The sequence below is a fragment of the Azorhizobium sp. AG788 genome, from assembly GCF_943371865.1.
GTDB lineage: Bacteria > Pseudomonadota > Alphaproteobacteria > Rhizobiales > Xanthobacteraceae > Azorhizobium.
In genome coordinates this window covers 1-46,029 of record NZ_CALRWL010000052.1, presented here as the reverse complement: position 1 = coordinate 46,029, position 46,029 = coordinate 1, and the positions used below count along the sequence as shown (strand labels likewise).

The 46,029-nt window shown below is 66.3% G+C and carries 44 protein-coding genes, 2 tRNA genes and 2 pseudogenes; 22 read left to right on the top strand and 26 right to left on the bottom strand.

Annotated features, from left to right (window positions below; all coding sequences use genetic code 11):
• The 6 genes and pseudogenes from AAG816_RS22865 to AAG816_RS22840 form a co-directional block, all read left to right on the top strand.
• A partial coding sequence (locus AAG816_RS22865; protein ID WP_341991993.1) for a hypothetical protein occupies nt 1–243 on the top strand: 243 nt, incomplete at its 5' end.
• On the top strand, nt 240–767 hold the full coding sequence (locus AAG816_RS22860; RefSeq protein ID WP_341989209.1) for a hypothetical protein: 528 nt from the start codon (nt 240–242) through the stop codon (nt 765–767). The genes AAG816_RS22865 and AAG816_RS22860, both read left to right, overlap by 4 nt.
• Nucleotides 764–976 carry a tail protein X gene (locus tag AAG816_RS22855; protein ID WP_341991991.1) on the top strand — a complete coding sequence of 71 codons (213 nt, stop codon included), beginning with the start codon at nt 764–766 and terminating at the stop codon, nt 974–976. Before AAG816_RS22860 ends, AAG816_RS22855 begins: the two co-directional genes overlap by 4 nt.
• Nucleotides 977–979: 3 nt before the next feature.
• Nucleotides 980–2,077: a contractile injection system protein, VgrG/Pvc8 family gene (locus AAG816_RS22850; RefSeq protein ID WP_341991990.1), complete on the top strand. Its 1,098-nt coding sequence runs from the start codon at nt 980–982 to the stop codon at nt 2,075–2,077.
• A gap of 288 nt (nt 2,078–2,365) precedes the next feature.
• Nucleotides 2,366–2,902, top strand: a pseudogene (locus AAG816_RS22845) (DNA cytosine methyltransferase); the annotation flags it as partial.
• Between the two features lie 13 nt (nt 2,903–2,915).
• Complete coding sequence (locus tag AAG816_RS22840; protein ID WP_341991996.1) at nt 2,916–3,287, top strand: hypothetical protein; 372 nt, start codon at nt 2,916–2,918, stop codon at nt 3,285–3,287.
• A 144-nt stretch (nt 3,288–3,431) separates the two neighbouring features.
• Here AAG816_RS22840 and AAG816_RS22835 read toward each other — a convergent pair.
• Both AAG816_RS22835 and AAG816_RS22830 read right to left on the bottom strand, forming a co-directional pair.
• Nucleotides 3,432–3,507 (bottom strand) — tRNA-Lys (locus AAG816_RS22835).
• Between the two features lie 224 nt (nt 3,508–3,731).
• Entirely contained in the window at nt 3,732–4,013 is a 282-nt protein-coding gene (locus AAG816_RS22830) for a hypothetical protein (protein ID WP_341991989.1), read from the bottom strand.
• Nucleotides 4,014–4,235: 222 nt separating this feature from the next.
• Between AAG816_RS22830 and AAG816_RS22825 the strand changes: the two genes are divergently transcribed.
• On the top strand, nt 4,236–5,216 hold the full coding sequence (locus AAG816_RS22825) for an aldo/keto reductase (protein ID WP_341991988.1): 981 nt from the start codon (nt 4,236–4,238) through the stop codon (nt 5,214–5,216).
• A gap of 66 nt (nt 5,217–5,282) precedes the next feature.
• On the opposite strand, the gene AAG816_RS22820 is transcribed toward AAG816_RS22825, so the two are convergent.
• Together AAG816_RS22820 and AAG816_RS22815 are read right to left on the bottom strand one after the other, a co-directional pair.
• Nucleotides 5,283–5,921, bottom strand: coding sequence for an NrsF family protein (locus AAG816_RS22820; protein ID WP_341991987.1), 639 nt, complete (start codon nt 5,919–5,921; stop codon nt 5,283–5,285).
• Nucleotides 5,918–6,520, bottom strand: coding sequence for a sigma-70 family RNA polymerase sigma factor (locus tag AAG816_RS22815; RefSeq protein WP_341991986.1), 603 nt, complete (start codon nt 6,518–6,520; stop codon nt 5,918–5,920). The genes AAG816_RS22820 and AAG816_RS22815 overlap by 4 nt, the downstream gene beginning before the upstream one ends.
• A 221-nt stretch (nt 6,521–6,741) precedes the next feature.
• Here AAG816_RS22815 and AAG816_RS22810 point away from each other — a divergent pair, with 221 nt between their 5' ends.
• The gene (locus AAG816_RS22810; RefSeq protein ID WP_341991985.1) at nt 6,742–7,104 is read left to right on the top strand and encodes a hypothetical protein; all 363 of its coding nucleotides are present in this window, start codon (nt 6,742–6,744) and stop codon (nt 7,102–7,104) included.
• Between the two features lie 39 nt (nt 7,105–7,143).
• Here AAG816_RS22810 and AAG816_RS22805 read toward each other — a convergent pair whose 3' ends face one another.
• The 5 genes from AAG816_RS22805 to AAG816_RS22785 all read right to left on the bottom strand — a co-directional run bounded on the left by AAG816_RS22805 (nt 7,144) and on the right by AAG816_RS22785 (nt 10,257).
• Nucleotides 7,144–7,872, bottom strand: coding sequence for a histidine phosphatase family protein (locus tag AAG816_RS22805; RefSeq protein WP_341991983.1), 729 nt, complete (start codon nt 7,870–7,872; stop codon nt 7,144–7,146).
• Between the two features lie 143 nt (nt 7,873–8,015).
• Nucleotides 8,016–8,489: a 30S ribosomal protein S9 gene (gene rpsI, locus AAG816_RS22800; RefSeq protein ID WP_341991982.1), complete on the bottom strand. Its 474-nt coding sequence runs from the start codon at nt 8,487–8,489 to the stop codon at nt 8,016–8,018.
• Nucleotides 8,490–8,491: 2 nt separating this feature from the next.
• Nucleotides 8,492–8,953 carry a 50S ribosomal protein L13 gene (gene rplM, locus AAG816_RS22795; protein ID WP_341991981.1) on the bottom strand — a complete coding sequence of 154 codons (462 nt, stop codon included), beginning with the start codon at nt 8,951–8,953 and terminating at the stop codon, nt 8,492–8,494.
• Nucleotides 8,954–9,157: 204 nt separating this feature from the next.
• Nucleotides 9,158–9,778, bottom strand: coding sequence for an NAD(P)H-dependent oxidoreductase (locus AAG816_RS22790; protein ID WP_341991980.1), 621 nt, complete (start codon nt 9,776–9,778; stop codon nt 9,158–9,160).
• Between the two features lie 41 nt (nt 9,779–9,819).
• Nucleotides 9,820–10,257 carry a PaaI family thioesterase gene (locus tag AAG816_RS22785; protein WP_341991979.1) on the bottom strand — a complete coding sequence of 146 codons (438 nt, stop codon included), beginning with the start codon at nt 10,255–10,257 and terminating at the stop codon, nt 9,820–9,822.
• Between the two features lie 102 nt (nt 10,258–10,359).
• On the opposite strand from AAG816_RS22785, the gene AAG816_RS22780 reads away from it, so the two are divergent.
• Both AAG816_RS22780 and AAG816_RS22775 read left to right on the top strand, forming a co-directional pair.
• Nucleotides 10,360–11,184, top strand: coding sequence for an enoyl-CoA hydratase (locus AAG816_RS22780; RefSeq protein WP_341991978.1), 825 nt, complete (start codon nt 10,360–10,362; stop codon nt 11,182–11,184).
• 112 nt (nt 11,185–11,296) lie between these two features.
• Nucleotides 11,297–12,733 (top strand): hypothetical protein, encoded by a 1,437-nt coding sequence (locus tag AAG816_RS22775; RefSeq protein ID WP_341991977.1) that lies wholly within the window; start codon nt 11,297–11,299, stop codon nt 12,731–12,733.
• Nucleotides 12,734–12,736: 3 nt separating this feature from the next.
• Here AAG816_RS22775 and AAG816_RS22770 read toward each other — a convergent pair whose 3' ends face one another.
• Nucleotides 12,737–12,949: a DUF2842 domain-containing protein gene (locus tag AAG816_RS22770; protein ID WP_341991976.1), complete on the bottom strand. Its 213-nt coding sequence runs from the start codon at nt 12,947–12,949 to the stop codon at nt 12,737–12,739.
• A 285-nt stretch (nt 12,950–13,234) separates the two neighbouring features.
• On the opposite strand from AAG816_RS22770, the gene AAG816_RS22765 reads away from it, so the two are divergent.
• Nucleotides 13,235–14,347 carry a COX15/CtaA family protein gene (locus tag AAG816_RS22765; protein WP_341991975.1) on the top strand — a complete coding sequence of 371 codons (1,113 nt, stop codon included), beginning with the start codon at nt 13,235–13,237 and terminating at the stop codon, nt 14,345–14,347.
• A gap of 10 nt (nt 14,348–14,357) precedes the next feature.
• Here the strand turns inward: AAG816_RS22765 and AAG816_RS22760 are convergent, their stop codons facing one another.
• The gene (locus AAG816_RS22760) at nt 14,358–15,059 is read right to left on the bottom strand and encodes an LrgB family protein (protein WP_341991974.1); all 702 of its coding nucleotides are present in this window, start codon (nt 15,057–15,059) and stop codon (nt 14,358–14,360) included.
• Complete coding sequence (locus tag AAG816_RS22755; protein WP_341991973.1) at nt 15,052–15,447, bottom strand: CidA/LrgA family protein; 396 nt, start codon at nt 15,445–15,447, stop codon at nt 15,052–15,054. The genes AAG816_RS22760 and AAG816_RS22755 overlap by 8 nt, the downstream gene beginning before the upstream one ends.
• A 121-nt stretch (nt 15,448–15,568) precedes the next feature.
• On the opposite strand from AAG816_RS22755, the gene AAG816_RS22750 reads away from it, so the two are divergent.
• A complete protein-coding gene (locus tag AAG816_RS22750) occupies nt 15,569–16,474 on the top strand; it encodes a LysR family transcriptional regulator (RefSeq protein WP_341991972.1) in 906 nt (301 codons plus the stop codon).
• Here AAG816_RS22750 and AAG816_RS22745 read toward each other — a convergent pair.
• The 3 genes from AAG816_RS22745 to AAG816_RS22735 form a co-directional block, all read right to left on the bottom strand.
• On the bottom strand, nt 16,453–17,736 hold the full coding sequence (locus AAG816_RS22745) for an O-acetylhomoserine aminocarboxypropyltransferase (protein WP_341991971.1): 1,284 nt from the start codon (nt 17,734–17,736) through the stop codon (nt 16,453–16,455). The two genes, AAG816_RS22750 and AAG816_RS22745, sit on opposite strands and share 22 nt — an antisense overlap.
• A 254-nt stretch (nt 17,737–17,990) precedes the next feature.
• The gene (locus AAG816_RS22740) at nt 17,991–18,530 is read right to left on the bottom strand and encodes a CoA-binding protein (RefSeq protein ID WP_341991970.1); all 540 of its coding nucleotides are present in this window, start codon (nt 18,528–18,530) and stop codon (nt 17,991–17,993) included.
• A 47-nt stretch (nt 18,531–18,577) separates the two neighbouring features.
• Nucleotides 18,578–19,357: a TatD family hydrolase gene (locus AAG816_RS22735; RefSeq protein WP_341991969.1), complete on the bottom strand. Its 780-nt coding sequence runs from the start codon at nt 19,355–19,357 to the stop codon at nt 18,578–18,580.
• Nucleotides 19,358–19,519: 162 nt separating this feature from the next.
• Between AAG816_RS22735 and AAG816_RS22730 the strand changes: the two genes are divergently transcribed.
• On the top strand, nt 19,520–20,101 hold the full coding sequence (locus tag AAG816_RS22730; RefSeq protein WP_341991968.1) for a biotin transporter BioY: 582 nt from the start codon (nt 19,520–19,522) through the stop codon (nt 20,099–20,101).
• A 383-nt stretch (nt 20,102–20,484) separates the two neighbouring features.
• Here AAG816_RS22730 and metG read toward each other — a convergent pair whose 3' ends face one another.
• The 5 genes from metG to AAG816_RS22705 all read right to left on the bottom strand — a co-directional run bounded on the left by metG (nt 20,485) and on the right by AAG816_RS22705 (nt 26,308).
• Nucleotides 20,485–22,050 carry a methionine--tRNA ligase gene (gene metG / locus AAG816_RS22725; RefSeq protein ID WP_341991966.1) on the bottom strand — a complete coding sequence of 522 codons (1,566 nt, stop codon included), beginning with the start codon at nt 22,048–22,050 and terminating at the stop codon, nt 20,485–20,487.
• 48 nt (nt 22,051–22,098) lie between these two features.
• Nucleotides 22,099–23,133, bottom strand: a complete 1,035-nt coding sequence (locus AAG816_RS22720; RefSeq protein ID WP_341991965.1) for a DNA polymerase III subunit delta' — start codon at nt 23,131–23,133, stop codon at nt 22,099–22,101.
• A gap of 127 nt (nt 23,134–23,260) precedes the next feature.
• Nucleotides 23,261–23,908 (bottom strand): dTMP kinase, encoded by a 648-nt coding sequence (gene tmk, locus AAG816_RS22715; protein ID WP_341991964.1) that lies wholly within the window; start codon nt 23,906–23,908, stop codon nt 23,261–23,263.
• Nucleotides 23,905–25,062 carry a D-alanyl-D-alanine carboxypeptidase family protein gene (locus AAG816_RS22710; protein WP_341991963.1) on the bottom strand — a complete coding sequence of 386 codons (1,158 nt, stop codon included), beginning with the start codon at nt 25,060–25,062 and terminating at the stop codon, nt 23,905–23,907. The genes tmk and AAG816_RS22710 overlap by 4 nt, the downstream gene beginning before the upstream one ends.
• Nucleotides 25,063–25,261: 199 nt before the next feature.
• A complete protein-coding gene (locus tag AAG816_RS22705; RefSeq protein ID WP_341991962.1) occupies nt 25,262–26,308 on the bottom strand; it encodes a septal ring lytic transglycosylase RlpA family protein in 1,047 nt (348 codons plus the stop codon).
• A 478-nt stretch (nt 26,309–26,786) separates the two neighbouring features.
• On the opposite strand from AAG816_RS22705, the gene AAG816_RS22700 reads away from it, so the two are divergent.
• The 3 genes from AAG816_RS22700 (at nt 26,787) to AAG816_RS22690 (ending at nt 28,843) form a co-directional block, all read left to right on the top strand.
• Nucleotides 26,787–26,876 (top strand) — tRNA-Ser (locus AAG816_RS22700).
• Between the two features lie 201 nt (nt 26,877–27,077).
• The gene (locus tag AAG816_RS22695) at nt 27,078–28,022 is read left to right on the top strand and encodes a helix-turn-helix domain-containing GNAT family N-acetyltransferase (protein ID WP_341991961.1); all 945 of its coding nucleotides are present in this window, start codon (nt 27,078–27,080) and stop codon (nt 28,020–28,022) included.
• Between the two features lie 35 nt (nt 28,023–28,057).
• Nucleotides 28,058–28,843: a glucose 1-dehydrogenase gene (locus tag AAG816_RS22690; protein ID WP_341991995.1), complete on the top strand. Its 786-nt coding sequence runs from the start codon at nt 28,058–28,060 to the stop codon at nt 28,841–28,843.
• Nucleotides 28,844–29,561: 718 nt separating this feature from the next.
• On the opposite strand, the gene AAG816_RS22685 is transcribed toward AAG816_RS22690, so the two are convergent.
• Entirely contained in the window at nt 29,562–30,491 is a 930-nt protein-coding gene (locus tag AAG816_RS22685; RefSeq protein WP_341991960.1) for a hypothetical protein, read from the bottom strand.
• Between the two features lie 346 nt (nt 30,492–30,837).
• Here AAG816_RS22685 and AAG816_RS22680 point away from each other — a divergent pair, with 346 nt between their 5' ends.
• From AAG816_RS22680 to AAG816_RS22655, 6 genes are all read left to right on the top strand, one after another.
• A complete protein-coding gene (locus AAG816_RS22680; protein ID WP_341991959.1) occupies nt 30,838–32,784 on the top strand; it encodes an alkyl sulfatase dimerization domain-containing protein in 1,947 nt (648 codons plus the stop codon).
• Nucleotides 32,785–32,807: 23 nt separating this feature from the next.
• Nucleotides 32,808–33,431 carry a hypothetical protein gene (locus AAG816_RS22675; RefSeq protein ID WP_341991958.1) on the top strand — a complete coding sequence of 208 codons (624 nt, stop codon included), beginning with the start codon at nt 32,808–32,810 and terminating at the stop codon, nt 33,429–33,431.
• A 209-nt stretch (nt 33,432–33,640) separates the two neighbouring features.
• On the top strand, nt 33,641–34,549 hold the full coding sequence (locus tag AAG816_RS22670; RefSeq protein ID WP_341991957.1) for a hypothetical protein: 909 nt from the start codon (nt 33,641–33,643) through the stop codon (nt 34,547–34,549).
• Nucleotides 34,550–34,881: 332 nt separating this feature from the next.
• Nucleotides 34,882–35,304 carry a cupin domain-containing protein gene (locus AAG816_RS22665; RefSeq protein ID WP_341991956.1) on the top strand — a complete coding sequence of 141 codons (423 nt, stop codon included), beginning with the start codon at nt 34,882–34,884 and terminating at the stop codon, nt 35,302–35,304.
• A gap of 275 nt (nt 35,305–35,579) precedes the next feature.
• Complete coding sequence (locus tag AAG816_RS22660) at nt 35,580–39,890, top strand: MBG domain-containing protein (RefSeq protein WP_341991955.1); 4,311 nt, start codon at nt 35,580–35,582, stop codon at nt 39,888–39,890.
• A 26-nt stretch (nt 39,891–39,916) separates the two neighbouring features.
• A complete protein-coding gene (locus tag AAG816_RS22655) occupies nt 39,917–41,707 on the top strand; it encodes a ShlB/FhaC/HecB family hemolysin secretion/activation protein (protein WP_341991954.1) in 1,791 nt (596 codons plus the stop codon).
• A 188-nt stretch (nt 41,708–41,895) separates the two neighbouring features.
• On the opposite strand, the pseudogene AAG816_RS22650 reads toward AAG816_RS22655, so the two are convergent.
• The 5 genes and pseudogenes from AAG816_RS22650 to AAG816_RS22630 form a co-directional block, all read right to left on the bottom strand.
• Nucleotides 41,896–42,061: pseudogene (locus tag AAG816_RS22650) on the bottom strand (IS3 family transposase); the annotation flags it as partial.
• 52 nt (nt 42,062–42,113) lie between these two features.
• Entirely contained in the window at nt 42,114–42,962 is an 849-nt protein-coding gene (locus AAG816_RS22645) for an ABC transporter permease (protein ID WP_341991953.1), read from the bottom strand.
• Nucleotides 42,955–43,839 carry an ABC transporter permease gene (locus AAG816_RS22640; protein ID WP_341991952.1) on the bottom strand — a complete coding sequence of 295 codons (885 nt, stop codon included), beginning with the start codon at nt 43,837–43,839 and terminating at the stop codon, nt 42,955–42,957. The genes AAG816_RS22645 and AAG816_RS22640 overlap by 8 nt, the downstream gene beginning before the upstream one ends.
• Before the next feature lie 30 nt (nt 43,840–43,869).
• Nucleotides 43,870–44,928, bottom strand: a complete 1,059-nt coding sequence (locus tag AAG816_RS22635; protein WP_341991951.1) for an extracellular solute-binding protein — start codon at nt 44,926–44,928, stop codon at nt 43,870–43,872.
• Nucleotides 44,929–44,945: 17 nt separating this feature from the next.
• Nucleotides 44,946–46,016 carry an ABC transporter ATP-binding protein gene (locus tag AAG816_RS22630; protein WP_341991994.1) on the bottom strand — a complete coding sequence of 357 codons (1,071 nt, stop codon included), beginning with the start codon at nt 46,014–46,016 and terminating at the stop codon, nt 44,946–44,948.
• Between the last annotated feature and the right edge of the window lie 13 nt (nt 46,017–46,029).

Here is a 46,029-nt window from a genome sequence, read left to right as displayed (position 1 = left end):
ATCCTGTCCATCACCGCCACCCCCACCATCGCGCCCGCCGGTGCGGCGGGTGCCGCGGCGCCCGCAGGCGGCGGGGCGGCGGCGACACCGGGCCGGCAGTCCAGCCTGGGCAGCACCACCATCAACCAGCACATCACCGGCAGCGATCCGCGCGCCATCGCCCGCGCCGCCCAGCGCGAGCAGGACCGGGCCATCCGCCAGGCCCGCGCCGGTGCCTTGCATGACATCGGAGCCTGGGCATGAGCGGATTGATGGCCATCGGCGCCGCGGTGCTCAAAGTGGTGGGGCTCAATCCCCAGCGCCTGGGCACCCGCTCGGAAACCCGCGTGCCGGCGGCGGCGACCTTTTCCGGCATGGATTTCCAGCTCACCGGCGCCGGGCCGAAGACCAGCCGCATCGAGTTCGCCACCTGGCCGGCCATGTTCGGCGGCATGGATGCCTTGGCCATCCTGAAACTGATCCACCAGCAGCAGACCGTGGTGCCGCTGATCCGCCTCGGCGCCAATTATGCCGGCAGCCTGGAGGGGCTGGTGGTGGTGCAATTCCTCGACGTGGGCGAGGAGCGCTTTCATCCGCGCAGCGGCGTCGGCCGGATCGTCCATGGCGAGGCCGAGCTGCTGCATGTGGGCAGTGCCACCTCGCTGGCCGGCGGTGCTCTGGGCACCGGCCTGGGCGCCGCGGTCAACGCTTTGGGCGGCACCTCGGCGCTGGGTTCAGCGGTGGCCGTGGGCTCCACTGTGGCCGGCGCCCTGAGGTCGTTCCGATGACCCGCTATCTGGTCACCCGCGACATCCGCCTCGACCAATTGGTGGACGTGCTCATGGGCACCGCTGGGAATGGTGCGGTGGAGGCGGTGGTCACCGCCAATCCGGGCCTTGCCGCCTTGGGGCCGGTGATCCCGGCCGGCACGGCGCTCGTGGTGCCCGAGCTTCCTGCCGCTCCGCCGTCCAGCGCTTATGTGCGGGCCTGGGAGTAGCGCATGGCCATCCGCATGCCCATCGTCATGGTGCAAGGCCCCAAGACCGCGAACCTGCTGTCGGTCTGGGGCGACACGCTCACCTCCGTGCGCATCCGCGACGCGGTGGGCCATGAGAGCGACACCTGCACGCTCACCTTCCGGGTGGCGCCGCCATTCCCGGCCATGCCGCCCAAGGGCACCCGCTACAGCGTGCAGATCGGCTGGGCGCGGGACGCCATGGCCCTGGCCGGCATCTATACCGTCCAGCGCACCGGCCTCACCGGCGATCCCGAGGGCGGCCACACCATGAGCGTGGAATGCCGGGCGGCCGATTTGATCGACACCGCCAAGTCCGTGGACAGCGGCCATTGGGACCAGGCCACGCTGGGGACCATCGTGTCTGACGTGGCCAAGGGGCTGGGCCTGCAGGTGGTGGTCGATCCGGCGCTGAAGGCGATTGCCATTCCCTATCGCGCCCGCGTCCAGCAGGAGGCGTTGGATTTCCTGTCGGACCTGGCCGACGACTTCGGCGGCGCCATCAAGGTGGCCGGTGGCAAGCTGATGATGACCGAGCGCGGCGCCGGCCGCACCGCCTCGGGCGGGGCGCTGCCCACCCTCACCATCGCCTATGACCCGGCCTATGACTTCGCCTTCGATTTCGAGCCGCGTGGGGCGTACCGCACCAGCCAGGGCCGCTGGTACGACGAGGCCACCGGCCTCTGGCAGGACGAGGACGACGAAAGCGACAGCGGCAAGGGCCGGCTGGCCCGTCCCCATCCTTGGCCCTCCAAGGACGAGGCCCGTCATGGTGCCCGCGCAGCAGCGCGTGAGCGGAGCCGCCAGTCCGCCACCGGGCAGGTGACCGTGGCGGGCGATCCGGCCGCCGTGGCCGGCTGCCCCGTGAAGGTCACCGGCTTCGGCCCCGATGCGGATGGCACCGCCTGGTGTGCGGAGAGCGTCGAGCACCACATCGAACCCGGCTCCGGCTGGATCACCACTTTGACCCTGGAAACCAAGGAGGCCGCCCAGAGCAAGAGCGACAGCGAGGACGAGAGCGGCGACAGCGCTTCCGGCACCGGCACCATGGCCGGCGATCCGGAGGGCGGCACTGTTGCCTGAGGTGGGGCGGGGCGCGAGCGCCCCGAACGCGGGCCAGCCTGGCAGCAACAACCCGCGCGACCGAACGGTGCGGAACGGTCCCCCGATGGGGCCGCTAACCCGCAAGGCCTTAACAAGTGGAGAACATCCGTTGTGGATCGTGCCGCGCGCTGCTGTTCCGCGCCGGCCGGGGTGCCATCTCCGGCACCATCGAAATCAAGTGCCGCCGCTGCGGCACCCTGAACGCATTGAGGCCCCCCGAGCCCCCATCCGAGCGCCGCGAGCGTCCCGATCAAGGAAGCGCAAATTGTGGCTCTACATCCCGTTGAACCTGTTGCCCGCGCGGGCACGATCCGAGGCCTTGCGCTGTGCGCAGGCGTGGGAGGCCTGGAGCTCGGCCTCGGCATCGCAGAACCCGGATACCGCACTGTTTGTTATGTCGAGCGGGACAGCCACGCTGCGTCCGTTCTCGTGGCGCGGATGGAAGACGCGGTCCTATGTGACGCGCCTGTGTGGGACGACCTTGCCACCTTCGATGGTCGCCCCTGGCGTGGCGCGGTGGATCTCCTCACTGCGGGCTATCCCTGCCAGCCGTTCTCGGCCGCCGGCCGCAAACTTGCCGAGCGAGACCCCCGCCACCTCTGGCCCCATGTCGCCCGCATCGCCTCCGAGGCCGCCCCGCGATGGCTGTTCCTCGAAAACGTCTCCGGCCATGTGGATCGAGGCTTCCACGAGGTCGCCCGAGAGCTACAGGCAATGGGCTATGGCCTCGAAGCGGGCCTGTTCTCAGCGGCTGAAGTCGGCGCTCCGCACTGGCGGGTCCGCCTTTTCGTGCTGGCCCACGCCCACGGCCTCGATCATGGCGAATCGGGCCGAGCTGCGGGTGAACGAAGCGGGGATGCTGTGGGTGGCCGCAGCCGACCAGCGCGGCAGCCAGGTCTCCATCGCCGAGGCGGCCAAGGACTGGAGCGTGATGCGCCGGGTGATGACGGCCCTGGGCTGGACGCCGGGGCCGATGCCGGCCTTCCCTTATTCCCGCCGCGTCCTGGCGACCATCCGGCCTGGGAGCGGGTGCTCTCCCGGCGAGTGGATCTTGAACCCAGCCTTCACGGAGTGGCTGATGGGCTGGCCCATCGGATGGAGCGATACCACGCAGCCGGTAACGGCGTTTGCCCCCTGGCTGCAGCGCTCGCGTGGCGCACTCTCAGACATCGCTTTGATCGACGTTTAAGGGCCTGAAAACCCACCGCGCGCGGGTGACATATGATCCTGCGCGCGGTGACATCCGATTTTGCGCGCTACAGCAGGATTCCAGCCCAGTCGAACGGGCGCTTCCACCGTCGCACGGTGCGGGTCGGTCGATGGAAGACGGAAATGGTGAGCCCGTCGGGATTCGAACCCGAGACCCCATGATTAAAAGTCACGTGCTCTACCGGCTGAGCTACGGGCTCACTGCGGTGGGTGGTAGGCCGCACGGCGCGCAGGGTCAAGATGCCCAGTGCCACGCGCCTGTGTGCAGATGCCGCTCCTCCCGCGATCTCGCTCATGAAATCGGTCGGACGGCCGTGTGGACGGATGCGTTTTCAGGGACACGCATGCCGGGTCTGCGGGCGCACCTGCGCAGGCCCCCAGACCCGGACCCAACGCCGCAAAGGCGTCGGCTAAAAGGAAAGCCTCAGCCGCCCATGGCCTTTTCCGCGGCTTCCATCGCCTTTGCCTTGGGGTTGGCGACGCAATAAGCCTTCATCTTGGTGTCCATGTCGGCGGCCATCTTGTCGGTGGCCGCGTCGCCGGTCTTGGGCGTCGGGCCGGCGGATGCTGCGAGCTTCAAATAATCAGCGCAGCTCATGGACGGGTCACTCACCTGAGCCAGTGCGGGCGCCACGGAGAAGGCGAGAGTAAGAGCGATAAAATACGCGGTACGCATAAAATACATCCTTATTGTTTTGACCAACATTCCGGCTTTACAGATTAGCGATATCGTCCACAAGCACCAATAATTGATATATTCGATCTCCAATTACGCCGTTGTATTTTCGTGTCTCGTCGCAACCATAGCGTTGCATGCCGTAACGGCATCTATATTCGTTTCATTCCACTCGGTTTTGGATCGGGCCAATGCTACGCATAGGCCTTGGCCGTTTGCCCCGCCCTTTGCGTCGTTCGGAAGGAGTCCCGCATGGATTATGTGAAGCTTGGCCGGACCGGCCTCGAGGTCTCGCGCCTGTGCCTTGGCTGCATGAGCTATGGCGCGCCCGATCGCGGCACCCATCCCTGGTCGCTGCCGGAGGCGGAGAGCCGGCCCTTTATCAAGAAGGCGCTGGAAAGCGGCATCACGTTTTTTGACACGGCGAATGTGTATTCGGACGGCACCAGCGAGGAGATCCTCGGGCGTGCCATCAAAGAGTTTACGCGACGCGATGACGTGGTGATCGCCACCAAGGTGTTCAACCGCATGCGGCCGGGCCCCAATGGCGCCGGATTGTCCCGCAAAGCCATTCTCGCCGAGATCGACAATAGCCTGCGCCGCCTAGGCACTGATTATGTGGACCTCTACCAGATTCATCGCTGGGACTATGCAACGCCCATCGAGGAAACCCTCGACGCGCTGGATACCGTCGTGCGCTCCGGCAAGGCCCGCTATATCGGGGCGTCCTCCATGTATGCGTGGCAGTTCGCGCAAGCGCTGGCTTTGTCCGATCGCCATGGGTGGGCGCGGTTCGTCAGCATGCAGAACTTCGTCAATCTGCTTTATCGGGAGGAGGAGCGGGAGATGCTGCCGCTCTGCAAAGCGGAGGGCATTGGCGTAATCCCGTGGAGCCCGCTGGCCCGCGGCCGCCTCACCCGTCCTTGGAGCGAGACCAGCGCGCGCTCGGAGACCGACGAATTCGGCAAGACGCTCCATGCGGCCACGGCCTCGGCCGACAAGGTGGTGGTGGAACAGGTTGCTGCGATCGCTGCGGCCCGTGGTGTCCCGCCGGCTCAGGTGGCCCTCGCCTGGGTGTTGCAGAAGGACCCGATCACCGCGCCCATCGTCGGCGCCACCAAGGCGGCGCATCTCGACGATGCCGTCGCCGCCCTCTCGCTGCGTCTCTCGCCCGAAGAGATTGTCGCTTTGGAGGCGCCCTACATCCCGCATGCGGTGGTCGGCTTCAGATGAGCCGCTGACACGCCGGAATGCCGTCGCGCACGCTTCGTGCGCGGCGGCATTACGAGGGTTGCGCGGCTACCAGCGCAACAGACGTCGGCCCAACAGCGCCCCGACGCACGCCATGATGCCAATGCCCAGCATGTACCAGACCGCCACAAACAGCGGCGAGTCGTCGGGGCAATGGGCCGCGTAGAAGAAGGCCCCCAGCGCTCCGCTTGCGATTCCGGCAACCAGTCCGGTGCATGTGGGCGAGGCAGACGCACCACCGCGCAGCGCCGTAAGGACCAGGGCCAGAGGCGCAAGGGAGATCAGCGGCACGTAGATCAGGCACTGCTGCCAGTTCTGTCCAACCAGCCGGGGCATCCACAGCGCCCGCGGCAGGAAGCTCAGTTCCAGAACCACGCCGGTCGCCAGCAGCAGCAGGGGGCCCAGCAGCAGTCCGGGCGCAGCGGATGCCCAGGACTGAGGCTCTGCCGACCGCAGGGCCAAGCGGAATGCAACGGACGCCAGCACACCTGTGATCAGGAATTTGAAGAGGAAGCGTGGATCGGCAAGGGACGCGATGAAGCTGCCGCGCGTTCCAAGCACGCCTTGCATGACCATGGCCGCCAGCACGATGGCCCCCAGCCCCGCCCACAGGACGCTCTTCCGGAGGGGCGGGCCGCGCGGTGTCGTATCGGCTGCCAATGCTGAGATCAGGTCCTGCGTCCTCATTCACCCTTGCTCCGATACAGTGCGGCCAGCCGCTTGAGGCCGCGATGCAGCGCCACGCGCACGGCCCCCTCGCTCATGGCCAGGCGATTGCCCGCCTGTTTCACGCTCTCCCCCGACAGACAGATGGCTTCCACCACATCTCTCTCGCGACCGTGGAGCGCATCGGTCAGTCGCTGCGCCTCACGTTCCGTCAGTTGCTCCTCAGGGGCCTCCTGCGTCAGCACGTCTTCCCAGTCGGCCAATGGCACCTCGGCCTTGCGGCCACGGCGCCGCATCACATCCACCACCTTGTGGCGCGCAATCGCCCGCACCCAGGGCCCGAGCGGTGATGCGGGGTCCCATGTTTGGCGTTTCAGATGCAGAGCCAGAAGGGTTTCCTGCACCACGTCTTCCGCGTCGGACGGATCAAGCCCCACACGCAGCAAGTCCCTCCGGGCCATTCCCCGCAGGGCTGGCGCCAGCGCCGTGAGCAGGGCGCGATAAGACCGTTCGTCGCCGCCGAGGGCGGCGCGCATCAGGTCTGACCACTCATCGCTATCCCGTATTCCCGTCACGTCTGCCTGTTCTTCGCCCCGAGGCGCGCATTTGTTACATGCCATTCCAACGGAATGCGCCGGCCCCAGGCGGCCACGCCCGAGTTGGCCTGTTATCGCCCATGCGCCCGCCCGCCGCCAGCGGTGCGCAGGCGGGACAACCGGGCGGAATGCCATGGGCAGGATGCGCGAGTGGACACAGTGAGGGGCGCGGCGCTCCACCTCGCTTGCTTATCCGCGCGGGGTGACCTAAGCGACTGTGCAAGGGTGGAGTTCCGGGGGTTCGGATGACGAAGGTTTGGTCTTTCACGGGACGTCTAGCCCAAGGCTGCGTGGTTCTTTGCACCCTCAGTGCCGCGCTCGTGCTCGCGCCGTCCGCGACGGTATGGGCCCAGAGCAGCACCAGCGTGCCGCACATCGAAATTCATCCGCGCAAGCCGAACGTGATTGAACTGCCGGTGATTCCCCAGGGCAGCTATCTCGATCCCGGTCCCGGCGCGCCCATCCGCCCCGACGTTCCCATCGGCGACGATCGCAATGAGGATTATGTCTTCCCGTCGGATCTCGACGGCGAAGGTGGCTCGCCTCCGGGCGATCCGACCAGCGGCGGTGGCTGGAGCCCCCTGCCCGGCGATACGCCGAGCTTCTGAGTGGGAAGGCGTCGCAAAGCGGCGCCTTCGCAGCTTGGGCTATTTCGTGCAGTCGGTGCTTTCGGGGTCGAGTCCGTCTGGCTGACCCCAGTCATTCTGCGGCAATGACGCGAATGGGCCTGTGAACACCTGCTTCTGCATCTTGAACGAGACCGGGATCGGTGATCCCGGCGCATAGTCCACGATCCAGAAATAGTCGTACGTCTGGTCCGGCCATGTCTCCGGCACTCCCGGAAGACGATTCAGGTTCAGGGCATAGCGAAGGGTCAGCGCCTGTTCTGCGGGCGGCAGCGAAGCGTCCGCAATATTATTGTGCTCCCAGACGACAATGACGGTCTTTCCATCAAAACGCGGATCCGTCAGGAGCGTATCGGCCGCCTGCTTGGAGCGGCGGGCCAGATCGCGCTCGAACAGCTTCGGCTCCTTTCCCGCGGGAATGACCGAATAGAAGACCAGCGGCAGGTCCCATGAGTTGGCGGTAGGGGATGCGGTCTCGATGGTATGGATCGAGATCGTATAAACCGCTTCGGGGGCTGTGCCCGGCGCGAACAGGCTGTTCTGCGCATCCTTGCCCAGATACTGCTTCACCAGCGCCCTGGCCCGTTGCCGGCCCATCTCGCACAACCGGTACGGATCGGCCTTTTCCCCATGCCGCAAGATGATGAGGCGCGCCGGCGTCGCGCCTGCCGGCTGGACCATGGCCAGCGTCTGCGCGATCAGAGCCGCCGCAGCGATCACAGTGGACCAGAACAATCGCATCCGAGCCATGGGGACGTCCACTTCTCGTCAGGGGCAAGAGGTCGAGCACAGGCGGCAGCGCCGCATCACGGCGGTTGGCCGATACCTGGCATTAGACACAAAAAAACGGCGGGGGAAGCCCCCGCCGTTCGTTGTCGCACAGAGGCGAAAGATCAGCGCTTCGAGAACTGGAAGCTGCGGCGAGCCTTGGCGCGGCCGTACTTCTTGCGCTCGACCACGCGGCTGTCGCGGGTCAGGAAGCCACCCTTCTTGAGAGGGGCGCGCAGTTCCGGCTCATAATAGGTCAGAGCGCGGGAGATGCCGTGGCGCAGCGCGCCGGCCTGGCCCGAAAGGCCGCCGCCGGACACCGTGCACACCACGTCATACGCGCCTTCGCGCGCCGCCGCGGCGAACGGCTGGTTGATGATGAGACGCAGCACGGGGCGGGCGAAATACACCTCCACCGAACGCTCATTCACCAGGATCTTGCCGGTGCCGGGACGAACCCACACGCGGGCAACCGCATCCTTGCGCTTGCCGGTGGCATAGGCGCGGCCGAACTTGTCCAGCTTCTGGACATGCACGGGGGCGTCGACGGCTGCGCTCTGCTGGGAGAGCGCGTCGAGGGACTGGAGAACCTCGGCCATGGTCAGTTCCTCACATTCTTACGGTTGAGGCTCGCCACGTCGAGAACCGTCGGCTGCTGCGCCTCATGCGGATGGGTCGAGCCCTTGTAGACGCGCAGGTTGCCCATGATCTTGCGACCGAGGGGACCGCGGGCGAGCATGCGCTCCACGGCCTTCTCGATCACCCGCTCCGGAAAGCGACCTTCGAGCAGGAACTTTGCAGTCCGCTCCTTGATGCCGCCGGGGAAACCGGTGTGGTGGTAATAGACCTTCTGTTCGCGCTTGCGACCGGTCAGAACCGCCTTTTCGGCGTTGATCACGACGACATTGTCGCCGCAATCCACATGGGGGGTGAACAGCGCGAGATGCTTTCCGCGCAGACGAGTGGCGATGACAGTGGCAAGCCGCCCGACCACGAGCCCGCTCGCGTCGATCACCACCCACTTCTTTTCGATTTCGGCAGGCTTGGCCGAATACGTCTTCATGGGGTTTAATTCCAAATGAGAAAGCCGGGGGCCGCACGAAGGATCGCGAGCCGCCCGACGATGAAAGGGCTTCTAGCCGACGACGTTTTTCGCGTCAATGCGCAGGAGGCCGATTTTATTTCGTTAAAACAATGACTTATAAAAATGGTGCTATAACACCACTGCGCAAGGGCTGTTTTTACGCGGAAATTTGCCGTCGTGGCGTCAGATACCCTGCTCGCCGAGGCGCCGCATTTGCACGAGCCATCGCTGCCTTTGCTCCAGAGGGGCCGCGTCCACCCGCCCGAAATAGGTGTGCCGAACGGGGCTCATGCCGGCAAACCCGAGAATTCCCCGGTCGATGCATCGCACACCATGGGCGAAGTAGAAGCAGCGGTAGGCCCACGCCGGCATTCCCATGGTCACCACGAGGCGCGCGGAGCGCCCGGTGAGGAGGGCACGGGGAAATGTTTCCCGCCCGGGAAGAAATGCCAGTCCGGGCCGCATCAATTGCTCGAGAAACCCCTTCAGGAGTCCCGGCAGCGTGCCAAGCCAGAGCGGGAACAGCATCACCACATGGTCCGATGCGATCAGCGCGTCGCGCGCGCCCCTCAGGCTCTCCGGCATCGTCCCGGACTCAAAGGCCGCCTGTGAACGCAGGAGCGGGAAGTCGAGATGCGCGACATCCACTCGCAGCACGCGGTGGCCAGCGGATTCCGCACCGGCAGCATAAGCGTCCGCCAGGCTATGACACAGGTGGCCGCCGGCAGCGTCCGGGTGGCCTTGGATAATCAGGATCGATCGTCGCGCCACGGTGAAGCCCCCCACGTTGGGGGTCAGCTTCACGGCTGGCGGCGGACCGCGCCTTGATCGAAGTCAGAGAGTCGTCAGCGCCCGGGGATTGAATAGGTCGCGACGCAATGTGCCACGAGATCATGGCTTTGCGAGGTCCTCAGCCGGATCTCACCCACCGCCAGACGCCGTCCGACCTTGATGAGGTGGGCATCGGCAATGACCGCACCGGGCTCGGGCTTGCGCAGGAAATTGATATTGAGATTGGTCGTCACAGCGAGGGTCACAGGTCCCAGCTCCGCTAGCAGCGCCACATACATGGTCACATCCGCCAGGGCCATGAGCGAGGGTCCGGACACGGTTCCGCCCGGTCGAAGATGCTCCTCACCGGCCTCAAGCCGCACAGTCGCGGCACCCGGAGCGATCGCTTCGATGCGGTGCGGACGTCCCGGCCCGAAGGACTGAGGATATTCGTTCGCGAGGAATTCCTCCATCTCCGTCACCGACATAGCGGAACCACGACCCGACAACATCGCTCTCATTCTCCCTGTGCGTCTAACATATGACACGAGCAAGCTTGTTTGAAACTGCATAAGATGGAGAGACGCACAGTGTGACTTGGCGGGAGGACAACCATGACGGCGGCAATTGCCATTCCGGGGGACCGGGATGGGGCGTATCTCCATCAAGACCGTCGTGGCGGCGTTGCCGTCTTGACCCTCAGCCGTCCCGCCAGCCGCAATAGCCTGTCCGAAGGCATGATGTCGGCCCTATCCGAGGCGCTGGCGCGAATCGCGGTCGACTCGCAGGTGCGGGCGGTGGTCTTGACCGCGGAGGGACCGGCGTTCTCCGCAGGCCATGATCTGAAGGAAATCCAGGCACACCGATCCGATTCGGATCGGGGGCGCGCTTATTTTGAGAGTGTACTCGCCCGCTGTGCCGCACTGATGACGGCCATTGTCCGCCTGCCCCAGCCGGTTATTGCTGCGGTCGAGGGCATGGCGACGGCCGCAGGGTGTCAATTGGTGGCCAGCTGCGATCTGGCGGTTGCTGGCAGTGCGGCCCGATTTTGCACGCCGGGCGTGAACATCGGCCTGTTCTGCCATACGCCGATGGTGGCCCTGTCCCGCTCGGTCTCGCGCAAGCACGCTTTGGAAATGCTCCTTCTGGGTGAATGGGTTACGGCCGATAGCGCCCACCGCATGGGATTGGTGAATTCGGTCGTCGAGAGCGGCCAATCCCTGACCGTTGCCCTTGAGATGGCACAGCGGATCGCGGCGAAATCCCAGGTGCCGGTGAAGCTCGGGAAGGCCGCCTTCTATGCTCAGGCCGAGATGGGGTTGGATGCCGCTTATGCGTTCGCCTCCGAGGTCATGGCGGAAAACATGCTGGCGCGGGATGCGGATGAAGGCATCACAGCGATGATCGAGAAGCGTCCGGCACACTGGGAAGATCGCTGATCGGGCGCCTCGGCACCGCCTGATCGCGGCATTCACGATCTGTAAACCATAAGCGCTCACCTTCTTCCCGAACCCCACTGGCTTTTGCCGGACAGAGCGGGAAGGCAAATCGATGTCGCAGGCGTTTGCCTACGAGGGAGAGATGGAGAGCTCGGCGCCGCCGTCTCCGGCTGCCCGCCGGACACTGGTGATCGCTTGGCTCGGCTTTGCCACGCTGGCGCTGCTTCTGCTGTTCCCATTCCGCTACACGTCGCACGCGGAATTGAGTTTCGATGTGGCCGCGCAGCCCACGCCGGGCGCGGTGCGCGGCGTCATGCAATTGCTGACCTCCCGGGAACTGGCCTTCGACGTGGTCCACGGCATGGAACGCGCCGACGTTCTGGCCCTGACGCGGGACGCAAGCACACTGTCGCTTTGGCGGAGCGCGGAAGGTGAGGACACGGCGCTGAGCGCCCGGGCCGCGCGGGTGCTAAGCCGTTCGCTCACCGTCACCGCACAGCAAGGCGGGCGCGCCCTCGACATCGCCATATCCCTGTCGAACGCACGGCTCTCCGCACGGGCTGCCGACGCTTATGCCAGAGCCTTGCTGAGACTGGACGCCAGTGTCCGCGGCACCTTGGAAGCGACCCGCGATGCGGCGCCGCCCCTGCGCCTGGCGCACGCTGCCGCCGTGCCCCACCTGCCCGACCCGCCCGATGCCGGACGCCTCGTCCTTCTGGCCATCGCCACGGGGGTGATAAGCGCCGTGACGGTGCGGCTGCGCCATCGCCGCATGCTGCGCCAGGGCCCGATCGAGAACCGGGTGCTTCCCCGCGAACTGAAGGGAGACCGCCGCGTGACGTGGCTGCGGGCGGCTTCCGGCGCCGGCCTGGAGCCGGATGCCGCCGTGGATCGGCTTGTGGACCATTTGGAGCAGACCCCCGGGAGCGGCCTGGTGGTGCTCACGTCCAGCGATCTTCCCGGAGCGTCGGCAGCCTGCGCCCTCGCCTTGGCCCGGCGGCTGGCTGAGACCGAGGATCAGGTGGTGCTGGTGGCGCTGGACGGCGAAGTGACGGAATGCGCCAGTCTGGTGATGGACCCGCGGGCGCCAGGGGTGGCCGAATTGCTGTTCGGGGTTGCGGGCTTCAGCGAGGCGATCCATCGCGACCCGCAGTCCCGCGCCCATATCATCCCGCCGGGACGGGACGGCCGCGGTGGCCCCAGCGTGGTGAATGCGGATCGCCTCACCCTGATCCTGCAATCCCTCCGCCAGACCTATGCCCGCGTGGTGGTGTGCGCTCCCATGCTGGCCGGCACGCCGGGCGCCGAGCGGCTGGCAGCCCTGTCCCCCCTCCTCGTGGCGGTGCACGAAGAGGATGTTGCCACCGCCGGCGCGGTGGAAACCTATGACGGACTAGCGGCCAAGGGCTTTACCCATGTGGTCATGGTGCCGCTGCTGCTGGCCCACAGCATTCCCGATGGCGCGTTGGACGCCGATGCCCCTGCGCTGGGCTTGCCGGTGCCGACATTGATGACCCCGATCATGCTTCCGACCGTCGCCGCAGCCTAAGGGTCAGCTTCGCCGGTCCGGCTTCTCCATCCAGCGGATGAGAAGGCCCGCGGGGATGACCCACAAGGTTCCGAGCAGCACGTAGCTGACCGTTTGCCAGCCCCAGGGCAGATCGGTCACGCGGCCTTGGGCCAGGGCCATGGCCCCCAGCGCCCACACCACCACCAAGACCAGCATGAGCACGGTGCCGATGAGCTTGCGCACACGCTGCCGCATCACTGAACCCCATACTTAATGTTGCGCGTTAACATTAACATCAATCTCTTTTGTGTTTTAAATCAGTGCGTTGGGCGCAGTTGATAGACGCCTAGCCGAATCATCAAGGCTGACCACTCGGAATTTCCGCCGCTGCCCCCTTCCCCGTCGTCGGGAACTGGCGCGCCTCCCCGGCAGCGGTGATCGCCCGTTTTTGTTGCCCAGCGACCGCCCGTCGCCTTGCGCCCCATGGTCCTGCTCTATAACGGATCGGGTGGGGAGAGCCATATGCGGGACCATCGAGCGATGTCGCAGGCATCAGTCACCATCGCATCGACGGGCAAGCCCGGTGCAGGCGCAGCAGACACCCATGCGGTGCGCATCTGGCTCTGCGTCGTGGCTGCCTTGATCGTTCTCATGGTCGTGGTGGGGGGCGCGACGCGCCTGACGGAATCGGGCCTCTCCATCACGGAGTGGAAGCCCGTCACCGGCACCCTGCCCCCGCTTTCCCAGGCCGACTGGCAGGCGGAGTTCGATAAGTACAAGACCATTCCGCAGTATGAGATTCTCAACAAGGGAATGGGTCTTGAGGCCTTCAAGCAGATCTTCTGGTGGGAATGGGCGCACCGCCTGCTCGGCCGGGTCATCGGCTTGGCCTTCTTCCTGCCGTTCGTCTATTTCGTCGTGCGCGGCGCCCTGCGCGGCACGCTCCTGGCCCGCTGCCTTGCCCTGTTCGTGCTGGGCGGGCTTCAGGGCGCGGTGGGCTGGTGGATGGTGGCCTCCGGGCTAACGGAGCGGACCTCGGTCAGCCAGTACCGGCTGGCGATCCATCTGACGCTCGCCTGCTTCATCCTGACCGCGACGGTGGCGGTGGCGCAGACCCTCACCCCGCCGAAGATCTCGGCCATGTCCCGCCGCGTGCGGTGGAGCGCCTATGGCCTGCTGGCTCTAGTGCTGCTGCAGATCTTTGCCGGCGGGCTGGTGGCGGGCCTGGATGCGGGCATGTCGTTCAACACCTGGCCGCTGATGGATGGCCGCCTTGTGCCCACCGGGGCGCAGTTGGGCGCCATGGAGCCGGCATGGCGCAACCTGTTCGAGAATGTGATGACGGTGCAGTTCGTCCACCGCACCATTGCCTATCTGGTGCTGATCGCCGCCGGCCTGCACGCCTTTGATGCCGCCCGACTGGGCGGGGACGTGGCGAAGGGGGCTTGGGCACTCCTGGCGCTGGTGGCGGTGCAGGCGATCCTCGGGATCCTCACTCTGGTGCACATGGTGCCGCTGGATCTGGCGCTGTCGCATCAGTTCGGCGCCACGCTGGTGCTGATCGCGGCGACCGTGCATGCCAGCGACGTGGCCCGTGCGCGGCCCGAGCCTGTGAGCCGGCCCCGCCCGGCCCTGCGGATCGTGGGACACTGACCGCGACCGGTCAGCCCATCATCAGCGCCACCAATGGCGCCATCATCAGATTGAAGCAGCCGGCCAGGATCATGACCAGGCCGGCGATGGAGCCCTCTTCTTCGCCGATCTGATGGGCCTTCGCCACACCGGCGCCATGGGCGCCCATGCCCAGAAAGGCGCCTCGGGCCAGGGATGAGCGCAGCGGCATCCACCGCAGCATCAGTTCGCCCAAGGCCGCCCCGCTCACGCCGGTGATGATGACGAACACCGCCGTCAGTTCCGGCAGGCCGCCGATATCGCCGGAGACCGCCATGGCAAACGGCGTGCTGGTGGAGCGCGGCATGAGGCTGGCGCGCAAGGCCGTCGGCAGATCCAGCCAGGAGGCCAGCAGAAACGCCGTGCCGATGGCCATGGTGCTGCCCATGGCCACCCCCGCCAGCAGCACCGGCCAATGCCGGCGGATGGTTTCGCGGTGCTCGTAAAGGGGAATGGCAAACGCCACCGTGGCCGGCCCCATCATCAGGGCGATCCAGTGGGTGCCCTTGATATAGGCCGCATAGCCGGTGTGCAGCAGCACCACCAGGAGCCCCACGGACAAGGGCGCCAGGATCAGCGGCGAGGACCACCACGCGCGCCATCTGGCGTGGATCACACGGGCCACCGCATAGCAGCCGATGGTGATCACGGACCAGAACAGCGCCGTGAGCACGCCGTTGGAGCCATCAAGCATGGTGGGCACGCCAGCGGTAGCACAGCTCCACGGTCATCGCGGTGCTGGTCATCACCAGCACCGTGCCCACCAGGATCACCGCCACCACCTTGAGGCCGACGGTGCCGATGAATTCCTGATGGTCGAGGATCGCCAGAACCGAGGGCACGAAGAACAGCAGCATCTCGGCCAGCAGCGTGCGGGCGCCAAGGCGGACGCTGGAAACCTTCAGGAAACCGGTCCCCAGCAGCACCAGCACGCCGATCATGCCCAGAACCCCGCCGGGAACCGGCAGCCCGACGGCGCGGGCGGCCACGTCGCCGGCGAACCAGAACGCGCCCAGCATGGCGATCTGCACAAAACGGGTGCGCTGCAACATGCGAAATGCGGCAAGGGGCGACTTGAGCATGGCGGTGCATTTCAAAAGGGGATGGACGCAGCTGCTGCGCCCTTGCCAATCCTTCTACGCTGCGCCGCAATATGCGTAAAATGAATTGATGGAATGCAAACTAGTCTGATATGGACTTTTGATGGAACTCAGAACCCTCCGCGCCTTCGTGGAAGTGGTGCGCCAGGGCGGTTTCTCCCAGGCGGCCAAGGCGGTCTTCGCCACCCAAAGCACCATCAGCAAAGCGGTCAAGCAGCTGGAGGAGGAGCTGGGCGTTCCCGTGCTGGACCGCATCGGGCACCGCAGCCGCCTGACCGCGGCCGGCGAAATCGTCTATCGCCGCGCCGTCACCATGCTGGCGGAGCGCGATGACCTGGTGGCGGAGCTGGGGGAGTTGCGCGGCCTCAAGCGGGGTAGCCTGCGCCTCGGCCTGCCGCCTTTGGGCAGCGACACGCTGTTTGCGCCCCTGTTCGCGCTCTATCGCAGCCGCTTTCCCGGGGTGGAGATCAGGCTCAGCGAACATGGCAGCGCCCGGCTGGAAGAGATGGTACTGGCCGGCGACGTGGATCTGGCCGGCTCGCTGTTGCCCATCGCGCCTGACTTCGAGTGGCAGTCGGTCCACGAGGAGGCGCTGATGGCCCTGGTGCCCGCGGCGCACCCTCTGGCCGGCCAGGCCCGCTGCACGCTCCAGGCGCTGGCGGGCTCACCCTTTCTGCTGTTCGAGGAGGGCTTTGCGCTGAACAAGGTGCTGCGCGAGGCCTGCGACCGCAACGGCTTCGCCCCCAACGTCGCCGCCCGCAGCGGGCAGATCGACTTCCTGGTGGGGCTGGTGGCGGCGGGGCTGGGGGTCGCCTTCCTGCCGAAGATGATTGCCGAGCAGCGGCATCATCCCGGCGTTGCGCGCTTGCTATTGGATGAGCCCGGCACCGCCTGGCACATGGCCCTGGTGTGGCGGCGGGGCGGCTACCTGTCCCACGCGGCCCGCGCCTGGTTGGCGCTGAGCCGCGAGGTTCATGGTGGCGGCGATCAGCCCTTGGCCAAGGCCTGATCCAGATCGGCGATGATGTCCGCCACATCCTCGATGCCCACCGACAGGCGCACCACATCCGGCCCGGCGCCGGCGAGCGTCTTCTGCTCGTCCGAGAGCTGGCGATGGGTGGTGGAGGCGGGATGGATGATCAGCGAGCGGGTGTCGCCGATATTGGCGAGGTGAGAAAACAGTTCAACGTTGGACACAAGGCTGACACCGGCCTCATAGCCGCCCTTCAGGCGGAAGGTGAACACCGCGCCGGCCCCCTTGGGCAGATAGGTCTGGGCCAGATCGTGATAGCGATCGCCCGGCAGGCCGGCATAGCTCACGCCGGCCACCGCCGGGTGATCGGCCAGGAAGCGGGCCACCGCCAGGGCGTTCTCGGTATGGCGCTGAACCCGCAGGCCCAGGGTCTCGATGCCGGTGAGGATCAGGAAGGCATTGAACGGCGACAGCGCCGGCCCGAGATCGCGCAAGCCCAGCACCCGGCAGGCGATGGCGAAGGCGAAATTGCCGAAGGTCTCGTGCAGCACGATGCCCTGATACTCAGGCCGCGGCTGGGTGAGGAAGGGATAGCGCCCGCTGGCGGTCCAATCGAAGGTGCCCGCATCCACGATCACGCCGCCGATGGAATTACCGTGGCCGCCCAGGAACTTGGTGGCCGAATGGATGACGATGTCGGCGCCGTGCTCGATGGGGCGCCACAGATAGGGGGTGGCCAGGGTGTTGTCGACGATCAGCGGCACGCCGGCCTTCTTGGCCACAGCCGAGATGGCCTTGAGGTCGGTGACGATGCCGCCGGGGTTGGCGATGCTCTCGACGAAGATCGCCTTGGTCTTCGGGGTCACGGCGCGCTCGAAGCTGGAGATATCGTCCGGATCGGCCCACACCACGTTCCAGCCATAGCTCTTGAAGGCATGGTTGAACTGGTTGATGGACCCGCCGTAAAGCTTTCTGGATGCAATGAATTCGTCGCCCGGCGTCAGCAAGGTGTGAAAGGCCAGATGCTGCGCCGCATGGCCGGAGGCCACCGCCAAGGCGGCGGTGCCGCCTTCCAGGGCCGCGACCCGCTCTTCCAGCACCGCTGTGGTGGGGTTGCCGATGCGGGTGTAGATATTGCCGAAGGTCTGCAGGCCGAACAAAGCGGCGGCATGATCCACGTCATCGAACACGAATGAGGTGGTCTGGTAGATGGGGGTGGCCCGGGCGCCGGTGGTGGGATCGGGCGAGGCGCCAGCGTGGATGGCCAGCGTGGAAAAGCCCGGCTGATGGTCGGTCATGAACGTGTCTCTCCATGCGCCCGCCCTCTGCATCGCGCCGACGCGACGGAGGATCAGGCTTATCCGTGATCGCAGGCCGGCACTTTACGCGCCGCCGCCGCGAATTCACACATCATGCATGCGAGAGAGGTGAAATTCCAGAGACCCCGACAGGGTTTTGTTGTTTATGACACACTGTCCGCGTCGCACTCGGCTTTCGCTCCGCACTTCCCCACTGCGCACACCCTGTCATACGACAGGATATCGCCCCTTCGTCACGAACGGGTCGGCGTGCGGCCGTCGATGGAGAGGCGCTGCACCCCCTGCCCCAGCCGCTGGGGCTTCTTGGAGGACAGGGTGCGGCTGTTGACGCCGGTCCAGCCGATCTCGCCGGACAGGCGGGCATATTCGATCTTCGGGCAGCGGTTCATCACCACCTGCAGGCCGGCGGCCTCGGCGACCGCGGCGGCGGCGTCATCGCGCACGGTGAGCTGGGTCCAGATCACCTTGGGTCGGGGGGTGAGCGCCAGCGCCTCGGCCACCACCTGCCCCACATGCTCGGAGGCGCGGAACACGTCCACCATGTCGATGGGCTCGGGCACGTCGGCCAGCGTGGCATAGCTGGTCAGCCCGGCGATGGGCTTGCCCGCCTGGCCGGGGTTGACGGGAAACACCTTATAGCCGCGCTCGGCCAGGTATTTGGTGACGAAGTACGAGGGGCGGCTGGGATTGGCACTCGCCCCCACCACCGCCACGGTCTTCACCCCGGACAACACGGCGCGGATGTAAGCATCGCTGTAACGCTCGTGGTCCATGGGCTTGCTCCGATTACCGCAGATTGAGTGTGGGATGACGCGCTCGATCAGGTCCGCTGCGCCTTGGAGAACAATCTATAGAAATTTTCCGTGGTCTGCGCCGCCATCGCCTCCAGGCTGACGCCGCGCGTGTCCGCCAGCACGGTGGCGGTCTGGCGCACGAAGGCCGGCTCGTTGCGCTTGCCGCGATGGGGCATGGGCGCCAGGAACGGCGCGTCGGTCTCCACCAGCAGCCGCTCGGCCGGCAGTTCGGCGGCGATGGCCCGCAGCGCTTCGCTCTTCTTGAAGGTGATGACGCCGGAGAAGGACACATAGCCCCCCAGCGCCACCGCCCGCCGGGCGAGATCCGGGCCGGCGGTGAAGCAATGCAGCAGGAACGGGAAGGCGCCCTTGGCGCTCTCGCGCTCCAGGATCTCGGCCACGTCGTCATCGGCTTCGCGGGCGTGGATCACCAAAGGCAGGCCGGTTTCGCGGGCGGCGGCGATATGGGTGTGGAACCCGTGAGCCTGCGCCTCGCGCGGGCTCTTGTCATAATGATAGTCCAGCCCCACCTCGCCGATGGCCACCACCTTGGGGTGGGCGGACAGCCGCACCAGATCCGCGGTGGTGACATCCAGTTCGTGCGCCGCCTCGTGGGGATGGGTGCCCACCGAGCAGCTCACCTGCTCATAGCGCTCGGCAATGGCCAGGATCTGGTCGAACCGCTGCACGCGGGTGGAAATGGTGACCAGATGGGAGACGCCGGCCGCTGCCGCCCGCGCCAGCACCTCCGGCACCTCGGGGGCGAAATCGGGATAGTCCAGGTGGCAATGGCTGTCGACGAGCATGCGGGAAACGAGACCTCGTGAAAGCCCGATCGGGCGCGGCGGGTCTCACATAGGCGCTGACGGTGGCCGCGTCGAGACGGCAGGCGGCCGGTTCCCGCGTTCGGGCCTCTTGCATCGGCGGCGCGGACACCGGATAGGGGCGCAGTCTTCGGGAGGAACCCCATGAACCGTCCACACGCCGCCGCTGTTCCGCCGCTCGCCCGCATCGCGGGCCGCTCCTGGGTGTGGCGTCTGGCCCTGGTGGCGGTGGGCGTTGCCGTGCTGGGGGCCAGCGCCCAGGTCAGCGTGCCCATGGTGCCGGTGCCGATGACGCTGCAGAGCTATGCCATCGTCACTCTGGCGGCGCTGGCCGGCTGGCGGCTGGCGGGGGAACTCGTCGGCGCCTATCTGCTGGTCGGGCTGCTGGGCGCACCGGTCTTTTCCGGCGCCAAGGGCGGGCTCGGGGTGCTCACCGGCCCCACCGGCGGCTATCTGGCCGGCTTCCTGCTGGCGGCGCTGGTGGTGGGCTGGATGGTGGAGCGCCCGGCCCGCTCGCAGGTGCTGCGCTGGTTCAGCGCGGCGACGCTGGGCCATATCGTCCTGCTGGGCTTCGGCGTCGGCTGGCTGGCGACCAAGATCGGCACCGATCTGGCGGTGCAGAAGGGGCTGATCCCCTTCCTGCCCGGCTCGGTGGTCAAGGTTCTGCTGGCGACTGCCACGCTGATCCTGGTGTCGCGCCTGGATGGAGGACGCAGCCGGCGCTGAGGGGTGGCGGGGCGCCTTCGCCGCTCGCGTGACGCGCCCTCTCCCCCCTTGCGGGGGAGAGTTGGTGAGGGGGGTGAAACGGCCTCTCATCCGCAGTCGCCGCCAAAGAGAGATGCACCAACGCAGCAACCGCGCGAGAGCGGGGAGCGTTTCACCCCCCTCCCTGCCCTCCCCCGCAAGGGGGGAGGGTTGGCCGCTCGCTGGTTGCAGCGGCACGCTCTATTGAGTGCCGTTCAGCATGAACCCAGCAGGCGCACGTGATCTCACGGACCGCGTTTCACCAGCGCGCCCTGCCCCCTCTCCCCTTGCGGGAGAGGGTTGGGGAGAGGGGTGAAACGGCCCGCCCAACAGCGTCCGGTCGTCGACCCCAGCCCCCTAACCCACTACGCCCCGGCGGCCGGGGCCTCCGGCTCCACATAGCGCGGGAAGATGCCCACCGGCGCGGGGATGACCGTGCCCGAGGCAAGACGATGGCCGCCGCCCAGAGTGTCAAAGCCGCGCTCGTCGGCGGGGATCAGCAGCAGGTCGAGCATCTTTCCGGCGCTGTCCGGCATCACCGGCTGGATCAGGATCGCCACCTGGCGGATCACCTCGGCGGTGGTCCACAGCACCGTCTCCATCCTCGGCGGATCGGTCTTGCGCAGCGCCCAGGGCGCGGCGGCGGCGAAATAGCGGTTGGCATCCGCCACCACCGCCCACACGGCGGCCAGATACTGGTGGATCGCCTGGTTGTCCATGGCCTCGCGGGCCTTGGCCAGGATGGCGTCGGTAGCGGCCAGGATCGCCTCGTCCTCCGGCGACAGCGGGCCGGGGGCCGGGATGACGCCGTCGAGATTCTTCGAGATCATGGACAGCGAGCGCTGGGCCAGATTGCCCAGGTCATTGGCCAGATCGGCATTCATGCGGGCGACGATGGACTCGTGGCTATAGGAGCCGTCATTGCCGAACGAGACTTCGCGCAGGAAGAAATAGCGCACCGCATCCACGCCATAGGCGGCGACCAGCTCGAACGGATCCACCACATTGCCCACGGACTTGGACATCTTCTCCCCGCGATTGAACAGGAAGCCGTGCCCGAACACCCTTTTGGGTGCCTCCAGCCCCGCCGACCACAGGAAGGCGGGCCAATAGACCGCGTGGAAGCGGGTGATGTCCTTGCCGATCACATGGACATCCGCCGGCCAGAAGGTCTTGAACAGCTCGTTCTCGGTGTCGGGATAGCCCAAAGCGGTGATGTAGTTGGTCAGCGCGTCCACCCACACATACATGATGTGGGCCGGATCACCGGGCACCGGAATGCCCCAGTCGAAGGTGGTGCGGGACAGCGAGAGATCCTGCAAGCCGCCGGAGACGAAGCTCACCACCTCGTTGCGCCGGGCGTCGGGCGCGATGAAGCCGGGGTTGGCGGCATAGAAGTCCAAGAGCCGCTGCTGATAGGCGGACAGGCGGAAGAAATAGCTCTCCTCCTCCACCCATTCCACCGGCGTGCCCTGGGGACCGAGGCGCACATTCTGCTCGGTCAGCGTGGTCTCGCTCTCGGCGTAATAGGCCTCGTCCCGCACCGAATACCAGCCGGAATAGGTGTCCTTGTAGATGTCGCCATTGGCCGCCATCCCCTCCCAGATCGCCTGGCAGGCGCGGGTGTGCCGATCCTCGGTGGTGCGGATGAAGTCGTCGTTGGACAGGCCGAAGGTGGGGCCCATGGCCTGGAACCGGGGCACGTTGCGATCCAGCAGCTCGCGCGGCGTCAGGCCCGCCTTCTGAGCGGTCTGAAGCATCTTGATGCCATGCTCGTCGGTGCCGGTGAGGAAGTGCACGCGATGGCCGTCCAGCCGCTTGAACCGCGCCAGGCAGTCGGTGGCGATCGCCTCATAGGCGTGGCCCATGTGCGGCACGCCATTGGGATAGGCGATGGCGGTGGTGATGTAGAAGGGCGGCTTGGAAGGCATTTCAGATCCGGGCGAAATGGACCGACGGAAACCGGCTCTTGCCCTCGATCAGGCGCGCGCGGCCTCCGCCAGCTCTGTGAAAACGCGAAAAACCAACGCCTTGCGGTCTAGATTGTAGGTGTCCGCCTCGGCGCCGCTGCGCCGTACCTTCTCCCACACCTCGCCCAGGCGGACAAGGCGGGCGCGCGAGCCCTCGCCGCTGGTGGCCGCTTCCGCGATCCAGTCGCTCACCGCCTCCAGGAACAGGTCCAGCCCGTCGCCGCGATCGCCCTGGAGGCGCGCGCCCAAAGCGTGCAGCTCTTCCATGCGGGGATTGGGCAGTTGCTCCAGCGCCCGCAAGGTGGCGCCGCGCACCTCCATGCCCTCGCCGCGCGCCAGCACGATGGCTCGGCGCACGCTGCCGCCGCTGGCCGCCGCGGCGGCGGGAAGGCCGCCCTCCTCCAGTTCCAGCGCCGGGCGCAGATGATCGAGGGCGGCGAGCACCTCGGCGCCGCCCAAGGGCTTCAGCCGCACGGCGCGGGTGCGCGAGCGAATGGTGGGCAGCACCCGCCCCGGCGCGTGGCTGATGAGCAGGAACAGCGCCCGCGGCGGCGGCTCCTCCAAGGTCTTCAGCAAGGCGTTGGCGCCGAAGCTGTTGAGATCGTCCACCGCATCGACGATGCACACCCGCCAGCCGCCGGCGCTGGCGGTGGCGCCGAAGAAGCTGCGCACCTTTCGCACCATGTCGGCGGGAATCATGGTGGGGATCTTGTCCTCGCCCGCCTCCGGCACCCGGCGCAGCACGAACAGATCGGGATGGGAGAGCGCCGCCACCTGCCGCCACACCGGATGGGTCTCCGGCACGTCGAACGCATGGCGATCCGCCGGCACGGTGCCGCCCGCCAGCACGAAACGGGCGATGCGATAGGCCAGCGTCGCCTTGCCGATGCCCTCGGCGCCGCCGATCAGCAGCGCATGCGGCAGGCGTCCCGAGCGCCATTCGGCGATCAGGTCGGCCTCCACGTCCGCATGGCCGAACAGGCGATCCTGGCGCCGGGGATGGGGCGCACCGGGGAGAATATCGCCTTCGAGGCTGTCACTCATGAGGGTTCCTTCGGGCGGGCCACGGCGCTGCCGGACCCATGGAAATGTCCCGCCGCGATCATTTGGCAGCAAGATAGCGCATAAGGCCCGCGCGGGCCGACGCCGGAGGCGATCAGGCGGCCACCAATCAGGCGGCCACGAACAGTTGGAAGCGCTCCACCACCACCGCCCAGATCCGCGCCGCCACCTCGTCCGGCGTTCCGCCGGCATCCACCACCACGCAGCGCCCCGGATCGGCGGTAGCCAGGGCCAGGAAGGCTTCCCGCACCCGCGTATGGAAGGCAAGGCCCTCCTGTTCGAACCGATCCGCGACCGCGCCACGCGCCGCGGCGCGGGCGAGGCCCACCTCCGGCGGCACGTCCAGAATCACGGTGAGGTCGGGGCGGGTCTCGCCCACGGCCACCCGTTCCAGCCCGGAGAGCAGATCGCCATCCACATCCCCCAGCACACCCTGATAGACCTTGGTGGAATCGATGAAGCGATCGCAGACCACCCACAGCCCGGCCAGCAAGGACGGCTTGATCAGGCTGTCCACATGATCGGCCCGGGCGGCGGCGAACAACAGCGCTTCCGCGCCGGCGCCGAAGGGCTTGGCAGCCCCCGAGAGGATGACATGGCGGACCGCCTCGGCGCCGGCGGAGCCCCCCGGCTCGCGGGTCACCACGACGCGGTGCCCGCCCGCCTCCAGGTGCGCCGCGAGGCGCTTGGCCTGGGTGGACTTTCCGGTGCCCTCGCCGCCCTCCAGGGTGATGAAGCGCCCGCGCGCTGCGCTCATTTGTGCAGCTTCGCCATCACCTGGGCGGTGACATCGCGAAACGCATCGCCGGCCAGCGTTCCCGCCCCATCCACGGCGCGCTGCCACAGCGTGCCCACCGCCACGTCGGCGGTGGTATAGATCGGCACGTCCAGGACCTTCAGCGCGCCGCGGGTCAATTCCAGCCGGCCCACCTCGGTGCCCTTGGCCACCGGCGCCCGCAATGGCCCCTTGTAGCTCACCTTGGCCACCAGCTTGTCCTGGCTGTTGCGCGGCAGCAGCAGCGACAGCGGCGCGCCGGTGGTCAGCCCCACCGAGCCGGCCTCGCCACCCCACACGCTGGCGCGGCCGATCTCCGCATCGGCGGCGAACAACTGCCGGTACTGGAACGAGTGGAAGCCCCACTCCAGGAGCTTGCGCGCTTCTTCCAGCCGCTCCTTCTCGGACTTGGCGCCCATCACCACCACCACCAGGCGCTGGTCGCCCTGCACGGCGGAGCCCACCAGATGGAAGCCCACGTCGCGCACCCAGGAGGCATGCAGGCCATCGGCGCCCACGCCGGCATCCAGCAGCGTGTTGCGGTTGCGCTGCTTGATCTTGTTCCAGTCGATATTGGGAATGGCGAAGATCTTGTAGAGCTCGGGATCGCTCTTGATGATGGAGCGCGCCAGCAGCGCCATGTCGCGGGCGGTGGTGATCTGGCCGGGATCGGCAAAGCCGGTGGCATTGCGGAACTGGGTGCCGGTGAGGCCCAGTTCGCTCGCCTTGTCGTTCATCTTGTTGACGAACTCGCTCTCCGTCCCCGACACGCCTTCCGCCAGAGCGATGGCCGCGTCATTGCCGGAGACCACCAGGGCGCCCATGAGCAGATCGCCCACCCGCACCTGGCTTTTCAGCGCCGCGAACATGGCCGCCCCGCCCGAGGGTCCGCCGCCGCGGCGCCAGGCATTCTCGCTGATGGGGAACGGGGTATCGATGGTGATCTTGCCGGCGCGGATCTGGTCGAACACCACCGCCGCGGTCATGATCTTGACGATGCCGCCCGGCGCCATGCGGCCATCGGCATTCTTTTCATAAAGGATGGTGCCGCTGGCGAAATCCACCAGGGTGGCTTCCGGCACCGGGGTCTGGAACGCGGTCTGGGCGAGCCCTGGCCCCGCAAGGCCCAGCGCCATGGCGGCGCCGACACAGACCGGCCCTGCGCGTTTCAGGAGTCCAACGCGCTTCAGGAATTCGACGCGCTTCAGGAATCCAAACGCCGCCGACACAGGCGTCCGGCGGCGTGAATTTCGTCCATGGGCGGCCCCGGAGCGGGCGCGCGCCTCTTGCTGGTACACTGTCATGCCACCGCCCCGAGGGGTCCCCTTCAGTGGATCAGCGCCCCGAAGACGAGACGCCGTTAAAGCTCAAGCCGCTCACCGGCGGCGGTCCGACCGACCAGCCGGTGCTCACCACATTGGACGATACGGGAGCCGCCGCATTCAAGGCCGCGCTCGCCGTCGCAGGCGCCGGATGGGTCGCCGGCTTGGCCGCGGCGACCTTCACCGGCTCTGCCGGCTTGGGCGCCGGAGCGGCCGCGAGGGTGCGCACTGGCTCGGGCTTGGCAGCCACGGGCACCGGCGCCGCCGCCACAATTGTGCGCCGCACGGCCGGAGCCGGGGCGATATCGGCTTCCGCGACCCGTTCCTCGGCGCCTTCCGCGTGACCGAGGTCAAACGGGCGCTGGAGCGGCACGGGGATTTCGCCGCCGCTGGATTGCGGCATCACGGTGGGGAGCGAAGGGATGAACGGTGCGGCGGACGCCACCTGCACCGCGGAATTCGCAGGCGCCTCGGCGGGGGTGCCGTCCTGGCGCAAGGTCGCCATCAGCTTGCGGTCGTCGGAGCCGTCCAGCGGCGCACGGCCCACGAACTCGACCCGCACCTTGGCGACGCCATTGCTGGAGAAGCCCAGCAGGTCCGCCGTGCGGTGGGAGACGTCGATGACGCGATTCTGGTGATACGGCCCGCGATCATTGATGCGCACGATGATCGAGCGCTCGTTCCGCAGATTGGTCACCCGCACATAGCTGGGCATGGGCAAGGTGGGATGCGCGGCGGAAATGGAGGCGCGATCGAACACTTCGCCATTGGCGGTGCGGCGGCCATGGAAATCGTCGCCATACCAGGAGGCGATGCCTTCGGCCTTATAGTCGGGGTTTTCCTGCGGAACATAGGTGCGCCCGGCGATCACGTAGGGCTTGCCGACCCGATAGGCGCCACCGCCCTTGGGAACCGGCTCGCCATCCGCCACCACGCGCGGGCTGGCGGAGACGCCGTACTTGGGATCGATCTGGCTGGCCAGCTTGCCCGCGGAACCGCAGGCTGCCAGCGTCAGGCACATGGCAGCAACGCCGATGCGGCCGCGGGATGCGCGTACCATGGACATGATCTGCTGATCTCGCGTCATTAGCGTCCTATGTCACCGATACCCGTGCGTGGTGCGCAACAGGCCCCTCGGGATGCGAGCAGACTTTGCCATGCCTGCGTTCCGTTTGACAGAAGAGGGGCGGAAATCGCGGCGGAAATGCGGCAAGCCTGTGAATATGGTAAACAGGCTGTAATGTTCTGCAACGCAAATCACGCTCGGGCGTTCATCTCGGCCCCGGTGTGTCATAAGCGATCACAGCCGCCGAGGCGAGCGCACGCGTGCCGCTTTGTCGAATCGCCCTGCCCCGTCGCGCCGCGTGCTTAACCAAGTGCAAAGAATGCGGCCCTGCAAGCGCTTTGCGGTCGCCATCCACGCCCGGCTGTCGCTGGGGCTTCAGGAGCCGGCATCATATCCCACCCTTTCACCAGCGCCCGTCTCGACGAAGGCGCCGCGGATCGGCTAGGAAGACACCTCGCCTCCCCGGCGACGCGGAAGGGTGGCCGAGTGGTTTAAGGCAGCGGTCTTGAAAACCGCCGTGGGTGCAAGCCCACCGTGGGTTCGAATCCCACCCCTTCCGCCAGTCCCGCCGATTTGCCGCCGTGGCGCGAGAGTCTGCGCGACGGCGCCGCAAAAGGCGCCGACTGCCGCACGCCGTTCAGTGGATCCAAAACACGCCGCACGCCCGGCGGGAGGTTCGTTGCCGTTCGACATGGCCCGGCTTGACCTCTGAGCCGCCCTTCGTCAATGTAGTTGCATCATACAACTAATTATGTTTCGTCCTATGCCCATGTCGCCATCCACCATTGATCTCATCCGCGCCGCCTCACGGCAGCTCGTGCGCGAATTCGGCTTCATGGGCGGCGCCTTCGCGGGAACCGACCTGCCGCCGTCCGCCGTCCATGCCCTCATCGAAATCGACGCCAGCGACGGCATCTCGGCGCGCGATCTCGGTGGACGTCTCCGCCTTGAGAAGTCGAGTGTCAGCCGGATGCTGCGCAAGCTCGTCGTCTCCGGCGACGTCATAGAAGCGCCGGGCGAGGAGGATGCTCGCACCAAGAGGCTGACCCTGAGTGCGGCCGGACGAAAGCGCGTCGCGCAAATCCATGCCTTCGCCCGCGCGCAGGTCGCGGGCGCGCTGGAGCACCTTCCGTCCGAACGTCACCGGACCGTTCTTGACGGCCTGCGTCTCTACGCCGAGGCGCTGGCGGGGCGGATGGACGCCTCGAGCGCCGCTCCGCAGACTGAAATCGTCTCGGGCTACCGGCCCGGCCTCGTGGCCCGGGTCACCGAAATGCACGCGCTCTATTATGCGCGTCAGGCTGGTTTTGGCAGGCGCTTCGAAACGGTCGTCGCCGGAGGTCTCGCCGCTTTCTGTGACCGTCTCGACACGCCGGTGAACGGGATCTGGGCTGCACTTTGCAACGAGCGGATCGTCGGCTCGGTCGCCATCGACGGCGAGGATCTGGGTCCGGGTCTCGCGCATCTGCGCTGGTTCATCGTCGACGATGAGATGCGAGGCACGGGCGTGGGGCGGCGGTTGCTAGAGGCCGCGCTCGCCTTTTCGGATGCACAGCACGTCACCGAGACGCAGTTGTGGACCTTCTCCGGCCTTCATGCCGCGCGGCATCTCTATGAAGAGAACGGCTTCGTGCTGGCTGAGGAACGTCTCGGCAGCCAGTGGGGCAAGGACATGCTCGAACAGCGTTTCGTGAGGAGACGGCCGTGACGAGCGCAGAGACACCGTCTCCTTCCCTAAACGAATTGGCGGGATCTCCGCCTGCCTACGCGCCGGCACGGCGGCTCGCCGGGAAGGTCTGTCTCGTCGTCGGCGCGACCAGCGGCATCGGCCGTGCGACGGCGCTGCGCATGGCTGAGGAAGGGGCGGCGGCCGTGGTCGTCTCGGGACGACGTCAAGCGCTCGGCGAAGGTCTCGCCGAGGCTCTGTGCCGCATGGGTTCGGAAGGCCTGTTCGTGACCGCGGATGTCACCTGCGAGGCGGATCTGTCTGGCCTCGTGGAACGAACGATGACCCGCTTCGGCAGGCTCGACGCTGCCTTCAACAATGCGGGATTCCAGGAGCGACGGGCACCGCTTGCCGCCCAAATGGATGATGTCTATGCGCAGGTTTTCGACACCAATGTGCGGGCGGTCTTTCACGCCATGCGCCATGAAATCCCAGCGCTGATCGCCTCGGGCGGCGGCGCGATCGTCAACAACACCAGCGTCAGCGGACTGCGCAACCCCAATCCCGGTCTGTCGCTCTATGGCGCCTCCAAAGCTGCGGCCATCGCGCTCACGCGCGCGGCGGCGATGGAGTATGCGCCGCACAGCATTCGGATCAACGCGGTCGCACCGGGACGCGTGGTCACGGACATGATGCTGTCCTCCGGCATCGCCGACATGCGCACCGTCGCGGCGAACCTGCCGCTCCGGCGCATGGGTCATCCGGAAGAAGTGGCTGCGGCCGTTGTCTGGCTGCTTTCGGGCGAGGCCAGCTACATCATTGGCCACGTGCTGGCCACCGACGGCGGCTTCCTCGCCGGATGAGACGTCGCGTGCTGTCTATGCGTCTTCCACAGCGTGCGTACCTTTCGCCGTACCGAGGCGGCGATCGGCGGGACCAAGCCACAAGCCAAGCCTTACACGTTGACGGACGGGCGGAGCCTGCATCGGCTGGTGGCGACCATGGGCTCGCGCCTTTGGCGGATGCGACGTGCGATCGATGGCCGGGAAAGCCGCTCGCCTTTGCCGTGTTCCGGGCGACCGCAGCGCTCTGACGATTCCGGCATGCAGCCGCCAAAGGCAGCATATGCGGCCACTCGGCTTACTCCCCACGCCTCTCATGTTTTAGCATGACATGAAAATAGAATGCCCTCACGCCAAGCGTAATATAAATCGTCGATATGGAAATCAACGGCAATAAGAGCATAAAATTATATAAGCTCTTGTCATCACATTTATATTCAAGTGCGATCACAATGGCGACTGAAAATAGACCAATATGAAACCGCGCCTTGGCTTTATCCCAAACACTGTCGTGCAGACTCACTTTTCACCCCTGACAACACTTGAGCCGCAGCCGGCACGCAATGACTTTTCGTTCAGACCTGCAGTGTGGCGCGGTTGGTGGAGACCGGCAAGTCGCACCTTCGGCGCCCGCTCTGACGTTCACCCGCCGCGCGCCGGGCGGGCAATGGACCCTTCCCACGGCGCGAAGCCCGGCGCTGATCCGCATCGCAGATCCCCGTCCCGAGGCCTGGCTCGCTCAGAAGGTCCAGCCGACGCTCAGGGTCGGGCCATGGGTCACGGTATCGTAGCGGAACTGCCCGGTGGTCGCGCCGGGGCCCGTATAATTCTCGTAGAGATACTTGTAGCCGATGGCCGTCGACAGGTTCTTGGTCCAGAAATAGCCCAGGCCCGCATAGCCCTGGCTCGACAGGTCCGATCCGACGCCGAAGCCGCCGATGTCGATGATGCCGTTGAAGACCCAGTGCGGGTCGAACGCATAGCGGACGACGAAGCCCACGGTGGGATCGAACCAATCCTGGCGCTGGCTGCGCGACAGGGTGAGCGGCAGCAGCAGCGGTGATGCGCTGGCGGAGGCCGAGAGAGTGACGTAGCGCAGACCCACCGTTCCCGCCACGTCCAGCTTCTGCGTGCCGGTGGGCAACATGCGGCCGACCGCCACCGTCGCGATGGTCTGGTCGAGGCCGAAGTCGAACGCTGTCCCGTTGACGGGGCCGCCCAGGCTGCCATGGGAGAACCGCGCCACCACGAGATCGGCATAGAAGAGCCAGTCCGTGTTGTTGGCAACGATGGTCCCCATGAGCGCGCCATCCAAGTTCCTGACCAGGTCCGAGAACGACACATCGACCGGGCGGGTGGGGAGATCGCGCACGCCCACGTTGCCGCTCAAGGCCGTGGCCCAGCCATAGAGCGTGACCTGGACCCGCCAGTCGGACGGGGGCGGCGTGAATGCTGCGGACATCGGCGGTGCCGCGGGCACCGGGAGATCAGCGGCCTGCGCGGACGCCCCGGCCAAGAGCGCCCAGCCGATGCCGGCCAACCACCGCTGCGTCCGCCGCCGACGCCGAGGCGTGGCATCCGCGCCGCGCAGCACCGCCGCGCCGACAGCCGTGCCGACAGCCTTGCCCACAGCGGCGAGGCGATCCGTTTCTCCGTCGTTGATGATCATGTCTCCCCCGTCCCCCTCCGGCACCACCGCAGGGCCGCCTCAAGATCTTCGCATCGGTCACGTTTCGGCGAGAGCGCGATCCGATCCGATGGACCGGATCGGATCGGCGTGTGCTCCAGGCTCAGCCCGCCTTGCGCAGGCTTTGCTGCAGCACCTGCGGCACGACCTGGGCTGCACACACCATGGAACTCAGGATAGTCAGAACGTGTAAAGAACGGGCGATCCATTTCTACATTGATGTACGTCAACGGGCACGGCGCCTGCTCATGTATTGATGGGACACTGCAGCTATATCAGGGAATGGATTCTGTCCATGATCTCGACGGTTTCGCTTATGCGCGCATCAATGACGGTTGCGCTGGTCGTGTCGCTCTCGAGCGTTGGGCAGGCCCAGTCTCAGCCCAAGCCGGCGAGCGAGGCCACCAAGGCCGCGAACCGCGACCTGCAGCAGCGCCTCAATTTCAACGACCGGGACGATTTCGAGAATGCCACCCGCGGCCTGATCGACAAGCCGGATACGCTGACGATCAAGGGCGACACGGGCAATGTCGTCTGGGACATGGAAGCCTACAAGGCGTTCATCAGCACCGAGAAGCCGGCACCGGACACCGTCAACCCCAGCCTGTGGCGCAATGCCCAGCTCAATGTGCAGTACGGGCTGTTCAAGGTCCACGACCGGATTTTCCAGGTGCGCGGCTACGACCTGTCGAACATCACCTTTGTGCGCGGCAACACCGGATGGATCGTTTTCGATCCTCTCATCTCCACTGAGACCGCGAAGGCGGCCTATGATCTGGTGTCGAAAAATCTGGGCACCCACCCGATCGTCGCCGTGGTCTACAGCCACTCGCATGTGGACCATTTCGGCGGCGTGCGCGGCATCGTCGACGAGAAGGATGTGGAGGCGAAGAAGGTCCAGATTCTCGCACCGGAGCATTTCACCCGGCACGCGGTGAGCGAGAATGTGATCGCCGGCAACGCCATGAGCCGGCGCGCGATCTACATGTATGGCGCCCTGCTGCCGCGGAACGCCCAAGGCGGCGTCAATGGCGGACTGGGACAGACCACCTCCACAGGCACCACCACGTTGATCGAGCCCACGCGCGAGATCAAGAAGACCGGCGAGGACGTCACCATCGACGGCGTGACGATGGTGTTCCAGATGACGCCTGACACCGAAGCACCGGTGGAGATGAACACCTACTTCCCGCAGTTCCGCGCCATGTGGATGGCGGAGAACGCGACCAACACCATGCACAACATCCTCACCTTGCGCGGGGCGCAGGTGCGCGACGCGCTGGCATGGGCGAACCATCTCAACGAGACCATCGACCTTTACGGCGCAGGCGCCGACATCAAGTTTCAAAGCCATCACTGGCCGCTCTGGGGCAACGCCAAGATTATCGATTATCTGAAGAAGCAGCGTGACATGTACAAATACATCCACGACCAATCGGTGAACCTGATGAACAAGGGTTACACCGGCGTGGAAATCTCCAACATGGTCAAGCTGCCGCCGGAGCTGGCCACCGCCTGGTTCGACCGGGATTATTACGGAACGGTCAAACACAACACGCGCGCGGTCTATCAGCGCTACATGGGCTTCTATGACGGAAACCCGACGACGCTCGACCAATTGCCTCCCGAGGAAGCGGCCAAGAAGTATGTCGAATACATGGGCGGCGCGGCAGCCATCCTGCAGAAAGCCAAGGTGGACTTCGACAAGGGTGAGTATCGCTGGGTCGCGGAAGCACTCAAGCAGGTGGTCTTTGCCGATCCCGGCAACGTCGCCGCCAAGCACATGCTCGCGGATGCCTATGAGCAGATGGGGTATCAGGCCGAATCCGGCTCGTGGCGCTCGGTCTATCTGCAAGGCGCATACGAGTTGCGCAATGGCGTGCCGGACGTCGGCGGCATCAATAGCGCAAGCCCCGACACCATCAGGGCCATGCCGCCAGAGATGACGTTCGATTATTTCGCCGTGCGGCTGAACGGCGAAAAGGCCGCCGGCAAGAAGATCGTGCTCAACATCGACTTCAGCGATCTGAAGAAGGCCTATTCCCTGGTGGTTGAAAACGGCGTGCTCAACCACGCGGCGAGATCGGCCCCGGATGCCGATGCCAAGGTCACCTTGACCAAGGCGACGCTCGACAGCATCCAGCTGGGCGACATCACGCCCGAGCAGGCCATCGTCGCCGGCAACATGAAGATCGAGGGCCGCCGCGAAGCCTTCGTGGACTTCGTCGGGCTGCTCGACAAATTCCCGTTCTGGTTCCACATCGTCACGCCGTAGCGTGCAGCAGGGGAAACCCGCACATGCGCTCACGTCTTCACGGCATAGCGGCGACGGCGCTGCTTCTCCTGGCGTCGGGGATGGCGATGCCGCGCGCCTTCGCCTGCGGCTTCGACGGCATCCTGGGCGACGGCTTCAGCGCCGAGCATCCCCGGTCCATCGCCGTGGCCCTTGCGATCAGCGACGCCGTCGCGGCGGGCATCATCGACAAAGCCGCGGTTGCCCCGATCGTGCCCGGCTCGTCGGGCTATTGGCGCGCCGTCGGCCACATTGGCGCGTTCCACAGGCTGCTCGGCGCGGCGAGCACCGGTGACGCACATGCGCCCAGCATCTCGCTCCTGTTCATCGACTCGAAGCTGTGGGCGAGATTGACTCCTGGGCCGCAGGGCTATGCGCTGCAGGTGCATGCACCGGGCGCTGCCCCTGGCGACGTGGTCATCGTTACGAGCGAAGCCATCCTTGCCGTCGTCCTTGCTGGCGCCATGACACCGCAGCGCGCTCTCGACCTCGGGCTCATCGCCATCGACGGCGAGCGGGACGAGGCAGCCACAACGCGCGGTCTGATGCTCGGTGCCACCGGCCGGGCGCCCCCGCGCGCGGCGGCGGGCGCTCCCGCACTGATCCGAGCCTTCGGGTCGGCGCGTTAGAGCGTTTTCGAGCGACGTGGATCCCGGCTCGCGGACGGCCTTGGCTCGCCCTTCCGCTTGGAAGCCCCCTACAGCGTCGCAGCGGGTGAGCGTGCGTGGCGACGCGCCTGGATCCGGGGCGCGCTTGAACGCGCTGCTGCGCGTGCATTACCCGTTTAGGATCGATAGTATCTCGCTCACATCATTGAGGAGCGCGCGCGAGGGACGCCATGGCTAGCGAGATCCGGCTTGAGCTGTCAGCGGACGAGATTCTCGCGCATCCGCAGTTCGGGATGGCGCGGGACATCTATATCCACGAGATGCTCGCCCTGCACGAGAACCAGCCGACAGAGAACCGGCTGCTCATCGATGGTGGAACCGCATCCATTTTCTTCAGCGTCATCATCATGAACGCCGGCTATCAACCCGATGTCCGCTCAACGTGGCCGACCATGCAGCTTCTGAAGAGCCGGATGGAGGCCCATGGCATTGCCAGCAGCCGTCGCACCCACGACATCGTCCGCCGTCTCATCGACCTGGGATATATCACGACGTTCACGGCGCAACGTGACCGTCGCAGCACCCTGCTCGCGCCGACTGATAAGATGCTAGCTCACGATCAGCGCTCCCTGATTGTTTATTTTCATCCCCTGCATGCGCTGTTTCCCGATCCCGGATATCCGGAGGCGATACGACCGGACCCTGCGTTTCATCGCGTGGCACGGGAAGTCAGCATTGGCTTTCTGGGGCATGCGCAGCAGTTCATCTTGGCCAATCCGGTGATTGCGTTCTTCCTCCCCCGTCAGGCCGGGCATATGATCCTGACGAAGCTCATGCATCTGTGCAGCGATCAGGACGATCACGAGGTGCCGAGGGTGTCCTTCGTCAAGATCGGCGACAGCTTCGGCGTGTCGCGCACCCATGTCCGCAAGTTGTTGCGGGAGGGGGAAAGCCTCGGATTTGTCCGCTTGTTGGGTGACAGCGTCGCCGTCACGCCAGCCTGTCGCGCCGGCTTCGAGCGGTTTCTGGCCGATACAATGGCTGGTAATGATCTCGTCTATCGGTTGGCCATGGCGAAACTGGCTCCAGCGGCCGTGGCCGACCCGCAATCCCTCGGCGCGGCCATGGCGGATCTCTAGCCGGCCAGACAGGAAACTGCCGGTGGAACTACCACCGTGGCCGTTTGGGCTGCGGGAGGGTTCGTTCGCGTTGCTGAGGCCGCGTGCGGACGGCGGTATTTTAGAACCGACCGCAGTTCATCTGCCACACGCCCACGAAGTTGCAGGCGAAAAGTTCCGTAACACTTCCCCGACGACGCTTCTAATGTCTGTCCAGCTTGAGCTCGCCCCACCCCGGGATGGTTGATCAGGTCACCGGCAGCACCTGTACTTGCGGTGTTGCACGTGCGCCTGGCGACATCGGAGGTCGCGTCGGCGCGACGGCGGTTGGAACGTCACCATCGGAGGATGCCATGGTACCCATTGTTGTCTCACAGGGGATTTCGCGCATTCACGTGCAAGGCGCAACTGATCCAGCGGTCAACTGGCTCGGCGCCTTTGCCACGTGCGGCGGGCATGGCGCCACCCAATCCTCGACGATCGTTTACGAAATTCCTGCTGGCGGGCGCCTGGGCTGGCACACCGATGCCACCGAAGAAACCCAGTATATCCTGTCGGGAAAGGGCGAATTGCTGATGGAGGATGGCACCCAAGCCATTGGGCCGGGGAGCGTCTTCGCTTTGCCACCTGATGTGCGGCATGACATCGTCAATACGGGCAACGAGACCCTTCACGCCGTCGCGTTCTTCGCCGCGGCCATGTTCACCCAGACCTTCGATCAGGTCATGCTGCCGCCCAATACCCACGTGCTCGGCACGCCCAACCGGGAGGGGTGAGCGCCCGCCGCGCCGCACCGCGGCGCGGCGCCCGTTTGATCCATCTGATCAGGTTTCACCGGTGCCCCTGAAGGGCTGCTGGGGATGAGGCGCGCCCAAACCAGCTCGTCTCCGCCGGACTAATGAAGGCAAAGCGTCATCGAATGACCCGTAGGCGTGCAACACTGCTCCCGTCCGGCCGCACATCTACGCGCCGCATCGGAACGCTCGAGCCGGGGGACGTCTCGCTGCGCCGTTCGGCTCGGCTGGTGGCCGTGCTTCTGGCGACGACCGCCTTGTCGACGCAGGCGGCCGCCGCCGGCGAACTTCCCACCGGTGGAACGGTGGTCTCGGGCAGCGCGACGATCTCGGCGCCGTCGAGTACCAGTGTGCTGATCACCCAGTCATCGCGCAACGCCATCATCACCTGGGGCGCCTTTTCCGTGGGGGCCGGGAACACCGTGCGCGTTGACAACGGCACGGGCGCCACACTGAACCGCGTCACGGGCTTCTCGCGCTCGCAAATCGACGGCAGCCTTTCCGCCTCCGGCAGCCTCTATCTGGTCAACCCCAACGGAATCACCGTCGGCCCGACCGGACAGGTGATGACGGGCGGCAGCTTCATCGCCTCCACCCATGACGTCTCCGACGCCGAGTTCAATGCCGGCGGGGCCATGACCTTCCGCGGCTCCAGCACCGCGAACGTCATCAACTACGGCGCCATCGGATCATTGGGCGGAGACGTGGCGCTGATCGCCCGCAAGGTCGAGAACGCCGGCACCATCACCGCGCCCAACGGCACGGTGGGATTGGCCGCCGGCTACGAGGTGCTGGTGCGCGACACCGCCCTCTCCGACGGCAAGTTCGTGGTGAAGGTGGGCGGCGCCGATACGGAGGCGAAGACGTCCGGCGTGATCAGGGCGGCCGAGGCGGAACTGAAGGCCAACGGCGGCAATGTGTATGCGCTTGCAGGCAATACGGCCAGCATCACCAAGGCCACCGGAGTCGCCAACAAGGGCGGACGCATCTTCCTGACCGCCGGCGACGGTGGCACCGTCACCGTCAGCCAGAAGGTTTCCGCGCGGGCTGCGACGGTCAACGGCAAGACCAAGGGCGGCGAGATCCGCGTCTCGGGCGGCATGGTCAGGGTGTCCGGCAAGCTCGACGCGGCGGGGGATGACGACGGGGGCGGCACCATCTTGGTGACCGGCCGGGACATCCAACTGGCGTCGGGAGCGGATCTCGACGCGAGCGGCGCCAACGGCGGACTGGTGCTGCTGGGCGGCGACTATCAGGGCGGCAGGGACGCTTCGACCAAGTATTTGGCGGAAGATGTGGCGACCGCGCAGACCACGACCGTTGAGGCCGGCGCGACGATCCGCGCGGATGGCAGCGCCGGCGCGGGCGGCCGGATCGTGGTGTGGTCAAACGAGACGACCCGCTTCTCCGGCGCCATCAGCGCGACCGGGGCGGGTTCGGCGGCGGGCGGCGATGCGGAAGTCTCGGGCAAGGCGGTGCTCGCCTTTGAGGGAACGGCGGATCTGCGCAGCGAAAGCGGCGCCTTCGGCACGCTGCTGCTCGATCCTTACAATCTGACGATCTCGAGCGCCTCCAGCAGCGGCATGTCCGGCTTCAATGCCAATGCCAATAACAGCATCCTCAATGTCACAACCCTGACCAATGCGCTTGCCACCGCCAATGTGACGATCACGACCGGTTCCGGCGGCTCTCAGGCCGGCAACATCACGGTGGCCAATGCCGTGACCTGGAGCAGTGGTTCGACCCTCACTCTGTCGGCCTACGGCTCCATCGTGGTGAATGCCGACATCACCGGCGGTGCGGGCTCGTCCATCGTGCTGCATGCCGACAATACGGGCACCGGAAGCGGCACGGTCACATTCGGCTCGGGCGCGACCCTCAGCGCGGGCAGCAGCATCTCGCTCTTCTACAACCCGAGCAGTTATGCCGCGCCGACCGACTATTCTTCGAAAGTCGGCTCCGGGACGCTCACCGCCTATATGCTGGTGAACACGGTCCAGGATCTCCAGGACATCAACACCAACCTCAACGGCATCTACGCGCTGGGCCGGGACATTGACGCCAGCGCCACCACGGGCTGGAACGGCGGCGCGGGCTTTGCGCCGATCGGGAGCACGTCCAACTTATTCTTCGGTACCCTCGACGGACAGAACCACGTCATTTCCGGGCTGTTCATCAACCGCGGCAGTCAGACTGGCGTCGGCTTGTTCAGCGACATCGGTTCCGGCGGAAAGGTCTTCAATCTGGGCCTGGTCGGCGGCAGCGTCACCGGCGATGCCGCCGTGGGCAGCCTTGCTGGCATCAACCACGGCATCATCACCAACGTTTACACGTCCACCACGGTGAGCGGCGGCCTCCAGGTCGGCGGGCTTATTGCCGTGAACACCGGAACAATCACCGGGGCCTATGCCACGGGAACAGTCAGCGGTGACGCCCTTGTCGGCGGGTTGGTCGGCACAAATGCACACGGATCCGGCAACTGGACGATCTCCGATTCCTACGCCACAGGCGCCGTCAGCGGCACCTCCTATGTCGGGGGGCTCGTGGGCAGCAACCAGGGCGTTCTCCTCAGGGTCTATGCCACCGGTTCCGTCACCGCCAGCACAAGCACCGGCATTGGCGGGCTGATCGGCGACAACCAAATGGCCGACTCCGTCACAGCGTCGTTCTACAACACGCAGACGACGGGACAGGCCAGTGCCGTCGGCACCGGTTCCGCCAGTGGCGTGACCGGCCTCACCACGGCGCAGATGCGTGACGGCTCAACGGCATCCGGCGGCTTCTACGCCCTGGCCAGCGCCGCCGGCTGGGATTTCACGACGGTCTGGGCCCGCCCCAATGCGGTGGCCAGCCAGTCCAGCGACGGCCAGTTGCACTATGCCGAACTCTATGCCGTCTCGGGTGTCGTCGGGGCCAATGCCACGGGGACCATGGTCTATGGCGATTCCAGCCCCACCTTGACCTATGCTTATTACGGAACGGGCAGCGGCTACGGCAATGTGGTCACGACCAATCCGACCTATGCTTCGGGCGTGACCGCTGCGAGCGATGTTGGAACCTATGCCGCCATCCTTTCCGGCGGCAGCGGCACCTCCTGGGGCGGTCGCACGACCCGCTTCGTCTATTCTGGAACCGTGACGGTCACACCCGCCACGCTGACGGTCACCGCGGCCGATGGCACCGTGGCCTATGGCGACAGCGTGCCCACCCTGAGCTCTGCGGCCACCGGCTGGAAGAACGGTCAGAGCGATGCCTTGCTCTCCGGCGTCAGCGTGACGACGAATGCCACCTCCACCTCGAATGTCGGCAGCAGCTATGTCACCAGCGCGTCGGGCGGGACGCTCTCGGGCGCGGCGTCGGGCAACTACACGCTAGCTTATGTGGGCGGCCAATTCTCCGTAACGCCGCGATCCCTCACCCTCGCCGCCGATGCCGGCTCCATGGCCTATGGAGATAGCGTTCCGGCGCTCACGTACACCGTGGGTGGCGGCGGGTTGGTCAATGGCGACACCCTGTCCGGCGCCCTGACCACTGCGGCGTCGTCCACATCGAACGTCGGCGGTTACGCCATCACCCAGGGCACACTGGCCGCCTCGTCCAATTATGCCGTAACCTATGTGGGCGCGAACCTCACCGTCACGCCCCGTGCCCTCACCGTCACTGCCGACGCCAAGGCCATGATTTATGGCGACAGCGTGCCGGGTCTCACCTATGCGGTGGGCGGGGCGGGCCTGGTCAATGGCGACACGCTGTCGGGGGCTTTGGCCAGTTCGGCCTCGTCCGCGGCGAACGTGGGCACATACGCCATCACGCAAGGCACGCTGGCGGCCTCGGCCAATTATGCGGTGACTTATACCGGCGCGAACCTCGCCGTCACGCCCCGCGCCCTCACCATCACCGCCGATGCCAAGTCGATGGTCTATGGCGACAGCGTGCCGTCTCTCACCTATGCGGTCGGCGGTGGGGGCCTCGTCAACGGCGACACGCTGACGCGCGCATTGGCCAGTGCGGCCTCGTCCGCATCGAACGTAGGCGCCTACGCCATCACCCAGGGCACGCTGGCCGCTTCGTCCAATTATATGATGACCTATCGGAGTGCGGCCCTGAACGTGTCGCCTCGGCGCCTCGTTGTGACAGCGGACAATCAGAGCCGCCCGGTTGGAACCGCCAACCCGGCGTTGACCTATGGGCTCGGAGGGCTTGGGCTGACAAATGGCGACACGCTGACCGGTGCGCTGACAACGACCGCCGGACCTTTGTCGCTCGGCGGCAGCTATCCCATCGTGCAAGGCAGTTTGGCGGCGTCGCCGAACTATGACCTCGCCTATGTCTCTGGCACCTTGACCGTGGTCGGATCATCGCAGACGCCTGCCTTTACGGAGACGCAGGCCCGGGATCAGGTGACCGTTTCTCGCGTGACCGGCACTCTCCTGGACGCGCTCGACCAGCCAGCCCAGATTCAACCCCCACCAACGGTCGTTGCCTGCGGCAGCGGCAGCCCCTGCTCGCTTCTGCCGGTTTCCGGCAACCTGCCGTCAGGCGCGTGGCTGAGCTTTGGGAGCCGGTGAGAGCGATGGCGACCTCCTCCCGTGGCATGACGACACGCGCGCACTTCGGTGCCCTTGCGCTGGGCGTCTGCGTCCTCGGCGCCGTTCCGGCCTTCGGGCAGGTGATCGCGCCGGTGGAGCGCAACCTGCCGCCGGTGATTTCCGGGCAGGGACGCCTCGTCATCGGCCCGCAGGATCTGGCCGGCAGCCCCGACGAGACCCCGTTGGGTGTCGCGCTGTCCGGCATCAGTCTGATCAGCGCCAAGGAGAGCGTGGCGCGGAAGGCCGGGCGCGGCGTCCGTATCGGCGATATCGGTGACATTGACCGTACGGCACTCGAACGGGCGCTGGCCCCGTTCCTCGGCCAGCCGCTGTCGCGCAAGCGCATCTCCGACATCCAGGCGGCCATCGCCGCCGTCTATCGCGCCGCGGGCTATCCCTTCGTTTCCATCACCCTGCCGCCGCAGGAGGTCACCGGCGGGGTGCTGACGCTGCGGGTGGTGGAGTTCCGCACCGGAGCGGTGAAGGTCAACGGTGCGGAGCCCGGCACGCAAGCTGCACTCGCCGGCCGGGTACGCGCCACGCCCGGCCAACGCATCGCCGCGGACGCCCTGGAGGAAGACCTCGCCTGGCTCAACCACTCGCCCTATCGCACGGTGAACGGCGTCTTCGCGCCGGGCGACGAACTGGGCCTCAGCACGCTCACCCTCGAGGTGACGCCGCAAAAGCCGTGGCAGGTCTTCGGCGGCTGGTCCAACACCGGCACGCACACCACCGGTTTCGATCGCTATTTCGCCGGCTTCGGCGCCGCGCTGCCGGGCGTGCCGGACAGTTTTTTCTCCTATCAGATCACCGGCAGCCCCAACTTCTGGAGCGCCCCAGCCACCGTGGGCCTCGGCTCCGAGCAGCCGAGCTACTATAGCCAGGCGGCGCGTCTGGTCATTTCCACCGGCGCGCGCCAGAGCCTGGAGATCGTGCCGAACTTTGTCGCGACCCGGCAGAATGCGGTGGCCGACACCTTCGCCTATGATAACCAGACGCTGGAAATTCCGGTCTATTACCGCACCGCCATCTCCAATCTGGTGCCGGGGCTGTATGCGGGCGACCTGATCCTCGGCGCCACCGGCAAGACGGTGTCGCGCACCACCTATTTCACCGGCCAGGACATCGGCGGGGCCAGCGCGGACCTGTTCGATCTGATCGCCGGCTGGTCCGTCTCGCGCGCGGACGCCTACGGCAGCACCAGCCTCGACCTGAAGCTCGTCGGCAATCCGGGTGGCGTGATCGGCGGCAACAGCGCGGCGCGCTGGAGCAGCTACAGTGGGGGCCGCGTCACCGACGTGACCTACGTCTATGGCAGCGGCGACCTCAACCGGGTGACGCGGCTGCCGTCGGGGTTCAGCTGGGTGAGCGATCTCTCCGGCACCGCGGCGGGCCAGCCCTTGCCGGACACCGAGCAGTTGAGCCTCGGCGGCCTTTATGCGACGCGCGGCTACACGCTGGACGATGCCACGGTGGACACCGGCTTGGTGTGGCGCAACGAGCTGCGCACACCGACCTTCCCGCTGCTGTCGGCGCTTGGGGTGCCCAGCCTATCCGACCAAGCCTCGCCCTATGCGTTCCTGGACCTGTCCTGGGGCCGATCCTATGGCTATCAGGGCGTGCTGGGGGCGGTGCCGCGGAACGACTATGGACTGGCCGGCATCGGCCTCGGCGTGGACTACACGTTCAACCGCAACCTCACTGCCACCCTGGTGGGCGGCTTCGCCCTCACCGACGCCACCTATAGCAGAGCCGGAGACTTCAATCTCCAGGCCCGGGTGTACGTGAGCTATTGAAGGCCTGAGCTGTCACTGAGCCCTGAATAGCCGCTGGATTTGTAGACGCCTTCCGTCCTGTTTTTGAGGCAAGGAGGCTGACGTTGCCTCTCAGGCCTAATCCAGCTTGAAGTTCGTTCTGGCCCCGACTTGAGGGCCAGGACATGAAGCGCAGCCGTCTTTCAGAACAGCAGATCATCGGTGGACTGATCGGAGACGCGATCGCGTGACCCGCGCGCGTTGGGTTGCGATGGGATCAGCATGGGCGCCCGCGTCCCGATCGCCCGCTTGCGGCCGCCGCGCCAGGCGCTTGTGGTTGACCGGGAAGCCTTCCCGCCCGAGCAGCACGTGCAGGCGCCGATAGCCGAAGCCCCGCAACCGTGCGCCATTCTTGCTAGACCGTTGGATAGAGGGGGGAACATCACGCTCAACGAATGAAGCGGGACAATCCAGTCAGCTTCTCCATAATGATCATCAACACAACGGTCGTGGCGATCAGTACGCCCGAGGCGGCGGCAGCGCGCACGTCGAGCATGTTCTCGATCAGGTCCCAGAGCCGGATCGGCAGCACTTCGGAGCGCGCATCGGCGAGGAACAACGAAATGGCGACATTGTCGAATGACGCCATGAAGCCGATGAAGGCACCGGCGCCGATGCCGCCACGGGCCAATGGAAACGTGACATAAGCGAAGGTGAACCATGCACTGGCGCCGAGGCTCAGCGAACATTCCTCGAGCGCGCGATCGATCTGGGCCAGGCTCGCCAGCGTGGTGCGCAGGATGAAGGGAAAGCAGATCACCGTATGTCCGATGATTAATGTGGTCATCGACAGGCCAAGGTTCATTTGATTGAAGGTGAGCAGCAGGCCGAGGCCCAGCGCCAGCGCGGGCAAGAGCAGTGGCGACATCAGCGCCGTGTCCGCGGCCCGCGCCCAGCCCGCCTTGCTCGCGGTGAGCGCGAGGGCGGCGGCGGTTGCCAGGACCGTAGCGGCGAGCGTGGCGGCGCAGGCAACCTTCAAGCTCACCCCGGCGGCGGCCAAGATCTCGGGCGAGGCACTGACGAGCGCGCGGTACCATTGGGTGGAGAAGCCCGGCGGCGGAAAGCGCAATGTCCCCGCCGAGGTGAACGACGTGATGAGGACAATCACCGTCGGCAAGGCCAGCAGCACGATGGCAACGCCGCCGATCCCATAAAGAGCGAGCGCATAGCTCCACCGGTCCAGCTGCCGCCATGGCTTTGGCTGCGCGCTGGAGGGCGCTGGTGTGGCCTCAGACATGAAGATGCCTCGTCGCAATACGGCCGAAACTGTTGAGCGCCGCCACCACCGCCAGAACGGACACCAGCAGCATCAGCGAGATGGCGGCGGCGAACGGCCAGTTCTGCCCCTGCATCCCCTGCTGGTAGATATACATCGGCATGAACAGAAGGCGCCCGCCGCCGACGATCGACTGGGTCACCAGCGCGCCACACGCGGCGGCGAAGACGAGCAGCACGCCGGCGATCACGCCGGGCAGGCTCAGCGGCACGACCACGAGGAAGAGCGTTCGCCAGCGTCCGGCGCCAAGGGCGGTGGACGCTTCCTTCAGACGCGGATCGATCAGCGAGAGCGCCGAAATGAGCGGCAGGGCCATGAGCGGCAGCTCGATCTGCGCCAGGGTCAGGATCAGCATCGGCTCGGTGTACAGCAGCGGGATCGGCGCGCCGGTCACGCCGAGCCAGATCAGGGTTTCATTGACCAGCCCCTGGCGGCCAAGGATCACCACCCAGGCGAAGGTCCGGACCACGGCGCTGGTCAGCAGCGGCAGGACGATCAGCAGGATGAGAACGCGCTGGATGCGCGCGGATGACGAGACGAACAGCAGCGCCAGCGGATAGCCGAGCACCAGGGCCACACCGGCGGTGGCAAGGCCCAGCACCAGCGTGCGCCCGAGCACCGGCACGCTGAGGCCATCGGTGAAGAAGCGCTTGAAATGCATCAGCGTGAAGCCGTCGGGGCCGCTGGTGCTGGCCACCAGAAGCATGACGATGGGCAGCGCGACGAACATCACGAAAAAGGCCAGCAGCGGCACGGCGAGCCAGGACTTGCCGAGCCGCATGCGAACCGCGCCTCGCGGCGCCGCCGTAGCGGCAGGTGACGGCACGGAGCCGGTCATGTCACGATCTCCATGCCTCTGCGGCCCGGATCAGATCCGGACCTCCTTGTTGAAGCGCTCGATCAGCGCGCTGCGCTGCGGATTGAGCGTCTTCCAATCGATCAAGGTCAGCTTGGCGAGGTCCTGGTCGTTCTTGGCAACCTTCTGCAATTCGGAGCCGAACGCCACCGTCTTGTTCGTCGGCGCGAGGAAGTTCGGAGCCGCCGCCATCTGCCCCTGCACACCGTCGGACAGGGCGGCGTCGATATAAGCGTAGCAAAGATCGAGCTCCTTGCTGTTCTCGATCACGTGCAGCGAGTTGCGCACCAGCACCCACCCGGTGTCCGGCCGGGCGATGGCGATCGCCGCCCCGCGCTGGGCCAGGGGCAGGATCGCGTTGAGATAATTGAAGCTGATGTCCACTTGGCCCTGCTGGAACAAGGTCGCGAGCGCCCCGGGATTGGGCGCCACCGCGCCGACGTTCGGCAGCAGCTTCTTCAGCGCCTCGAAGGCGGGCTCCATATTGCTCTCGCTGCCGCCATGCAGCTTCGCGATCTCCACCATCCACGCGGAACCCAGGCTGCTGCCGAGGCCGGTGATGCCGACGCGGCCCTTGTATTCCGGCTTCCAGAGGTCGAGCCAAGAGGTGGGCGGCGTCTTGATCGCGGTGGGATTGTAGACGATGCCCATCACCTGGGCGGAGATGAAGGCGCCGCGGCCGTTGGGGTCGATGAAGCGTTCCGGCAGATTGGCGAGGTTCTTCACCTTGTCCTTCGGCAGGGGCGCGAAGATGCCCATGTCCAGCGCGGCCAGATAGGGGCCTTCATCCATCAGCACGACGTTGAAGGGCGGGTTTGCCTTGGAGGCGGCGATCTTGGCCACGGCGTCGAGCGCAAGGACGGGCTGAAGGGCGACGCTTGCGCCGGTCGCCGCGGTGAACGCCGGCAGCAGGATCTGGCGCTGGGCGACATCCCAGGTTCCGGGATAGGTGGTGGCGATCAGGCTGCCGGCCGCCTGGGCGCCGCCCGAAAGACCGGGCAACAGTCCTGTGGCGAGCGCCGTGGCGGCGCCGGAGGCGAGAAACTGGCGGCGGGAAACGGATGCGGTCATGGCCTGGCTCCGGGGCTTCAGTCGATATAGACGGGGCAGAGGGCGGGGTCGGACACCTGGAGATGGACACGCTCGCCGGGCGCCGCGCCGACCCCGGCGCCACGCATCTGCAGAACCTTCAGCGGCGTTCCGTCCGGCAGCGTCAGGTCGTAGGCAATGGTGGCGCCAAGCGGCATGACCGACCGCACGGTGGCGGAAAACGCATTCCCGTCCCCATCCGCCGCGAGGCGAAGGTTCTCGGGCCGGATCGCCACGGTCACCCGCCCCGGCCGGCCGCAGGGCCTGGCGTGGGGCAGCACGAGGCGCGCGCCGGCATCGGTCGCGATCTCGGCCGCGCCCACACCTTCCAGAAGCTGGCCGGGCAGCAGATTGGTATGGCCGACAAAGCTGCTGACAAAGCGAGACGCCGGGCGGTCGTAAATCTCCTGCGGCGTCCCGAACTGCTCCAGGCGTCCGGCATTGAACACCGCAATCTTGTCGGCGAGGCTCAGGGCTTCTTCCTGGTCGTGCGTGACCATGATGGCGGTCAGGCCGGCGTCCCGCTGGATGCGCTTGAGCTCGATCTGCATGTCGAGGCGCAGGTTCTTGTCGAGAGCGCCGAAGGGTTCGTCGAGCAGCAGGAGCGACGGATCGACCGCCAATGCCCGCGCCAGCGCCACCCGCTGCTGCTGCCCGCCGGAGAGCTGGCGGGGATAGCGGTCCGCCAATGTGGTCATCTGCACGAAACGGAGCATCTCCGCGACCCGCGCGTGCCGCTGGGCGCGCGGTTGCCCGCGGGCCCGCAACCCATAGTCGACGTTGCGCGCCACGGTCATATGCGGAAACAGCGCGTAGTTCTGAAACACGATGCCGACCCCGCGCTCGTCCGGCCCGAGCCCGTGCATCGACGCGCCGGCGATACGGACATCGCCGGAACTCGGCGCGATGAAGCCGGCCACGATCCGCAGCAACGTCGTCTTCCCGCAGCCTGACGGTCCCAGAAAGGCGATGAACTCGCCGGGCGCGATGGCCAGGGAGACGTCGTCAATGGCCAGCGCCGGGCCGAACCGATGCGAGATTGACGTCAGCTCAAGGGATGCGCTGCGCATCCGGACGGGAGAT

Bases quoted from the DNA above. Each gene is read 5' to 3' on its own strand.
- AAG816_RS22720 (WP_341991965.1), bottom strand. From the start codon at position 23,133: ATGAGTGACAGCCTCGAAGGCGATATTCTCCCCGGTGCGCCCCATCCC.
- AAG816_RS22740 (WP_341991970.1), bottom strand. From the start codon at position 18,530: ATGGACCACGAGCGTTACAGCGATGCTTACATCCGCGCCGTGTTGTCC.
- AAG816_RS22755 (WP_341991973.1), bottom strand. From the start codon at position 15,447: ATGCTCAAGTCGCCCCTTGCCGCATTTCGCATGTTGCAGCGCACCCGT.
- AAG816_RS22635 (WP_341991951.1), bottom strand. From the start codon at position 44,928: ATGACCGCATCCGTTTCCCGCCGCCAGTTTCTCGCCTCCGGCGCCGCC.
- AAG816_RS22855 (WP_341991991.1), top strand. From the start codon at position 764: ATGACCCGCTATCTGGTCACCCGCGACATCCGCCTCGACCAATTGGTG.
- AAG816_RS22785 (WP_341991979.1), bottom strand. From the start codon at position 10,257: ATGTTGTCGGGTCGTGGTTCCGCTATGTCGGTGACGGAGATGGAGGAA.
- AAG816_RS22765 (WP_341991975.1), top strand. From the start codon at position 13,235: ATGTCGCAGGCATCAGTCACCATCGCATCGACGGGCAAGCCCGGTGCA.
- AAG816_RS22730 (WP_341991968.1), top strand. From the start codon at position 19,520: ATGAACCGTCCACACGCCGCCGCTGTTCCGCCGCTCGCCCGCATCGCG.
- AAG816_RS22655 (WP_341991954.1), top strand. From the start codon at position 39,917: ATGACGACACGCGCGCACTTCGGTGCCCTTGCGCTGGGCGTCTGCGTC.
- AAG816_RS22840 (WP_341991996.1), top strand. From the start codon at position 2,916: ATGGCGAATCGGGCCGAGCTGCGGGTGAACGAAGCGGGGATGCTGTGG.
- AAG816_RS22850 (WP_341991990.1), top strand. From the start codon at position 980: ATGGCCATCCGCATGCCCATCGTCATGGTGCAAGGCCCCAAGACCGCG.
- tmk (WP_341991964.1), bottom strand. From the start codon at position 23,908: ATGAGCGCAGCGCGCGGGCGCTTCATCACCCTGGAGGGCGGCGAGGGC.
- AAG816_RS22680 (WP_341991959.1), top strand. From the start codon at position 30,838: ATGACGGTTGCGCTGGTCGTGTCGCTCTCGAGCGTTGGGCAGGCCCAG.
- AAG816_RS22670 (WP_341991957.1), top strand. From the start codon at position 33,641: ATGGCTAGCGAGATCCGGCTTGAGCTGTCAGCGGACGAGATTCTCGCG.
- AAG816_RS22745 (WP_341991971.1), bottom strand. From the start codon at position 17,736: ATGACCGACCATCAGCCGGGCTTTTCCACGCTGGCCATCCACGCTGGC.
- rpsI (WP_341991982.1), bottom strand. From the start codon at position 8,489: ATGGCCGAGGTTCTCCAGTCCCTCGACGCGCTCTCCCAGCAGAGCGCA.
- AAG816_RS22860 (WP_341989209.1), top strand. From the start codon at position 240: ATGAGCGGATTGATGGCCATCGGCGCCGCGGTGCTCAAAGTGGTGGGG.
- AAG816_RS22780 (WP_341991978.1), top strand. From the start codon at position 10,360: ATGACGGCGGCAATTGCCATTCCGGGGGACCGGGATGGGGCGTATCTC.
- AAG816_RS22825 (WP_341991988.1), top strand. From the start codon at position 4,236: ATGGATTATGTGAAGCTTGGCCGGACCGGCCTCGAGGTCTCGCGCCTG.
- AAG816_RS22675 (WP_341991958.1), top strand. From the start codon at position 32,808: ATGCGCTCACGTCTTCACGGCATAGCGGCGACGGCGCTGCTTCTCCTG.
- AAG816_RS22705 (WP_341991962.1), bottom strand. From the start codon at position 26,308: ATGGTACGCGCATCCCGCGGCCGCATCGGCGTTGCTGCCATGTGCCTG.
- AAG816_RS22665 (WP_341991956.1), top strand. From the start codon at position 34,882: ATGGTACCCATTGTTGTCTCACAGGGGATTTCGCGCATTCACGTGCAA.
- AAG816_RS22810 (WP_341991985.1), top strand. From the start codon at position 6,742: ATGACGAAGGTTTGGTCTTTCACGGGACGTCTAGCCCAAGGCTGCGTG.
- AAG816_RS22710 (WP_341991963.1), bottom strand. From the start codon at position 25,062: ATGGCGCTGGGCCTTGCGGGGCCAGGGCTCGCCCAGACCGCGTTCCAG.
- AAG816_RS22770 (WP_341991976.1), bottom strand. From the start codon at position 12,949: ATGCGGCAGCGTGTGCGCAAGCTCATCGGCACCGTGCTCATGCTGGTC.
- AAG816_RS22815 (WP_341991986.1), bottom strand. From the start codon at position 6,520: ATGGCATGTAACAAATGCGCGCCTCGGGGCGAAGAACAGGCAGACGTG.
- AAG816_RS22695 (WP_341991961.1), top strand. From the start codon at position 27,078: ATGCCCATGTCGCCATCCACCATTGATCTCATCCGCGCCGCCTCACGG.
- AAG816_RS22805 (WP_341991983.1), bottom strand. From the start codon at position 7,872: ATGGCTCGGATGCGATTGTTCTGGTCCACTGTGATCGCTGCGGCGGCT.
- AAG816_RS22640 (WP_341991952.1), bottom strand. From the start codon at position 43,839: ATGACCGGCTCCGTGCCGTCACCTGCCGCTACGGCGGCGCCGCGAGGC.
- metG (WP_341991966.1), bottom strand. From the start codon at position 22,050: ATGCCTTCCAAGCCGCCCTTCTACATCACCACCGCCATCGCCTATCCC.
- AAG816_RS22775 (WP_341991977.1), top strand. From the start codon at position 11,297: ATGTCGCAGGCGTTTGCCTACGAGGGAGAGATGGAGAGCTCGGCGCCG.
- AAG816_RS22760 (WP_341991974.1), bottom strand. From the start codon at position 15,059: ATGCTTGATGGCTCCAACGGCGTGCTCACGGCGCTGTTCTGGTCCGTG.
- AAG816_RS22820 (WP_341991987.1), bottom strand. From the start codon at position 5,921: ATGAGGACGCAGGACCTGATCTCAGCATTGGCAGCCGATACGACACCG.
- rplM (WP_341991981.1), bottom strand. From the start codon at position 8,953: ATGAAGACGTATTCGGCCAAGCCTGCCGAAATCGAAAAGAAGTGGGTG.
- AAG816_RS22735 (WP_341991969.1), bottom strand. From the start codon at position 19,357: ATGCTCGTCGACAGCCATTGCCACCTGGACTATCCCGATTTCGCCCCC.
- AAG816_RS22750 (WP_341991972.1), top strand. From the start codon at position 15,569: ATGGAACTCAGAACCCTCCGCGCCTTCGTGGAAGTGGTGCGCCAGGGC.
- AAG816_RS22630 (WP_341991994.1), bottom strand. From the start codon at position 46,016: ATGCGCAGCGCATCCCTTGAGCTGACGTCAATCTCGCATCGGTTCGGC.
- AAG816_RS22685 (WP_341991960.1), bottom strand. From the start codon at position 30,491: ATGATCATCAACGACGGAGAAACGGATCGCCTCGCCGCTGTGGGCAAG.
- AAG816_RS22645 (WP_341991953.1), bottom strand. From the start codon at position 42,962: ATGTCTGAGGCCACACCAGCGCCCTCCAGCGCGCAGCCAAAGCCATGG.
- AAG816_RS22830 (WP_341991989.1), bottom strand. From the start codon at position 4,013: ATGTTGGTCAAAACAATAAGGATGTATTTTATGCGTACCGCGTATTTT.